The following is a 55,491-nucleotide window of genomic DNA, read 5'->3' as shown; positions in this document are numbered from 1 at the left end:
ACGATAGCCAGGCCGTTGACGAAGCCGAGCATCACCGGGTAGGGCACCAGGCGCACCAGCTTGCCCAGGCGCAGGGCGCCGAACAGGATCATCACCAGCCCGCCCAGCAGCACCGTGGCCAGCAGGTACTGGACGCCGTGCTGCACCACCAGGGCGACGATGACCACCGCCATCGAACCGGCGGCGCCGGAGATCATCCCCGGGCGGCCGCCGAACAGCGCGGTCAGGGTGCAGATGATGAAGGCGCCGTACAGGCCCATCAGCGGGTTGAGGTGGGCCACCAGGGCGAAAGCGATGCACTCCGGTACCAGGGCGAACGAAGTGGTGAGGCCGGCGAGCAGGTCGGCGCGTAGGCGTGCGGGTTTCATGGAGTACCTGTAAACAACCCCGGCATTACGCTGCGTGGGAGTGTAATGCCGGGGGAATGAGCTCGAAATCGAGGATGGGGATGTTACGGAATTTGCCTGACTGCAACCACTGAAAAGCCGACCTGTGCATGCCGCTGTGATCCACAGCCAGCAAGATGCCGACAAATTTGCCATCATGTCCATTCCACCCGCGGAGATCATGGACATGCCGCTACGCCCCCTCCTCGCCTCGCTGCTGCTGGCCGCCAGCCTTACCGCCCAGGCCGCCACCGAGGTCATTCCCTTGCAACACCGCAGCAGCGCCGAACTGCTGCCCGCCGCCCAGTCCTTCCTGGGCAAGGACGGCAGCGTCAGCACCTTCGAGGACAAGCTGATCGTCAACGCCAGCCAGGAACGCATTGACGATCTGCGCGCCCTGCTGCAACAGCTCGACACCGCGCCCAAACGCCTGCTGATCAGCGTCGACAACAACGACAGCAACTTCCAGGACAACCGCGGCAATGCCCGCGTGATCCGCTACGGCACCGCCAACCGCGAAGGCGGCATGCAGCAGGTACAGGCCAGCGACGGCCAGCCGGCACTGATCCAGGTGGGCCAGAGCATCCCCGTCACCAGTACTTCCACCGACGGTTACGGGCGCATCCAGAGCAACACCGAATACCGCAACGTTACCCAGGGCTTCTACGTCACGCCACGCCTGAGCGGTGATAACGTTCGCCTGCAAATCAGCACCAATAACGACCGAATGAGCCAGGAACGTGCCGATGTAGTGAAAGTGCAGAGCACCGACACGACCGTCACCGGCAAGCTCGGCGAGTGGATCACCCTGGCCGGATTCAACCAGCAGAGTCAGTCCGATCGCAGTGCGTCAAGCCTCAGTTACAGCACCCAGCGCGGTGAAAACATGACTTTGCGGGTCAAAGTCGACCTTCTCGACTGAACCCAGGCAATTCAAGGCCTCGACCAAGGGCCTTGAAACTGACCGCCAAGTCGCATTAGACCAAAGATGTAGTAAGCCGAAAAAAGCACTACAAAATGTTTGACAGGCTCTTTTCGCCAAGGGCATGATGGCCTCGCTCCCGCTAATCAGAGGCCCTGGCAAGGGTCTTCGAGGTGCGCTCCTCCCACCGTGGAGGCACCTCGTGTCCATACGGCCCACAAGGCGGTTCGACGGGATTGCGACTGCAACGAAGAAGTTGTCCCGAGGGACGGAAGCGCATCACCGCAGTTCTGGCAATCGCGTCGCACCGCAGCAAGGCATCCACGAGCCAACCTGCAGGGCACACCTTCGCCTGGCCTGCCCACCCTTCCCCTTCGCACTTCCCCGTTCGCCGCCGCACTCCCCCGGACAGCACAGCCTGGCCCTCTGACCCGCGTATCCGAGCATCAGCACAATTACACTCAAGATCGATGCGACGAGGTTTATTTCCATGGCACTGACACGCGAACAGCAAATTGCAGCCCTCGAGAAAGACTGGGCCGAAAACCCGCGCTGGAAAGGCGTGACCCGTACCTACACCGCCGCCGATGTCGTTCGCCTGCGTGGCTCGCTGCAACCAGAGCACACCCTGGCTCGCCAGGGCGCGGAAAAACTGTGGAAGCTGGTCACCCAAGGTGCCCACCCGTCCTTCCGCCCAGAAAAAGATTTCGTCAACTGCATGGGCGCCCTGACCGGCGGCCAGGCAGTGCAACAGGTCAAGGCCGGCATCCAGGCCATCTACCTGTCCGGCTGGCAGGTTGCCGCCGACAACAACTCGGCCGAGTCGATGTACCCCGACCAGTCGCTGTACCCGGTGGATTCGGTACCGACCGTGGTCAAGCGCATCAACAACTCGTTCCGCCGCGCCGACCAGATCCAATGGAAAGCTGGCAAGAACCCAGGTGACGAAGGCTACATCGACTACTTCGCACCAATCGTGGCTGACGCCGAAGCCGGTTTCGGCGGCGTACTGAACGCCTACGAACTGATGAAGAACATGATTGAAGCGGGCGCCGCCGGCGTGCACTTCGAAGACCAGCTGGCCTCGGTGAAAAAATGCGGCCACATGGGCGGCAAGGTACTGGTACCAACCCAGGAAGCCGTGCAGAAGCTGGTGGCTGCCCGCCTGGCCGCCGACGTTGCCGGTGTACCGACCATCATCCTGGCCCGTACAGACGCCAACGCCGCCGACCTGCTGACCAGCGACTGCGACCCGTACGACCAGCCGTTCGTGATCGGCGACCGCACCCGTGAAGGCTTCTACAAAGTCCGCGCGGGCCTCGACCAGGCTATCTCCCGCGGCCTGGCCTACGCGCCGTACGCCGACCTGATCTGGTGCGAAACCGCCAAGCCCGACCTGGACGAAGCCCGTCGCTTCGCCGAAGCGATCAAGAAGGAATACCCGGACCAACTGCTGTCGTACAACTGCTCGCCTTCCTTCAACTGGAAGAAGAACCTGGACGACGCCACCATCGCCAAGTTCCAGCGCGAACTGTCGGCCATGGGCTACAAGCACCAGTTCATTACCCTGGCCGGTATCCACAACATGTGGCACGGCATGTTCAACCTGGCGCACGACTACGCCCGCAACGACATGACCGCCTACGTGAAGCTGCAAGAGCAGGAATTCGCCGACGCCAGCAAAGGCTACACCTTCGTGGCGCACCAGCAGGAAGTCGGCACCGGCTACTTCGACGACATGACCACCGTGATCCAGGGTGGTGCATCGTCGGTAACCGCACTGACCGGTTCGACCGAGGAAGAGCAGTTCCACTGAGTCTGGTGAACTGTTGAACAGGAAGGCCCGGGGCTTGGAAAGCCCTGGGCCTTTCTTCTTGCCTGTACCGACCCTTTCGCGGGGCAAGCCCGCTCCCACGCAACATTGCAGCCCTGGCGTGGGAGCGGGCTTGCCCCGCGAAAGGGCCGGCACGGGCAATACCGCAGATCAGGTCTATGCTTGTGGCTACCCAGCAGCAAGGACCGCCCATGCCTCGTCCAAGCCACCTGATCCTGATCGCCGTCGCAGCCGCCACCTGCTATCTATATGCACTGGCGAGCGACAATGCCCTGCTTGGCCTACTGGTCAAACCCATTCCGGTAATGGCCCTGATCGCCTGGCTTAGGACCATGCCCACCACGCCCTACCGTCGCTGGATCATGATCGGCTTGGCCTTCTCGGTACTGGGCGACATCCTCCTGGCCATCCCCCGCGGTCTGTTCGTGTTCGGCCTGGCCGCATTCCTTTGCGCCCACCTGGCGTACCTTCGCGGTTACTGCAGCCTGATCCAGCGCCCGGCCTACCCGTCACTGGCCCTCGCACTGCTGGTGGGCGCCTCGCTGTTCGGCCTGCTCGCCAGCCACGGCCTGGGCCCACTGCTGATCCCGGTGGCGCTGTATGCCCTGGCGATCGGCTGCATGCTCTGGCGCGCCTTGGCCTGCGGCGGTGTCGCCGCACTGGGTGCCTGCGCCTTCGTCTTCTCCGACAGCCTGATCGGCATCGACCGCTTCGTCAGCCCGTTTGCCGCTGCCGAGTACCTGATCATCCTGTCCTACTGGCTCGGCCAGTGGCTCATTGCCGCGTCGGTCAGCCGCAGCACAAACGACAAAGTATTGATCCAGAGCGGTACGCGCAGCGCCGGAAGCTGCTAGAACGAGAGTTTTTCGCATTTGCAAGTGGGCAGATCGGCTGATGAACTTTGCAAGGCCCGGAACAGCTAAAACAATACAGCTCAGGCTAAATGATATTAATTATCATTACGCAACTAGCCAGTCATTACGCGAGGTAAGAAACATAATTAACAAATCCACGTGCAATGCCCGAAACTCAAGGCTTTCAGCCAGTTACGAAAGATTTTTGTTCTTAAACCTACGAATAAATTTGCAACGGAAATTTTACTTGCACTGGGTTTACCCATAAAATCAGCGCGATTGATTCAGCTGCGACATTTGGTCACTGCGTCTGCGACACCACGTCGCCGCTCTACTTATTTCAGACTGCAGAGCTGGGTCTCTGTATAAGGATTTCTAGCATGTCCGATTCGGCAGGACTCATCGCCCACAACTGGGGCTTTGCCATATTCCTCCTGGGTGTCGTCGGCCTGTGTGCCTTCATGCTCGGCCTGTCCAGCCTGCTCGGTAGCAAGGCCTGGGGTCGCGCCAAGAACGAACCCTTCGAATCCGGCATGCTCCCCGTCGGCAGCGCCCGCCTGCGCCTGTCCGCCAAATTCTATCTGGTCGCGATGCTGTTCGTGATCTTCGATATCGAAGCTCTCTTCCTGTATGCATGGTCTGTGTCCGTCCGCGAAAGCGGCTGGACCGGATTCGTCGAAGCACTCGTTTTCATAGCAATTCTGTTGGCAGGTCTTGTCTACCTATGGCGCGTCGGGGCGCTCGATTGGGCTCCCGAAGGTCGCCGCAAGCGGCAAGCGAAGCTGAAACAATGAGGCTTTGGCATGCAATACAATCTCACCAGAATCGATCCGGACGCACCTAACGAGCAGTATCCGGTCGGTGAACGGGAAACCGTCACCGATCAACTGCTGGAAGACCAGGTCCACAAGAACATCTACATGGGGAAACTCGAAGATGTGCTGCGTGGCGCGGTCAACTGGGGTCGCAAGAACTCCCTCTGGCCGTACAACTTCGGCCTTTCCTGCTGCTACGTGGAAATGACCACGGCCTTCACGGCGCCCCACGACATCGCCCGCTTCGGCGCCGAAGTCATCCGGGCCTCGCCGCGTCAGGCCGACTTCATGGTCATCGCCGGTACCTGCTTCGTGAAGATGGCGCCGATCATCCAGCGCCTGTACGAGCAGATGCTCGAGCCCAAGTGGGTCATCTCCATGGGTTCGTGCGCCAACTCCGGCGGCATGTACGACATTTACTCGGTCGTTCAGGGGGTCGACAAGTTCCTCCCCGTGGACGTGTACGTGCCTGGCTGCCCACCGCGCCCCGAGGCGTTCCTGCAAGGCTTGATGCTGCTGCAGGAGTCGATCGGCCAGGAGCGACGCCCGCTTTCCTGGGTGGTTGGCGATCAAGGCATCTACCGTGCCGAGATGCCCGCCCAGAAAGACCTGCGTCGCGAACAGCGTATCGCGGTAACCAACCTGCGCAGCCCCGACGAAGTCTGATCCAGCGACCTGCCGCCCGCTCCCCCAGGAGCCGGCGGCCTGGCTTCATTCTTAACGTTGACCCAAAGCGACCGAGACCATGACAGCGGACAACGCTATTTATATTCCGCCTTACAAGGCTGACGACCAGGATGTGGTCGTCGAACTGCACAACCGATTCGGCGCCGACGCTTTCGTCGCCCAGGAAACCCGTACCGGCATGCCGGTACTGTGGGTAAAGCGTGCCCAGCTCAAGGAAATCCTCACCTTCCTGCGCAACGTCGCCAAGCCGTACAGCATGCTGTACGACCTGCACGGCGTCGACGAGCGCCTGCGCACTCAGCGCCGCGGCCTGCCGGCCGCCGACTTCAGCGTGTTCTACCACCTGCTGTCGGTCGAGCGTAACAGCGACGTGATGATCAAGGTGTCGCTGAGCGAAGGCGACCTGAACCTGCCCACCGTGACCGGCATCTGGCCCAACGCCAACTGGTACGAGCGTGAAGTCTGGGACATGTTCGGTATCGACTTCGCCGGCCACCCGCACCTGAGCCGCATCATGATGCCGCCGACCTGGGAAGGTCACCCGCTGCGCAAGGACTACCCCGCCCGCGCCACCGAATTCGACCCCTACAGCCTGACCCTGGCCAAGCAGCAGCTTGAAGAGGAATCGGCACGCTTCAACCCGGAAGCCTGGGGCATGAAGCGTTCGGGCGCCAACGAGGACTACATGTTCCTCAACCTCGGCCCCAACCACCCTTCGGCCCACGGTGCCTTCCGTATCGTCCTGCAGCTGGACGGCGAAGAGATCGTCGACTGCGTCCCGGACATCGGCTACCACCACCGTGGCGCCGAGAAGATGGCCGAGCGTCAGTCGTGGCACAGCTTCATCCCCTACACCGACCGTATCGACTACCTCGGCGGGGTGATGAACAACCTGCCGTACGTACTGGCGGTGGAAAAGCTGGCCGGCATCCAGGTGCCGCAGAAGGTCGACGTGATCCGCATCATGCTCGCCGAATTCTTCCGCATCACCAGCCACCTGCTGTTCCTGGGTACCTACATCCAGGACGTCGGCGCCATGACCCCGGTGTTCTTCACCTTCACCGACCGCCAGCGCGCCTACACCGTGATCGAAGCGATCACCGGTTTCCGCCTGCACCCGGCCTGGTACCGCATCGGTGGCGTCGCCCACGACCTGCCGCGCGGCTGGGACAAGCTGGTCAAGGACTTCGTCGAATGGCTGCCCAAGCGCCTCGACGAATACACCAAGGCTGCCCTGCAGAACAGCATCCTCAAGGGCCGAACCATCGGCGTTGCCGCGTACAACACCAAGGAAGCCCTGGCCTGGGGCACCACCGGTGCCGGCCTGCGCTCCACCGGTTGCGACTTCGACCTGCGCAAGGCGCGCCCCTACTCCGGCTACGAGAACTTCGAGTTCGAAGTACCGCTGGCCCACAACGGCGATGCCTACGATCGCTGCATGGTCCGTGTCGAGGAAATGCGCCAGAGCATCCGCATCATCGACCAGTGCCTGCGCAACATGCCGGAAGGCCCGTACAAGGCGGATCACCCGCTGACCACGCCGCCGCCGAAAGAGCGCACCCTGCAGCACATCGAGACCCTGATCACCCACTTCTTGCAAGTCTCGTGGGGCCCGGTCATGCCGGCCAACGAGTCGTTCCAGATGATCGAGGCGACCAAGGGCATCAACAGTTACTACCTGACGAGCGATGGCGGCACCATGAGCTACCGCACCCGGATCCGTACCCCGAGCTACCCGCACCTGCAGCAGATCCCTTCGGTGATCAAAGGCAGCATGGTCGCGGACCTGATCGCGTACCTGGGCAGTATCGACTTCGTTATGGCTGACGTGGACCGCTAAGCATGAACAGCACGCTTATCCAAACCGACCGTTTCGCCCTGAGCGAAACCGAGCGCTCGGCCATCGAGCACGAGATGCACCACTACGAGGACCCGCGCGCGGCGTCCATCGAAGCCCTGAAGATCGTGCAGAAAGAGCGCGGCTGGGTGCCGGATGGCGCCATCTACGCCATCGGCGAAGTGCTGGGCATCCCCGCCAGCGACGTCGAGGGCGTGGCCACCTTCTACAGCCAGATCTTCCGCCAGCCGGTCGGCCGCCACATCATCCGCGTATGCGACAGCATGGTCTGCTACATCGGCGGCCATGAGTCGGTGGTCAGCCAGATCCAGAGCGAGCTGGGCATCGGCCTCGGCCAGACCACCGCGGACGGGCGTTTCACCCTGCTGCCGGTATGCTGCCTGGGCAACTGCGACAAGGCCCCGGCGCTGATGATCGACGACGACACCTTTGGCGACGTGCAACCTGCCGGCGTCTCCAAGCTGCTGGAGGGTTACGTATGACCATCACTTCCTTCGGCCCGGCCAACCGCATTGCGCGCACCGCCGAAACCCACCCGCTGACCTGGCGCCTGCGCGACGACGGCGAGCCGGTCTGGCTGGCCGAGTACGAGTCGAAGAACGGCTATGCCGCCGCGCGCAAGGCGCTGGCCGACATGTCCGCCGACGACATCGTGCAGAGCGTCAAGGACTCCGGCCTCAAAGGCCGTGGCGGCGCGGGCTTCCCCACTGGCGTGAAGTGGGGCCTGATGCCCAAAGACGAATCCATGAACATCCGCTACCTGCTGTGCAACGCGGACGAAATGGAGCCCAACACCTGGAAAGACCGCATGCTGATGGAGCAACAGCCCCATCTGCTGGTCGAGGGCATGCTGATCAGCGCCCGTGCCCTGAAGGCCTACCGTGGCTACATCTTCCTGCGTGGCGAGTACACCACCGCGGCGAAGAACCTCAACCGCGCCATCGATGAAGCCAAGGCCGCCGGCCTGCTGGGCAAGAACATCCTCGGTTCCGGTTTCGACTTCGAGCTGTTCGTGCACACCGGTGCCGGGCGTTACATCTGCGGTGAAGAAACCGCGTTGATCAACTCGCTCGAAGGCCGTCGCGCCAACCCGCGCTCCAAGCCGCCCTTCCCTGCCGCCGTCGGTGTGTGGGGCAAGCCGACCTGCGTGAACAACGTCGAGACCCTGTGCAACGTGCCGGCCATCGTCGCCAACGGCAACGACTGGTACAAGTCGCTGGCCCGCGAAGGCAGTGAAGACCACGGCACCAAGCTGATGGGCTTCTCCGGCAAGGTGAAGAACCCAGGCCTGTGGGAGCTGCCGTTCGGCGTCACCGCCCGCGAGCTGTTCGAAGACTACGCCGGTGGCATGCGCGACGGCTTCAAGCTCAAGTGCTGGCAGCCTGGCGGCGCCGGTACCGGCTTCCTGCTGCCCGAGCACCTCGATGCGCAGATGTATGCCGGTGGCATCGCCAAGGTCGGCACCCGTATGGGTACTGGCCTGGCCATGGCGGTGGACGACAGCGTCAACATGGTGTCGCTGCTGCGCAACATGGAAGAGTTCTTCGCCCGCGAGTCATGCGGCTGGTGCACCCCTTGCCGTGACGGCCTGCCGTGGAGCGTGAAGATGCTGCGCGCACTGGAAAACGGCCAGGGCCGCGCCGAAGACATCGAGACGCTGCTGGGGCTGGTCAACTTCCTCGGCCCAGGCCGTACCTTCTGTGCTCATGCACCAGGTGCCGTCGAGCCGTTGGGCAGTGCCATCAAATACTTCCGCTCGGAGTTCGAGGCCGGTGTGGCGCCAGAAAGCGCTGGCACCCTGCGCCCGAACCTGGCGAAGCCAATCCAGGCCGGGCCGATCGTGGTCGGCGCATAACAAGATGAAACAGCGGATGGTCCGTGCCATCCGCCAGCCTGCTGGCCGGCCCGAACGACTCGAGGCCGGCCGCAAGCTCACCGATTTCCATTAGCCACGCCCGCTCACGCGGGCCAACGAAGAACTTTGAACAATGGCCACTATCCACGTAGACGGCAAAGCGCTCGAAGTCAACGGTGCGGACAACCTGTTACAGGCGTGTCTGTCACTCGGCCTCGACATCCCCTATTTCTGCTGGCACCCGGCGCTCGGTAGCGTCGGTGCCTGCCGGCAGTGTGCGGTCAAGCAGTACACCGACGAGAACGACACCCGTGGTCGTATCGTCATGTCCTGCATGACCCCTGCCTCCGACGGCACCTGGATCTCCATCGAAGACGAAGAGTCCAAGGCGTTCCGCGCCAGCGTCGTCGAATGGCTGATGACCAACCACCCGCACGACTGCCCGGTGTGCGAGGAAGGCGGTCACTGCCACCTGCAAGACATGACGGTAATGACCGGCCACAACGAGCGCCGCTACCGTTTCACCAAGCGTACCCACCAGAACCAGGACCTCGGCCCGTTCATCGCCCACGAGATGAACCGCTGCATCGCCTGCTACCGCTGCGTGCGCTACTACAAGGACTACGCCGGCGGCACCGACCTGGGCGTGTACGGCGCCCACGACAACGTGTACTTCGGTCGCGTCGAAGACGGCGTGCTGGAAAGCGAGTTTTCCGGCAACCTCACCGAGGTCTGCCCGACCGGTGTGTTCACCGACAAGACCCACTCCGAGCGCTACAACCGCAAGTGGGACATGCAGTTCGCCCCGAGCATCTGCCATGGCTGCTCCAGCGGTTGCAACATCAGCCCCGGCGAGCGCTACGGCGAACTGCGCCGCATCGAGAACCGCTTCAACGGCTCGGTGAACCAGTACTTCCTGTGCGACCGCGGCCGCTTCGGCTACGGCTACGTCAACCGCAAGGACCGCCCACGCCAGCCACACCTGGCCGACGGCACCAAGCTGTCCCTCGACGCCGCCCTGGACAAGGCCGCCGACCTGCTGCGCGGCCGCACCATCGTCGGTATCGGCTCGCCACGCGCCAGCCTCGAGAGCAACTACGGCCTGCGCGAGCTGGTCGGTGCCGAATACTTCTACTCCGGTATGGAAGCTGGCGAACTGGCCCGCGTGCGCCTGGCGCTGAACGTGCTGAACGACAGCCCGCTGCCGGTGCCGACCCTGCGCGACATCGAAGACCACGACGCCGTGTTCGTGCTCGGCGAAGACCTCACCCAGACCGCCGCCCGTGTTGCCCTGGCCGTGCGCCAGGCCACCAAGGGCAAGGCCGAGGCCATGGCCGATGCCATGCGCGTGCAGCCTTGGCTGGACGCCGCGGTGAAGAACATCGGCCAGCACGCGCTGTACCCGCTGTTCATCGCTTCGCTGGCTGAAACCAAGCTGGACGACGTGGCCGAAGAGTGTGTACACGCCGCACCTGCGGACCTGGCCCGCATTGGTTTCGCCGTGGCCCACGCCATCGACCCGAGCGCGCCTGCCGTTGCCGGCCTGGACGACGAAGCCAAGGCCCTGGCCCAGCGCATCGCCGACGCCCTGGTCGCTGCCAACCGCCCGCTGGTGGTCGCCGGTACCTCGCTGGCGGATCCTGCGCTGATCGAAGCCGCCGCCAACATCGCCAAGGCCCTCAAGCTGCGCGAGAAGAACGGTTCGCTGAGCCTGGTCGTGCCTGAGGCCAACAGCCTGGGCATGGCGATGATGGGCGGTGAGTCCGTCGACGCGGCGCTGGACGCCGTGATCAGCGGCAAGGCCGACGCCATCGTCGTGCTGGAAAACGACCTGTACACCCGCGTACCGGCCGCCAAGGTCGACGCAGCCATGGCCGCGGCCAAGGTGGTGATCGTCGCCGACCACTCGAAAACCCCAACAGTCGATCGCGCCCACCTGGTGCTGCCAGCCGCCTCGTTCGCCGAAGGCGACGGCACCCTGGTCAGCCAGGAAGGCCGTGCCCAGCGCTTCTTCCAGGTGTTCGACCCGCAGTACCTGGACAGCAGCATCCAGATCCACGAAGGCTGGCGCTGGATGCACGCCCTGCGTGCGACCCTGCTGAACAAGCCGGTGGACTGGACCCAACTGGACCACGTCACCAGCGCCTGCGCCGAAGCCGCCCCGCAACTGGCCGGCATTGTCAACGCAGCGCCAAGCGCCGCATTCCGCATCAAGGGCATGAAACTGGCCCGCGAGCCGCTGCGCTACTCCGGCCGTACCGCCATGCGCGCCAACATCAGCGTGCACGAGCCGCGTACCCCACAGGACAAGGACACCGCGTTCGCCTTCTCCATGGAAGGCTACTCGGGCTCGGCCGAACCGCGCCAGCAGGTGCCGTTCGCCTGGTCGCCGGGCTGGAACTCGCCGCAAGCCTGGAACAAGTTCCAGGACGAAGTCGGTGGCCACCTGCGTGCCGGTGACCCGGGCGTGCGCCTGATCGAGTCGCAAGGCGATCGCCTGAGCTGGTTCACCGCCATCCCGGGCGCGTTCAACCCGGCTCGCGGCACCTGGACCGCGGTACCGTTCTTCCACCTGTTCGGCAGCGAAGAGTCCTCCTCCCGCGCCGCCCCGGTGCAGGAGCGCATTCCGGCCGCCTACGTCGGCCTGGCCAAGTCCGAAGCCGACCGCCTGGGCGTCAACGACGGTGCGATGCTGAGCCTGAACGTGGCCGGCGTGTCACTGCGCCTGCCGCTGCGTATCAATGAAGAACTGGGCGCTGGCCTGGTTGCGTTGCCCAAAGGCCTGGCCGGCATTCCGCCCGCCATCTTCGGTGCAGCCGTCGAAGGCCTGCAGGAGGCAGCACAATGAGCTGGTTCACCCCCGAAGTGATCGATGTGATCATTCAGGTCGTCAAGGCCATCGTGGTGCTGCTGGCCGTGGTGGTCTGCGGCGCGCTGCTCAGCTTCGTCGAGCGTCGCCTGCTGGGCTGGTGGCAGGACCGCTACGGCCCGAACCGCGTCGGCCCGTTCGGCATGTTCCAGATCGCCGCCGACATGCTGAAGATGTTCTTCAAGGAAGACTGGAACCCGCCCTTCGTCGACAAGATGATCTTCACCCTGGCGCCTGTGGTGGCCATGAGTGCGCTGCTGATCGCCTTCTCGATCATCCCGATCACCCCGGGCTGGGGCGTGGCCGACCTGAACATCGGCCTGCTGTTCTTCTTCGCCATGGCCGGCCTGTCGGTCTACGCCGTGCTGTTCGCCGGCTGGTCGTCGAACAACAAGTACGCCCTGCTCGGCAGCCTGCGGGCCTCGGCGCAGACCGTGTCGTACGAAGTGTTCCTGGGCCTGGCGCTGATGGGCGTGGTGGTGCAGGTGGGTTCGTTCAACATGCGCGACATCGTTGACTACCAGGCCCAGAACCTGTGGTTCATCATTCCGCAGTTCTTCGGCTTCTGCACCTTCTTCATCGCTGGCGTCGCCGTGACCCACCGTCACCCGTTCGACCAGCCGGAAGCGGAACAGGAACTGGCCGACGGCTACCACATCGAATACGCCGGCATGAAATGGGGCATGTTCTTCGTCGGTGAGTACATCGGCATCATCCTCATCTCGGCGCTGCTGGTGACCCTGTTCTTCGGTGGCTGGCACGGCCCGTTCGGCCTGCTGCCGCAGGTGCCGTTCCTGTGGTTCGCCCTGAAGACCGCGTTCTTCATCATGCTGTTCATCCTGCTGCGCGCCTCGATCCCGCGCCCACGCTATGACCAGGTGATGGACTTCAGCTGGAAGTTCTGCCTTCCGCTGACCCTGATCAATTTGCTGGTGACCGCTGCGATCGTGCTTTACAACACGCCAGCCGTCGCGGCCCAGTGAGGATTTGACCCATGTTCAAGTATATCGGCGACATCGTTAAGGGCACCGGCACCCAGCTGCGCAGCCTGGCAATGGTGTTCTCCCACGGGTTCCGCAAGCGCGACACCCTGCAGTACCCCGAAGAACCCGTGTACCTGCCGCCGCGCTACCGTGGCCGCATCGTCCTCACCCGCGACCCCGACGGCGAGGAGCGCTGCGTGGCGTGCAACCTCTGCGCGGTGGCCTGCCCGGTCGGCTGTATCTCGCTGCAGAAGGCCGAGACCGAGGACGGCCGTTGGTACCCCGAGTTCTTCCGCATCAACTTCTCGCGCTGCATCTTCTGCGGCCTGTGCGAAGAGGCGTGCCCGACCACCGCGATCCAGCTGACTCCGGATTTCGAAATGGCCGAGTTCAAGCGTCAGGACCTGGTGTACGAGAAAGAAGATCTGCTGATCTCCGGCCCCGGCAAGAACCCTGACTACAACTTCTACCGTGTTGCGGGTATGGCGATCGCTGGCAAGCCGAAGGGCTCTGCACAGAACGAAGCCGAGCCGATCAACGTGAAGAGCTTGCTCCCATAAGGACAGAAAGATGGAATTCGCTTTCTACTTCGCATCCGGTGTCGCCGTTGTCTCCACGCTGCGCGTGGTGACCGGCACCAACCCGGTGCACGCCCTGCTCTACCTGATCATCTCGCTGATTTCCGTGGCGATGATCTTCTTCTCCCTCGGTGCCCCCTTCGCCGGTGCCCTGGAAGTGATCGCCTACGCCGGTGCCATCATGGTGCTGTTCGTCTTCGTGGTGATGATGCTCAACCTCGGGCCGGCCTCGGTCGCGCAAGAGCGTGGCTGGCTCAAGCCGGGTATCTGGGCGGGGCCTGTGATCCTCGCCGCCCTGCTGCTGCTGGAGCTGCTCTACGTGCTGTTCGTCACCCCGTCGGGCGCCGCCATCAGCGGTACCACCGTCAGCGCCAAAGAGGTCGGCATCAGCCTGTTCGGGCCGTACCTGCTGGTGGTCGAACTGGCGTCGATGCTGCTGCTCGCGGCAGCCGTCACCGCCTTCCACCTGGGCCGCAACGAGGCGAAGGAGTAAATCATGGGTGCTATCCCTCTCGAGCATGGTCTGGCGGTCGCCGGCATCCTGTTCTGCTTAGGTCTGGTTGGCCTGATGGTCCGCCGCAACATCCTCTTCGTGCTGATGAGCCTGGAAGTCATGATGAACGCCGCTGCCCTGGCGTTCATCGTCGCCGGTGCCCGTTGGGTCCAACCCGACGGCCAGGTGATGTTCATTCTGGTGATCAGCCTGGCAGCCGCCGAGGCCAGCATTGGCCTGGCGATCCTGCTGCAGCTGTATCGCCGCTTCCACACTCTCGACATCGATGCTGCCAGTGAGATGCGCGGATGAACCTTATCTTCCTGACGTTCGTATTCCCCCTGATCGGCTTCCTGCTGCTGTCGTTCTCGCGCGGCCGCTGGTCCGAGAACCTGTCGGCGCTGATCGGCGTCGGCTCGGTCGGTCTGTCGGCGGCCACCGCCGCCTACGTGATCTGGCAGTTCAACGTTGCCCCGCCTGAAGGCGGCGCTTACAGCCAGCTGCTGTGGCAGTGGATGTCGGTGGACGGCTTCGCGCCGAACTTCACCCTGTACGTGGATGGCCTGTCGGTCACCATGCTGGGCGTGGTCACCGGCGTGGGCTTCCTGATCCACCTGTTCGCCTCCTGGTACATGCGTGGCGAAGCCGGCTACTCGCGCTTCTTCTCGTACACCAACCTGTTCATCGCCAGCATGCTGTTCCTGGTGCTGGGCGACAACCTGCTGTTCATCTACTTCGGCTGGGAAGGCGTGGGCCTGTGCTCGTACCTGTTGATCGGTTTCTACTACAGCAACCGCAACAACGGTAACGCGGCACTGAAGGCATTCATCGTCACCCGCATCGGCGACGTGTTCATGGCCATCGGCCTGTTCATCCTGTTTGTCCAGCTGGGTACCCTGAACGTGCAGGAACTGCTGGTACTGGCGCCGCAGAAGTTCCAGGCCGGTGACACCTGGATGGTCCTGGCGACCCTGATGCTGCTGGGTGGCGCGGTCGGTAAATCGGCCCAGCTGCCGCTGCAGACCTGGCTGGCCGACGCGATGGCCGGCCCGACCCCGGTTTCGGCACTGATCCACGCCGCCACCATGGTGACCGCGGGCGTGTACCTGATCGCCCGTACCAACGGCCTGTTCCTGCTGGCGCCGGATGTGCTGCACCTGGTCGGCGTCGTGGGCGGCGTGACCCTGGTCCTGGCCGGCTTCGCCGCCCTGGTGCAGACCGACATCAAGCGTATCCTCGCCTACTCGACCATGAGCCAGATCGGCTACATGTTCCTGGCCCTGGGCGTCGGCGCCTGGGACGCGGCGATCTTCCACCTGATGACCCACGCCTTCTTCAAGGCCCTGCTGTTCCTTGCCTCCGGTGCGGTGATCGTCGCCTGCCACCACGAGCAGAACATCTTCAAGATGGGCGGCCTGTGGAAGAAGCTGCCGCTGGCCTATGCCAGCTTCGTGGTCGGTGGCGCCGCCCTGGCCGCCCTGCCGATCCTGACCGTGGGCTTCTACTCCAAGGACGAGATCCTCTGGGAAGCCTTCGCCAGCGGCAACAGCGGCCTGCTGTACGCCGGCCTGGTCGGCGCATTCATGACCTCGCTGTACACCTTCCGCCTGATCTTCATCGCCTTCCACGGCGAAGCCAAGACCGAAGCCCACGCCGGCCACGGCATCAGCCACTGGCTGCCGCTGGGCGTGCTGATCGTGCTGTCGACCTTCGTCGGCGCCTGGATCCACCCGCCACTGGCAGGCGTGCTGCCTGAAAGCGCCGGCCACGCCGGTGGCGAAGCCAAGCACTCGCTGGAAATCGCCTCGGGCGCCATCGCCATCGCCGGTATCCTGCTGTCGGCCCTGCTGTTCCTGGGCAAGCGTCGCCTGGTCACCGCGATCGCCAACAGTGGTATCGGTCGCGTCCTGTCGGCCTGGTGGTTCGCCGCCTGGGGCTTCGACTGGATCTACGACAAGCTCTTCGTCAAACCTTACCTGCTGATCAGCCACATCCTGCGCAAGGATCCGGTTGACCGCAGCATCGGCCTCATTCCTCGCCTGGCTCGCGGCGGTCACGTCGCCATGAGCAAAACCGAGACCGGCCAGCTGCGCTGGTACACCGCTTCGATCGCCGTCGGTGCCGTACTGGTACTCGGTGCCGTGGTAGTGGCCGCGGTATGACCATGAATCTTGCGACTTTGCCAAAGGAAACCAACCCGTCATGATTTTGCCTTGGCTGATCCTGATCCCCTTCATCGGCGGCTTCCTGTGCTGGCTGGGTGAGCGCTTCGGCTCCACCCTGCCGCGCTGGATCGCGCTGCTGACCATGTCCCTGCTGCTCGGCATCGGCCTGTGGCTGTGGGCGAACGGCAACTACACCCTGGCCCCGGCGCCGGGTGCCGAACCGGCCTGGGCCCTCGAATACAAGGTCGAGTGGATCAAGCGCTTCGGCATCAGCATCCACCTGGCCCTCGACGGCCTGTCGCTGCTGATGATCCTGCTCACCGGCCTGCTCGGCGTGCTGTCGGTGCTGTGTTCGTGGAAAGAGATCCAGCGCCACGTCGGCTTCTTCCACCTCAACCTGATGTGGATTCTCGGCGGCGTGGTCGGTGTGTTCCTGGCCCTGGACCTGTTCCTGTTCTTCTTCTTCTGGGAAATGATGCTGGTGCCGATGTACTTCCTCATCGCGCTCTGGGGTCACAGCTCGTCGGACGGCAAGAAGACGCGGATCTACGCGGCGACCAAGTTCTTCATCTTCACCCAGGCCAGCGGCCTGATCATGCTGGTGGCGATCCTCGGCCTGGTGCTGGTCAACTACAACAGCACGGGCGTAATCACCTTCAATTACAGCGACCTGCTCAAGGCCGAACTGCCGGCCGGCGTCGAGTACATCCTGATGCTGGGCTTCTTCATCGCCTTCGCGGTGAAACTGCCGGTGGTGCCGTTCCACTCCTGGCTGCCGGACGCCCACGCCCAGGCGCCGACCGCCGGTTCCGTGGACCTGGCCGGTATCCTGCTGAAGACTGCGGCCTACGGCCTGCTGCGCTTCGCCCTGCCGCTGTTCCCGAACGCTTCGGCCGAGTTCGCGCCGATCGCCATGACCTTGGGCCTGATCGGTATCTTCTACGGGGCCTTCCTGGCCTTCGCGCAAACCGACATCAAGCGCCTGGTGGCCTTCTCCAGCGTCTCGCACATGGGCTTCGTGCTGATCGGCATCTACTCCGGCAGCCAGCAGGCCCTGCAGGGCGCGGTGATCCAGATGCTGGCCCACGGCCTGTCGGCCGCCGCGCTGTTCATCCTGGCCGGCCAGCTGTACGAGCGCCTGCACACCCGTGACATGCGCGAGATGGGTGGCCTGTGGCACCGCATCGCTTATCTACCAGCCATCAGCCTGTTCTTCGCCGCCGCCTCACTGGGCCTGCCGGGTACCGGCAACTTCGTCGGCGAGTTCCTGATCCTGATCGGCAGCTTCGCCCACGTCCCATGGATCACCGTGATCGCCACCACCGGCCTTGTGTTCGGCTCGGTGTACTCGCTGATCATGATCCACCGCGCCTACTTCGGCCCGGCCAAGGCCGACACCGTGCTGGCCGGCATGGACAGTCGCGAGCTGATCATGGTGCTGGGCCTGGCTGGCCTCTTGATCCTGCTGGGCGTGTATCCGCAGCCGTTCCTCGACACCTCTGCCGCCACCATGAGCGGTGTGCAGCAGTGGCTCGGTTCCGCTTTCACTCAACTCGCTTCGGCCCGGTAAGAGCGCTATGGAATTCACCACTCAACACTTCATCGCATTGGCGCCGATGCTGATCACCACCATCACCACGGTGGTGGTGATGCTGGCGATCGCCTGGAAGCGCAACCACTCGCAGACCTTCCTGCTGTCCACCGTGGGCCTGAACCTGGCCCTGCTGTCGATCCTGCCGGCGCTGAAGGTCGCGCCCCTGGCGGTGACCTCGCTGGTGACCATCGACAAGTTCGCCTGCCTGTACATGGCGATCATCCTGGTGGCCACCCTGGCCTGCGTCACCCTCGCCCACGCCTACCTCGGCGAAGGCTCCAAAGGCTTCCCGGGCAACCGTGAAGAGCTGTACCTGCTGCTGCTGATGTCGGCACTGGGTGGCCTGGTGCTGGTCAGCGCCAACCACCTGGCCGGCTTGTTCATCGGCCTGGAGCTGCTGTCGGTGCCGGTCTACGGCCTGGTGGCGTATGCGTTCTTCAACAAGCGCTCGCTGGAAGCCGGCATCAAGTACATGGTGCTGTCGGCCGCCGGTTCCGCCTTCCTGCTGTTCGGCATGGCGCTGCTGTATGCCGACGCCGGCGCCCTGACCTTCGACCAGCTGGGCAAGGCCCTGGCCGCTACCAGCATGCCAAGCCTGCTGGCGCAACTGGGCCTGGGCATGATGCTGGTGGGCCTGGCCTTCAAGCTGTCGCTGGTGCCGTTCCACCTGTGGACCCCGGACGTGTATGAAGGCGCCCCGGCGCCGGTCGCCGCGTTCCTGGCCACTGCCAGCAAGGTCGCGGTATTCGCCGTGGTCGTGCGCCTGTTCATGCTCTCCCCCGCCGCCAGCAGCGGCGTACTGAGCACCGTACTGGCAGTCATCGCCGTGGCGTCGATCATCATCGGCAACCTGCTGGCGCTGACCCAGAGCAACCTCAAGCGCCTGCTGGGTTACTCGTCCATCGCCCACTTCGGCTACCTGGTCATCGCCCTGGTCGCCAGCAAGGGCCTGGCCCTGGAAGCCATGGGCGTGTATCTGGTCACCTACGTGATCACCAGCCTCGGCGCCTTCGGCGTGATCACCCTGATGTCCTCGCCATACGCCGGCCGTGACGCCGACGCCTTGTACGAGTACCGCGGCCTGTTCTGGCGCCGTCCGTACCTGACCGCGGTACTGACCGTGATGATGCTGTCGCTGGCCGGTATCCCGCTGACCGCAGGCTTCATCGGCAAGTTCTACATCATCGCCACCGGCGTCGAGTCGCACCTGTGGTGGCTGGTCGGCGCCCTGGTGATCGGTAGCGCCATCGGCGTGTACTACTACCTGCGTGTCATGGTCACCCTGTACCTGGTCGAGCCGAACTTGCGTCGCCACGACGCCCCGCTGAAGTGGGAACAGCGCACCGGCGGCGTGATGCTGCTGGCCATCGCGATCCTTGCCTTCGTGCTGGGCGTGTACCCGCAGCCGCTGCTGGAGATGGTGCAGCAGGCTGGTTTGCAACTGATCGGCTGATCGGCTGCCAGCGTCACTAGACACCCCGCCTCGGCGGGGTGTTTTTTTGGGGTCCTACAGATCGTCCCCTGTGCTTCGTCTGCCCTTTGCAGCGTCAGACTCCCGCACCCGATCTGGAACCTCGTCCCCATGCGCCCCACCCTGCCCTACTCCCTGCTGGCCCTGTTCGTCGCCGGCTCCGCCCAGGCCGCCAACCGCGTCGAACTCGACCAGGTGCTGATCCAGGACCATCAACAGTCCGAGCTGGAAGCCGCCGCCGATCACCTGCGTGAAATCCCCGGCGCCAGCAACCTGGTGGACATGGACAAGGTGGGCCAGGGCCGGGTGGCGACCAATCAGGATGTGCTGGCCTACCAGCCGGGAGTGTTCGCCCAGTCGGCGGGCAACGACGGCATCAAGCTGTCGATCCGTGGTTCGGGCATCAACCGCGCGCCGGGTGCCCACGGTTCGGGCGTCTACACGATGTTCGACGGCCTGCCGCTGACAGGTCCCGGCGGCACGCCCTATGAGCTGTTCGAACCGCTGTGGCTGAGCCGCGCCGAAGTGCTGCGCGGTGCCAACGGTTTCGACCAGGGCTCGCTGGCCCTGGGCGGCGCGATCAACTACGTGACCCACACCGGCTACGATGCCGCGCCCTTGCAGGTGCGCTACGAAGTCGGCAGCCGTGGCTACCAGCGCCGGCACATCAGCTCCGGGCAGGTGCTGGGCAACCTCGACTATTACGTAGCGCTTACCGACGCCGAGTACGACGGCTTCCAGCGGCACAGCAGTGGCAGCGCCAAGGGCATTGCCGCCAACGTCGGCTATCGCTTCAACCCGAACCTGGAGACGCGCTTCTACCTGCGCTACCGCGAGACCGAGAACGATCTGGCCGGACGCCTGACCAAAGGCCAGATCAAGCACGATCCACGCGCGGCAAACCCTGCCTACCTGGCCCGCGATGACAGCCGCCCGCAACCGGGCAGCACCTGGGTGGGCAACAAGACCACTTTCTTCCTGGATGACGACTCGCGCCTGGAGGCGGGGCTGGTCTATCACGACTATCCGATGGACCTGCGTGAAGGCCCGATGCGCCTGAAGGTCGCCTACACCGATGTCAGCGGCACGCTGAACTACTTGCGTCGTGACACCCTGTTTGGCCATGACAGCAAGACCACGCTAGGCTGGCGCACCACCAAGCACCTGCCCAACAGCGGCGCCTCGCAGTTCGCCCGCCCCGGCGGCGACAACTTTGGCGCCCGCACCCGCGACTTCAGCTACCAGGGTTCAGATACCGTGCTGCATGCAGGCAACGACCTGGAGCTGATTCCGAACCTGTGGCTGAGCACGGGCCTGGCGATGATCTACACCCGCCGCGAAAGCGACGTAACCTACCCATCCAGTGGCGGCAAGGTCAGCCAGCATGACTGGGACTACGCCCCACGCCTGGGCCTGCGCTACGACATCCGCCCGGACCTGCAGGTCTACGGCAACCTCAGTCGCTCGGTGGAGCCACCACACCCGTGGTCGCTGGTCTGGAGTGCGCCAGTCGCCAACCAGCCGATGAAGATGCAGAATCAGACCGCCACCACCCTGGAACTGGGTGCCCGCGGTGATTCGGCGCTGGGGCGCTGGGACCTGGCCTGGTACTACGCCCAGGTACGTCATGAGCTGCTGAACGTTGAAGTCGTACAAGGTTTGCCGTTCAAGGAATTCAATGCCAGCCCCACCGTGCACCAAGGCATCGAAGCCGGCCTGGACAGCCTCCTCTGGGAACAACCCGGCACCGGCAAGCTCAGCCTGCGCCAGGCCTACACCTTCAGCGACTTCCACTACCGCGACGATGACAAGTTCGGCGACAACCGCCTGCCCGGCATCCCCATGCACTACTACCAGGCAGAACTGCGCTACGACTGGCCGAGTGGTTTCTACGCCGGAGTCAACACGCAGATGGCATCCAAGGTGCAGGTGGACTACGCCAACAGCTACCATGCCGACGCCTACGCACTGCTCGGCGCACGCCTGGGCTGGGATTCGCCCAAGCGCGACTGGCAGACCTGGCTGGACCTGCGCAACCTGACCAACAAACGTTACGCGGCGACGGTGACGCCGGGGTACAACGATGCCGGGCAGGACATCGCCCGCTCGACGCCGGGGGAAGGGTTCGGGGTTTATACCGGGGTTTCCTACAGCTTCCGTTGACCCCGGGGGCGCCTTGCGCCCCCTTCAAGACGGCAACTGCACCTGCGGCTTGGTCGAGGCAAAGATCGCCCAGCTGGAAATGAACAGCGCCGCGATCAACGGCCCGATCACAAACCCATTGAGCCCGAACACCGCCAACCCGCCCAGGGTCGAAACCAATACCAGGTAATCCGGCATGCGCGTGTCCTTGCCCACCAGGATCGGTCGCAGCAGATTGTCCACCAGGCCGATCACCAGCACACCGAACGCGGTCAGCACGATCCCTTGCCAGATCGCCCCGGTCAGCAGGAAGTACAGCGCCACCGGCCCCCAGACGATCCCCGCGCCCACTGCCGGAAGCAATGACAGGAACGCCATCAGCACCGCCCACACCAGCACGCTGGGAATGCCCAGTATCCAGAAGATCAGCCCGCCCAGCGCACCCTGGGTGATCGCCACCAGTAGGTTGCCCTTGACCGTGGCCCGCACCACGCGCTTGAACTTCAGCTGCAGACGGCGTTTCTGCTGCTCGGGCAGTGGCACCGCCTGACGCACCTTGCGCGCCAGCTCCGCCCCCTCGCGCAGGAAGAAGAACAGCAGGTAGAGCATGATGCCGAAGCTCACCAGGAACTCGAAGGTGCCCTGGCCGAAGCTGAACGCCTGGCCGGCGAGGAACTGGCTGCCCTGGGTCGCCCACTTGGTGATCTTGTCGCGCAGGCCATCGAGGTTGCCCATGCCCATGCGGTCGAGGAAATGCTGGGCATAGGCCGGCAACATGTCCTTGCCCCGTTCGATATAGCCGGCGATATCCAGCTGGCCACTCTCGATGCGCTGGTACAACGCTGCCCCCTCCTGCACCAGCAGGGCGCTGATGATGATCACCGGCAGCACCGCCACCAGCAGGCAGGTGGCCAGGGCCACCGCCGTCGCCAGGTTGCGTCGCCCGCCACAGCGCAGCAACAGGTGGCGTTGCAGCGGTGCGAAGAGGATGCCGAGGATCACCGCCCAGAAGATCGCGCCGGAATACGGCAACATGATCCAGATGAAGGCGATGGTCACCAGGGCCAACAACACGGTCAGGGCTTTGTTCTGCAGTACGGTTTCGTTCATCGGCGTTCCTCGAGGGCTCAACCATTTAGTGCGCTGCGCATCGGTAAAAGTGCCGTTGACCCAGATCAATACTTGCAAGGCGCCGCTGCCTTAGCATCCGCGCCTTTTGCCCCGGTGCGCACCATGACCTCTCTCGCCAAGCCCGAACTGCTCGCCCCCGCCGGTACTCTCAAGACCATGCGCTATGCCTTCGCCTACGGCGCCGACGCGGTCTACGCCGGCCAGCCGCGCTACAGCCTGCGAGTGCGCAACAACGAATTCGACCATGCCAACCTGGCCCTCGGCATCCAGGAGGCGCAGGCCCTGGGCAAGCGCTTCTACGTGGTGGTCAACATCGCCCCGCACAATGCCAAGCTCAAGACCTTCCTCAAGGACTTGGCGCCGGTGATCGAGATGGGCCCGGATGCGCTGATCATGTCCGACCCTGGGCTGATCCTCCTGGTGCGCCAGCATTTCCCGCAGATGCCCATCCACCTCTCGGTACAAGCCAACACGGTGAACTGGGCCAGCGTGAAGTTCTGGCAGGGCATGGGCCTGACCCGGGTGATCCTGTCGCGGGAGCTGTCGCTGGAAGAGATCGAGGAGATCCGCCAGCAGGTGCCAGAGATGGAACTGGAGGTGTTCGTGCATGGCGCGCTGTGCATGGCCTACTCAGGGCGCTGCCTGCTGTCGGGCTACCTGAACAAGCGCGATGCCAACCAGGGCACCTGCACCAATGCCTGCCGCTGGAAGTATGAGGCGACCCCGGCCACCGAGAACGCCACCGGCGACATCGTCCGCGAATTCGAACCCACGCTGGGCATCGGCACGCCCACCGACCAGGTGTTCCTGTTGCAGGAGTCCAACCGCCCGGGCGAAGAAATGCCGGCATTCGAGGACGAACACGGCACCTACATCATGAACGCCAAGGACCTGCGCGCCATCCAGCACGTTGAGCGCCTGGCACATATGGGCGTGCATTCGTTGAAGATCGAGGGCCGTACCAAATCGCACTTCTACTGCGCCCGCGCCGTGCAGTCCTACCGCCAGGCCATCGATGACGCCGTGGCCGGACGGCCGTTCGACCGCGGCTTGATGGCCAGCCTCGAATCCCTCGCCCAGCGCGGTTACACCGAAGGCTTCCTGCGCCGCCATGTGCACGACGAGTACCAGAACTACCAGCGCGGCAACTCGGTGTCCGAGCGCCAGCAGTTCGTCGGCGAGCTGACCGGGGCGCGGGTCGATGGCCTGGCCGAGGTCAAGGTGAAGAACCGTTTCGCCGTGGGCGATCACTTGGAACTGATGACTCCGCGTGGCAACTACCATTTCGACCTGCACCGCCTGCGCAACCGTCAGCAGCAGGCCATCGAAGTGGCGCCGGGCGATGGCCATGTGGTCTACCTGCCGATCCCCGAGCAGGTATCCCTGGAGTTCGGCTTGCTGATGCGCGACCTGGAAAGCGCCGAGACGGCTGCCTGACAAATCTGTAATCCGCGCCTCAGCCAGCTGACAGGCACTGGCAGCGAGGATGGTGGCAGTTTCGTAGCGAGAGCACGCCATGCCACCGACTCCAACCCGCCGCACCTTCGTCAAGGGCCTGGGCGCCGCCACCGCTCTGGCCGGCCTCGGCCTGTGGCGCCCGCTGGCCCAGGCAGCAGAGGGGCGCTTGCCGCTGCACGACCTGAGTGGCCAGCAGTTCGAACTGTTCATCGGCCAGACCCCGGTCAATATCACCGGCCGCCCACGCACCGCGCAGACCATCAACGCCAGCCTGCCCGGCCCGCAGCTGCGCTGGCGCGAAGGCGACACCGTGACCCTGCGCGTGCGCAACCGCCTGGACCAGCCCACCTCGATCCACTGGCACGGCATCATCCTGCCGGCCAACATGGACGGCGTGCCGGGGCTGAGCTTCGCCGGCATCGAACCGGGCGGCGACTACCTCTACCAGTTCACCCTGCGCCAGAGCGGCACCTACTGGTACCACAGCCACTCCGGCTTGCAGGAGCAGGCCGGCGTGTACGGCGCCATCGTCATCGAACCCCGCGAGCCTGAGCCGCACAGGTACCAGCGCGACCATGTACTGCTGTTCAGCGACTGGTCGGACCAGGCGCCGGAAGCGCTGATGGCTACGCTGAAGAAACAGTCCGACGCCTTCAACTACCACAAGCGCACGGTGGGTGACTTCATAAACGATGTCGCCGAAAGCGGCTGGCGCAACACCCTCGACAACCGCTGGGCCTGGGCGAAGATGCGCATGAGCCCCACCGACCTCGCCGACATCAGCGCTGCCGGCTACACCTACCTGCTCAACGGCCAGCCACCGGACGGCAACTTCACCTGCCTGTTCCAGCCCGGCGAAACCGTGCGCCTGCGCCTTATCAACGCTTCGGCGATGACCTATTTCGACTTTCGCATCCCCGGCCTGAAGCTCACGGTGATCGCCGCCGACGGCCTGCCGGTGACCCCGGTTACCGTGGACGAACTACGCATCGCCGTGGCCGAAACCTATGACGTGCTGGTCACCGTGGGTGACCTGCCCGCCTACACCTTGTTCGCCCAGAGCATGGACCGTACCGGCTTCGCCCGTGGCACCCTGGCCCGCGCCGCTGGATTGCAGGCTCCAGTACCCGAGCCGGATCCACGCCCGGTGCTGAGCATGGACGACATGGGGCATGGCGGCATGGGCCAGATGGACCATTCGAACATGCCAGCGATGGACCACGGCAGCATGGCGGGCATGGACCACTCGGCCATGGCCGGCATGCCCATGATGCAAAGCCACCCCACCAGCGAGACCGACAACCCGCTGGTGGACATGCAGACCATGGCCCCCCGCGCCAACCTCGCCGACCCCGGCATCGGCCTGCGCGGCAATGGCCGCCGGGTATTGACCTACGCCGACCTGCGCAGCCCCTACCCCGACCCGGACGGGCGCGAACCGTCACGGGACATCGAACTGCACCTGACCGGACACATGGAACGCTTCGCCTGGTCGTTCGACGGCATCAAGTTCAGCGATGCCGAGCCGCTGCGTCTGAAGTATGGCGAGCGGGTGCGCATCACCCTGGTCAACGACACCATGATGACCCACCCCATCCACCTGCATGGCATGTGGAGCGACCTGGAAGATGAACAAGGGCGCTTCCTGGTACGCAAGCACACCCTCGACATCCCTCCCGGCAGCCGGCGCAGCTACCGTGTGACCGCCGACGCCCTGGGCCGCTGGGCCTACCACTGCCACCTGCTCTACCACATGGAGACCGGCATGTTCCGCGAGGTACGGGTCGATGAATGAGAACTGCAACCGCCGTATCGTCACCGGTGTCGCACTGATGGCCTTGCTGGCCAGCGAACGTCCCCTGGCTACGGGCATGGACCATAAGAACCACGGCGCCATGCCAATGGACCACGGCCAGATGAACCATGGCAGCATGCCCCTGGACCACAGCCTGATGAACCACGCGGCGACGCCCCCCGACCAACCACGCACACCCTTGCCGGTAGTCACCGACGCCGACCGCCGCGCCGCCTTCCCGCCCCTGCCAGGGCATCAGGTGCACGACCGGGCAACCAACTGGGCAGTGATCGTCGACCAGCTGGAGTACCAGAACTTCGAAAACAGTGGCGCCCTGAACTGGAACGCTACCGCCTGGGTCGGCGGCGATATCGACCGCCTGTGGCTGCGCAGCGAGGGTGAGCGTGAACAGGGCAAGACCCACAAAGCTGAGCTGCAGGCGCTCTGGGGCCATGCCATCAGCCCCTGGTGGGAACTGGTCGGCGGTGTGCGCCAGGACTTCAAGCCCGCCAGCGGCCAAAGCTGGGCAGCCTTCGGCATCCAGGGCACGCCGCTCTACGGCCTGGAGCTGGAAGCCACCGCCTATGCCGGCGAGCGGCAGCAGACCGCGCTGCGCCTGGAGGCCGGTTACGCTATGCTGCTGACCAATCGCTGGATCCTCGAATCGACCGTCGAAGCCAACTTCTTCGGGCGCAACGACGCCGGGCGCGAACAAGGCGCGGGGCTGGCCGAAAGCGAGGTGGGCCTGCGCCTGCGCTACGAGATCACGCGCGCGTTCGCGCCCTATGTCGGGGTCAGCTTCAACCGCCTGCACGGCAACCGCGCCGACCAGGCCCGAGAAAATGACGAGGACATCGGCCAGACCCGGTTGGTGGCCGGGGTCCGCCTGCGTTTCTGAAGTTTGACGCCGGTCCTTTATGAGCTGCCGGTGTCCCTGCAGGAGCGGCTTTAGCCGCGATGGAGGCACCGCAGTGTATGGCACCCGCTTTGCGGATAATCGCGGCTAAAGCCGCTCCTACAGAGTCGGCGCTGATCAACCAGATATGTTTAGTTTCACAGGAGCTTCACCATGCCGCGCAAACACCTGCTCACCCTTGGCCTGCTGGCCATCACCGGCCTGGCCCAGGCCGCCGAGACCATCGACGTCTACCGCGACCCAAACTGCGGCTGCTGCAAGGCGTGGATCAAGCACCTGGGCGACAGCGGCTTCACCGTCAACGACCATGTCGAGCCGAACATGAGCGCGGTCAAGCAGCGCCTGGGCGTGGCGCCACGCCTGTCCTCGTGCCACACCGGGGTAATCAACGGCAAGTTCGTCGAAGGCCATGTGCCGGCCGAGCAGGTGCGCCTGCTGTCCAGCCGCGCCGACCTCAAGGGCCTGGCCGTGCCCGGCATGCCCATGGGCTCGCCGGGCATGGAGATGGGTGACCACAAGGACGCCTACCAGGTCATCGGCGTGACCTTGGACGACCGCGACACCGTGGTCGCCAACTACTGATGCTCAGCCTCTGGGCGCTGTTCCTCAGCGCCTTCGGCGCCGCGACCTTGCTACCACTGCAATCGGAGGCGGTGCTGGTCGGGCTGCTGCTGCGCGACCCGCAAGCCTGGGCCACCCTGCTGCTGGTCGCCACGCTCGGCAATGTGCTGGGGTCCATCGTCAACTGGCTGCTGGGCCGGGCCATCGAGCACCTGCGCGACAAGCGCTGGTTCCCGTTCAGCGCCCGCCAGCTGGAGCGCGCCCAGCAGCGCTACCAGCGCTGGGGGCAATGGTCGTTGCTGCTGAGCTGGATGCCGGTGATCGGCGACCCGCTGACCCTGATCGCCGGGATCATGCGCGAACCCTTCTGGCGCTTCGTGTTGTTGGTCACCCTGGCCAAGGGTGGGCGCTACATCGTGGTGGCGATGATCACCCTGAGATGGTTTCATACCGGGTAACACCTTTCACGACGGCTAACCGCCAGCGGCTGCTACAGTCGCTCTTTCCCCAACTGGACGGAGTGCTGCCATGCTGCGCGCAACTGCCCTGGCCTGTCTCATTACCGGCGCGGCCATCGCCGCCGAACCGCCAACCTACGGCAAGCAACTCGAAGGCTTCGCCTACCCGTACCCCTTGCAGCACTTCGACTTCCAGTCCCAGGGCCAGGCCTTGCAGATGGGCTACATGGACGTGCCCGCCAAGGGCAAGGCCAACGGCCACAACGTGGTGCTGATGCACGGCAAGAACTTCTGCGCCGCCACCTGGGAAACCACCCTTGGTGCGCTGAGCCAGGCCGGTTATCGGGTCATCGCCGTGGACCAGATCGGCTTCTGCACCTCGAGCAAACCCGCACATTACCAATACAGCTTCCAGCAACTGGCCGACAACACCCATACGTTGCTGGCCAGCCTGGGGGTGGACAAGGCCATCGTACTCGGCCACTCCACCGGCGGCATGCTCGCCACCCGCTACGCCCTGATGTACCCGCAACAAGTGGAACGCCTGGCCATGGTCAATCCCATCGGCCTGGAGGACTGGAAAGCCCTGGGAGTGCCCTATCGCACCGTGGATCAATGGTATGCCCGGGAGCTGAAGCTCGACGCCGAGGGCGTGCGCAATTATGAGCGCGCTACCTACTATGCCGGGCGCTGGAAGCCCGAGTACGAGCGCTGGGTGCAGATGCTGGCGGGGCTGAACAAGGGCCCGGGGCACGAGACGGTGGCATGGAACTCGGCGCTGATCTACGACATGATCTTCACCCAGCCGGTGGTGCACGAGTTCAAGGACCTGAAGATGCCGACGCTGTTGCTGATCGGTGACCAGGACACCACGGCCATCGGTAGCGATATCGCCCCGCCCGAGGTGAAGGCCATGCTGGGCAGGTACAAGACCCTGGGACCGCAGGTGGCCGGGTTGATTCCGAACGGTGAACTGGTGACATTCGAAGGGCTCGGGCATGCCCCTCAGATCGAGGAACCCGGACGGTTCCACAAGGCGCTGATCGACTGGCTGGGGCGCTGAGGCCCCAGGCCAGTGCTGACGCTAGTGTGGTGTTTTGCACATACCACCAGTCAGTTGTGAAACACCCTGCTAGGCCCCGCGAGCCACATGCAGCGCCTCGAGTTGGCGAACGGCGGAGCTGCACCTTCTCTCCAGCGTATCCGTCATCGCGATTGCCCGGAAACCTGCGAGCGGCGCGGGCTCCTGCTTCAGATGCCCGAAAAGCTCGCCGAAGGTATGGGTCTGCCCCAGCGCGGTGTGCTTCAGCACCATCGCGGCGATCTTTTGCTCGGGTACACTGCCCTCCCCGGCCAGCGACTCGAAATGCCCGAACAGTCGAGACAGCGGGCCCACAGGGTCCTGCAGCGACTGCATCACCGCGTGGAAGTCATCGAGCTTCGGTAGACTGCCGTCGGCGCCGAAACCGAACTTCACCTCTTTCAAAACTTCGGCAGGATCAATTGCGCCATCGGTAGGTACATCGGTTGGCGCAACGCGCTCGATGGCCTGCGCCGCCCCGCTTTCCTCTTCGATCGTGCTTGCCGCTGGCGGCGCAGGCCGTTGCGCAAACCGCTCGATGAACTGTGTTTCGACATCCTTGACGAAGGTGACCACTGCGGCGGCCCCAACCTGATCAGGGTCAGGGAACTCGGCAAATCGCGCGGCAAGGAACCCTACTGCCTCGAGGACCTTGCCAGCGGCCTGTCGATCATTGCGCATCAGTTCGATATTGGCCGGGGACTGCGATTCGATGAACGAAAAGCCGTTGCTGATATCGAGCTTGTTGATGCCTGTGTCTACCCGCAACTCGGCGACGAGTTGCCCGAGCATGGCGACATTCGCGAACAGGCAACTGGTGTTGCGCATGATATTGCTGCCAGTCAGCTGCTCTGTGTAAGTGGCCATGAACTGTTCAAGCGAGAGCTTTTCCAGCTTGGCCGTTATGCCGCTGGCTTGCGACCTCATGACCTCAGGCAGCCCCTTGGCCATCCCCTCGTTCAACGAACTCATCACACCCGGCGCCGACGTCGTAGCCTGTTTGGCAACCGTCGCCATACTTGTGCGAAAGCCAAGAAATTCGGCAATGGCAATGAACAGCCGCATCAGGATGCCATGTTTCTGCGGTTCCTCGTGACGGGCCAGGCGCTGCGCGGACTCCGTGGTCTTGACCTGTGTGCTGTCACTGCACTCGTTGAGTGGGTTAAGGCTGGCAGCACATACCCAACCTGTGGAAACCGATTCAATCACTCTGCAAACCTCTATCAAAATACTGGTAAAAAGGACCGTGTCCTCAGTCGATATGCATGCTTCTCGACGCGCTCAAGCCATAACGCCCGCGGCCCTGAACCCCTGGTTGTCGTTACGCAGGATCTCCTGGATGAGCTGGCGCACCTGGTCGATCACTTTCGCCAGGTCATCGGTGTAGCGCTGGAACAGTTCCTTCTGGTTGCCGGCAACCGTTGCTTCAAGCTCCTGCTCCTTGGCCCACACATCCTGCAGCGACTTGATGGCGTGGGCGATGCCGGTGCCGAACGCAGCCCCACTTTGTGCCACACCATTGAGCGTGTGCAGGGTGGTGTTGCGGGTATCGATGCCGTTCTGCAGATGCGTGACCTCGATACGATTGGAGTCGATCTGCTTTTTCGAGGCCATTGTCACCTTGCCAGGCTGACCATACCTGGCGCTATGGCTGGCTTGCTCCAGGCTCTTGATCATGCGCGCATCACCCAGGTTTCGGAGCATGCCGGTGGTGCCACTGGCCAACGTGAAAACACTCAAGGCACCACTGACAGCCGCCGAGGCGAACAACGCGTTGCTGGCGGTTCTCATCCAGCCGATCTGTTCCTTGCTGGCCTGCACGCTGACCTCAGCCTGGGTTCTGCGCCCTTGCGCGTTACCGTCGCGCACCTGCATGGCAGCGCGGAGAATGGCCAGCAGGCTCTGGAGATCCTGGCTGCTGGGCATCGCCTGTGGCGCATCCAGGCCGACTTGCCCTGGCCGCTCGCCGGTCGTCGCTTGCGCTGCCGGACAGGGCATGGCCAGCATCGCCCACAAGGGTTTCGCGGCATTCTGCCCCTCGATGAGCGATGACGGGGAGTCCAGGGCGGGCAAATGATCGATGTTGGTAATAAACAGACTCATGATTGCTCCTTGATCAAGCGATGACGTTTCGACAGGCGATATCCGCGCAGGCTTTGTGACGTGCGCTCAGCATTTCCAGCAGTTGCTCGAAGCGTTGCTGCTTCTTTGCGAGTAGTTGTTCAAGTTCCTTGGCCAGTTGCTCGAGATAGCCGTGGCCCTGCTCCAGCACCAGGCGCATTTCGGCCAGTTGCGCCTCGCTGCGCAGCGCCAGCCCTTGCATCACCGAACTGGCCGCCTCACCGGCGCCCGACAGCGTGGCGGTCGCCATGCCGGCACCGGTCAAGGTCATCTGCAGCTTGGCCTGGGCGCCCGCGCTGGCAACCGAGGAGCCCCCGCTGGAGGCCACACTCTGGATTTTCTGGCCCACCGACAGGGCAACCTGCGCAGCCTTGCCACTCACCCTGCCGGCCACTTTGGCCGCGACCACCGCAAGGCTGCCGCCAAAGGTCAGCACCACCGAGGCAAGCGCCAGGGCGACTTCCACCGCCATCAGCGCAGGCCCGAGGTACTTCATCACTTCTTTTGAGATATGCCCGTCCTCGGCCGCCTGGTTCAACGACATGGACACTATCCCCATGACGCCACCGGCGATCATCAGCGCGCCCGCCACGGCGCCGAGGCCCGTCGCAACCATCACCGTGCCGACCACGATGGACACGATGGCCGCTGCCCAGCCGAAGACCTTGGCAAAAACACTCGCCGTGCCGGCGTCCTGGTGGCGCTGGGTCACCTCTGCCATTTTCTGCGCGTTGAGGGCCATCTGCTGGCGGTTCTGTTCGGTCATCTGCCGAACCTGCTGCAGGTTGAGTTCGGTCTGGCGGGCGCCCAACCGGCTCAGCAGTTCAGTGAGGCGGATATCCAGCTCGGCATCGGAAATCTCTCCGGCGAGCTGCCCGAGTATCAATGCCCCGACATCGGGTACCGTGGCCAATACCGGCTGCATGAGGCGCCCGGGGTCAACACTTCTATCGAGCAGGCCGTGAAGGTGCCGTCCTGTTGCCAAGGATTCCTGAATCAGCGGAGGGTCCAACCTGACACTACGATCAGGCCGCAATGGTGTGTCTACCGAGGCCATGCCGGTATCGCCTGGCAAGCGGACGGCAGTGCCCGTCACTGGCGTTTCAATCTCGCTTGCAGCCGCGATCACCCGTGGTTCAGCGGCGAAATGTTCAGTTCGCATGGCGCGTAGCCTCCATCTGTCGCAATGCCTCAAGCAGCGCCTGCGCCCTGCTCGCCAGGCCGCCATGTTCACCGTTCTCTGCCAGGGCCTGCGCCTGTTCGTAGCCGCTGCGCGCCGAAACCAGGTCACCCAGATGCTGCTGGCATTCAGCGGCATGCAAGCAGAAGCGTGGGTCCTGCGGCGCGAGCATTGCGCCGTAGGCGTAGGCCGGCAACGCCTCCTGATAACGCTCCAACCCCTGGTAGCTGGCTGCCACCCCGAGAAATGCCCGGGCGTCGTAGTGGTCGAGCGCCACCAGCCCCTTGAACATCGTCAAGGCATCCTCCAACCGCCCCGCCTGGTAGAAGCCGAATGCCTGGGCATAGAGCGTTTCAAGCTGTGCCGCGCCAACCCCGCGCAACATGGCGAAGGTGCCGCCCTCAGCGAAGAAACCTTCGATCGCCTCGGCCTCGATGGCATCGGCGCCTATCTGTTGTGCTGCAGTCATCAATCACCTCAGTTCTGCATAATCTTCGACAGCATCGAGAACCACGTCTCGACGAACTTCATCATCACCTCGGTGGAGGTGGTGTACCGCGACCCCACGTCATTGAGCAGGGTGGTCTGCTCGGTCACCTTGTCGTTGACGATGCGGGTGCGATCGCTCAAGGCCTGGGAGAAGTTGGCCAGCGGGTTGTTGTCCTTGTGCCAGGTGTATTGCGATTCCAGGCCATCCATCGGTCCGCTGACCCTGTGTGGACGACGATCACTGCCGTTGGGCGAAATGCCAGTGGGCGTGTCTGCCAGGAACTGCCGCACCGTCACGGCTGCATTGCCGTACGAAGCAAGCAATCGGCGTTCAGGGCTGGTTTCCCAGGCAGCCGCATCCAGGTCGTACAACTTCGGGTCGAAGAGGTTGAAGCCCGGGTCCTGAAGATCGAAGGTGCCCTTGGCTGCCATGACCACGTTGACCTTGGACTGGATCACGCTGAAGATCTTCAGCTCCGCGGTGAGGCTCTTCAGTTGCTCGCTGAGCTCGGTACGCTCGGCTTTCTGCTTGCGCATGCGCAAACCCATCGCCGCCATTACCAGCTCGTCCATGCGTAGCCGTTCGCCCAGGTTTACCAGCTGCACGGGTGCGCCCGGCAACCACGCCGCATAGGCTTCCAGCAACTGGATCAGCGCATCGACAGGCTGGTCGGGCAGCGGATGCGGCAGCAGACTGTCGAAGTAGGGTCGGCTCTGCGCCAATCGCGCCTGCCCCTCGGGGCCCAGCAAGGTCTCTATGACCTGGCGCCGGTACTCGCGGCTCAAAGGCAGGCCTTGACCATCCGCTGCCGTGATCGCGTTTTGCTCGAGAAACCGCTCCACCCTCTGAATGTCCACCCAGATCGGCGGGGGGCCCACGCGATCGACAGGCGGCAAGGGCGCAGGGCGATTCAATGCATCGATAGAACTGCTCATCATCTGCTTCCGATTGGCTGGTTACCCCGTCTCGAGGTGAGCCTGGCCATGACCAGGTCGAGGTACCGACAGATGCAGTCTACTGAGGCGGTGGCGGTCGTTCCGTCAGGCCCGGCCGCGATTTTGTAGTTCAGGGGTACGGTTTCTGACGTCAGAATGGCGTCAGCCAATGCGACCCAGTGGCTGGATGTTGATCTGCGTGGTGAGCTCCTGAAAGGACAGCACAGGCAAGTCGGAATAAACGCCTTCGACCAACTTGCGCACATAGCGCCGGATGTCCATGGACACCACGAGCACGGGCCTTGCCTGGGCTTCATGCAGGTTGCCCACCGCAGCTTTGACCTGGGCGAGAAAGGCATCGCTCTGCGCAGGTTCCAGGGCCAGGTAGCTGCCGGCGCTGGTCTGGCGGATGCCGTTGCGGATCATCTCCTCGACCGCCGGGTCGAGCAGGTAGGCCGGCAGCAGGTTGTGGCCACTGGCGTACTTGTAGCAGATGTAGCGTTTGAGGTTGCTGCGCACATATTCGGCCAGCTGCACCACGTCCTTTTCCTTCTGCCCCCATTCGACCAAGGCCTCAAGGATCGAACGCATGTTGCGGATCGAGATGCCCTCGCTCACCAGCCGCTGAAAGACCTCGGTGATTCGTTGCAATGGCAGGATCCGCTGTACCTCCTTGACCAGCTCGGCGTAGCCCTGCTCCATCTGCTCCAGCAGGTAGCGGGTCTCCTGGATGCCGACGAAATCCCCGGCGTATTCGCACAGCACATGGGTCAGGTGCCAGGCAAGCACCTGGTCGACCGCCAGGAAGGCACAGCCGGCACGCTCCAGGCGATCACGCAGGTCCTGCTCCACCCAAAGGCTCGCACGCCCAGGCAAGAGCGCTTCGCCTTCTACGTAGGGCACGCCTATAAGTTCCAGCTGGCTGAGCTTCTCCTGAACCAGAAGACACCCAGGCATCAGCTTGCCTCGCGCCACCGGCACTTCCTGCAACAGGATGCGGTACTCCCCGGGGCCAAGCGCGCTGTTGAAACGCAGGCGGATACCAGGGAACGGCACGCCATGGTCCAGGTAGAGCGCCTGGCGGACCCGTGCCAGCTCATCGTTCAACGAGGCGGCCTCCAGGGCGGCTTGCAACTCGCTGTCCACATCGATGAGCAAGGGCACCGTCAGGGCAAAGGCCTGCGGGTCGGCGCCCATCTTCGCCTTGCCTGCGGGTTTCAGCGCTGGCGCGCCGGCACCATTGGCCAGCAACGCCGGCAGACCGCCACTGTGCTGCTGGTCAGCCTCTTCGACACGCCGCTGGCGGAGCGCCCACCAGCCACCGCCCCCGACCATCAACGCGAGAATGAAGAACGTGACTGTCGGGAAGCCCGGGATGAGACCGAACAACCCCAGCAAGGCGCCACCGATAAGCAGCGCCTTGGGCTGCGCCATGACCTGACTGCCGATATTCGCCCCCAGGTCATGGGCGCCTTGACCGTCACGGGTGACGATGATTCCCGCCGTGATGGCGATCAACAACGCCGGTACCTGGCTGACCATACCGTCACCGACAGTGAGTACCGCGTAGAGCTGCAGCGCATCACCCGCGCTCATGCCCTTCTGCATCACGCCGATGGCCAGCCCTGCCAGCAGGTTGACGATGATGATCAGCAACCCGGCGATAGCGTCGCCCTTGACGAACTTCATCGCGCCATCCATGGCACCGAACATCTGGCTGGCCTTCTCCACCTCGCCACGGCGCCCATGGGCTTCGTTGACGTCGATGACGCCGGCGCGCAGATCGCCATCGATGCTCATCTGCTTGCCCGGCATGGCGTCGAGGGAAAACCGTGCGCTGACTTCCGCCACCCGCTCGGCGCCCTTGGTGATGACCAGGAACTGCACGATGGTGATGATCAGGAACAGGATGCAGCCCACCACCAGGTTGCCGCCCACCACGAAGTCGCCGAAGGTCTGCACGATCTGCCCGGCATCGGCCTCCAGCAGGATCATCCGCGTGGTACTGATCGACAGCGCCAGGCGGAACAGCGTGGTGACCAGCAGCACCGAGGGGAACACCGAGAAATGCAGCGGCGAGACCACGTACACCGACATCATCAGCAGCACTACGGCGATGGTGATGTTCAGGGCGATCAGCAAGTCCAGCAGCAGGGGCGGCAGCGGCAGGATCATCATGAACACCACCGCCAGCAACATCACGGCCAGCATCAGGTCCTTGCGGGCGCCGATCTGGCCAAGTATTCGGGACAGCTGATTCATGGGCATGCCTTGCGCCGCTGGTACTCGGCATAGGTGGCCTGGGCCTGCTCCAATCGGCCGGCCATTTGCTGTGCCTGGCTCAGGCACAGCCACAAGGGCGGCTGCAGCTCGCCCGCGTCACGCAGCGCCAGGCACTGACGTTCGGCCCCCGCCCAATCGCCCAGCTCCAGCGCCACCACCACTGCGGCTCGACACCCGGCGCGATGCTGGGGATCGGCGCGCAACAGCACCTCCAGCAACACCCGCGCCCGTTCGGGCCAACCGCATTGCAGATGCAACCAGGCCAACAACTGCAAGACATCCTGCTGTTCGTTCGACAATTTCATGTATTCACACCTTGAGCAGGACGTTAACGCAGCACTCCAGCGTACGGCGGTCGGCCAGTAGCGCTTGCACCAGTGCCGCCGCCTCTGGGCACCCGGGGGCCTGCGAGGCAAGCAGCTGTTCCACCAGCGAGCCCAGTGCTTGGGTGAAATGCTGCGGGTTGTAAAGGCTGCGCAGTTCATGTTCGGGCCTGGCGTACGCCAGACGCAGGCGTTCCGCCTGATGCTGCGGGTACAGCTCAAGCAAGTGCGCCTGCACCGGCTGCCCCGGCATAGGCAGAGCGTCGCATCCTGGCTGGGCAAGCACCGCGTCGGCTGGCGCCCACGACAGCGAGAAATCATGGGCCTGCCCGGCCAGGTCGACAACGCTCATGCTGCCAACACCTCGGTGCGTACCCGCGTCAGCAAGCGATAGGCCCGATGCAAGGCCTGCTCGGTCAAACCGTGTTCGTCGAGGCCTGCCAGCAGCACCAGACGATCGTTGGCAAGCAGACCACAGCGCAGCAGGCAACCACAGGCCTGGTGTTCGTACACCTGCCTGAGCGCACACCGCATGGCGCGCTCGAACATCGCCCCGTGCACGGAAAAATCCAGCCACAGCGTCAACTGCCCTGCTAGCCGTTCGAGCTGCAAAACGCCTGCACCTGGCAACTCCAGGCGCAGCAAAGGTTCCTGCGGTTGCGCTGGCGCCACACCCAAGTCGCGACAGAACTGGGCCACGGCTGCCGTGCAAAAGCCCATGCTCATGCCTCCCGCGCGCCGCACAGCATCGCCTCCTCATCGTCGACGGCCTGGTCCATGGCCAACTGCCAGACTGCCAACAGATGCTCGCGTTGCGCCTCGTCGCTGAATACTTGCACGGGCAGCAGTCGGAAGATCCGCTGCAACTCCCGCAGGCACTGGATACGTTGCACCTGCGGGCCAAGCGGCAACGCCGCGAGCAGGCGCTGGATGTCCTGCACCGTCGCCCAGCGTTTGTCGATCAACGCCAGCAAGTCGCTGACCAGGTCAGAAGGTCCGTACGCCACTGGACTCTCCGGCAAGCTGGCGGAACAGCGCGACAGTGTCGCCTTCCAGTTTCTTGAGCGCCTGCACCAGCTTCATGTCGCTGATGACCTGTTGCAGCCGGTTACTGTCCAGGCTCGAGGACGGCCCATTGATATGGCTGGCCAGGCCGTTGAGCATGAACTGCGCGATGTCGTCGATGGCGGCATCGCCAAAGCGCGCACGCAGCTCATCCCAGGCATGCCTGAGCCCGCGATAATCGCACAGGAAATCGCAGTACACGCCGCGCAACGCCACCACTTCGGCCACCCCCTGCGCCTGCGTTGCCTGGGCCAGCGGACCGATCTCGATGCCCAACTCGATCGCCTGGCCATGGGTCTGCGTCAAGGCTGCCATGGCCTGGTCCAGCTTGCCGGCCAAGCCATGCGCATCGACCGTCGTGCCCAACGCGTCGCGGGCATAGGCCAACGCCAGGTAGCGATGACAGGCCTCAGCAGAAAATCCATCCAGGCGGGCCTGCAGCTCACCCGGAGTCAGCTGAGGGTGCTGACGCAACCAGGCCACCAGCTCATCCAGTGATCGACGCTGCACATCCGGCACCTTGGCCAGCATGGCCTCGGCCTCCTGGCCCGCGCGCAAACCCAGCTGGCGCGCATCGGTGACGCGGCTGCGGGTACTGAGCCGCGCGTTGGCCAGTGACGAGAACGCCATGGACACCTCCTCCGCCATGCTGGCCTGCTGCGCCATCGGCGCCACCTGCCGCGCTTGCAGGACCGGCTGCCCCTGTGCCTCCCAACCGGGCAGCATGGCCAGTCCCGGTTCACTGCGTAAAAAGCCGACGCCTTCGCTCATCCCCACCTCGTCGTCGCATCAAAGAATGAGCGCCATGCTAGAGGTAAGCCCTGCGCCCCACTGTTGCCACTGGCCGCTTCTTTTTAGCCTGTCGCCAGGCGCGACAGCGTCCGACCGAAAACTAAAAACATGCGCCGCACAGTGAAATCCGCTGCGGGGCAGGCTACCTAGAATGGCGCCCATCTTTCGCGCTGCAACCTTTCCCATGCCGCCATCGCTGCTCCAGACTCCCCAGGCCCTGCTGGCCGCCGTGAACAACGCCACACTGTTGCAAGCCAACGGCAAGGTCACCCAGGTCACCGGCACCTTGATCCGTGCACTGGCGCCCGGCGTGCAGGTCGGCGAACTGTGCCGGCTGCGCAGGCCGGGCGGCCTGCCTGAACTGTTGGCCGAAGTCATCGGCCTGCAGCAGGACCAGGCGCTGCTCGCTCCGCTGGGCGACATGCAGGGGCTGTGCACGCGCACCGAGGTATGCCCCACCGGCGGCATGCACCGCGTGGGTGTAGGCGAGCATTTGCTGGGGACGGTGCTCGATGGCCTGGGCAACCCGCTCGACGGCAGCCCGCCGGCTGCACCACAAGCCTGGTACCCCGTGCATAGGGACGCGCCATCGCCACTGAGCCGCAAGCTGGTCGATACCCCCTTGAGCCTGGGCGTGCGCTGTATCGATGGCCTGCTCACCTGTGCCGAAGGGCAACGCACAGGCATCTTCGCCCCCGCCGGTGGCGGCAAGAGTACCCTGCTGGCCACGCTGCTGCGCAACGCCGAGGCGGACGTGATCGTACTCGCCCTGATCGGCGAGCGCGGCCGCGAGGTACGTGAATTCATTCACCACGAACTCGGCGAGCACGGCCTGCGGCGTGCGGTGCTGGTGGTCGCGACCTCCGACCGCCCGGCCATGGAACGCGCCCGGGCGGCCTTCGTCGCCACCAGCGTCGCCGAATATTTCCGCGACCAGGGCAACAAGGTCCTGTTGCTGATGGATTCCCTGACCCGCTTCGCCCGGGCCCAGCGGGAGATCGGCCTGGCCGCGGGCGAACCGCCGACTCGGCGCGGCTTTCCGCCTTCGGTGTTCGCCCAGTTGCCGCGCCTGCTGGAACGCGCCGGGCAATCGGCCAAGGGCTCGATCACCGCACTTTACACGGTGCTGGTGGAAGGCGATGACCTGAACGAACCGATCGCCGAGGAAACCCGCTCGATCCTCGATGGCCATATCGTCCTGTCACAGGCCCTGGGAGCCGCCAACCACTACCCGGCCATCGACGTGCTGCGCTCGGTCAGCCGGGTCATGCACCAGGTCGTCAGCCCGGAACACCGTGCCGCCGCCGGACTACTGCGCGAATGGATGGCCCGGTACGAGGAAGTCGAACTGCTGCTCAGGATCGGTGAGTACACGCAGGGCCAGGATCCACTCGCGGACCAGGCCATCGGCAAACGCGAAGCCATCCGCGCCTGGCTGTGCCAGCCCCCCGACGAAAACGTCTCGCTGCGGCAAAGCCTCGACCAACTACTGGAGATCACCCGATGCCCCTGACCGCCCTTGCGAAAATCAAGCAACGCAGACTTCAGCGGGCCGAGCGTGAAGCGCGAAGCCAACTGGCCCTTCTACAGGCGGCAGAGCAAGCCGAGGCACAGGCCGCCGATGCGCACCTGGCGTTTTGCCGCGGGTCCCGCGAAGAACAACAACGCCTGTTCGCCGCGCATGTCGGCCAGTTGACCGACTGTCGAGCCTTGGAGCACTGGCGCCGGCAGGTCGGCCTGCTCGGTGAGCGCGAAGCGAGCCTGCATGGGCAAGTCGTTGCCTGCAAGGCTGCACTGGCGCGCCAGTACACGGCACATCAGCAGGCCCAAGCGCAGCTCGCCCAGACCCGAAAAAAAAGGGACAGTTTCGTCCAACTGCGGGACCAGGCACACCTGCGTGCCACTCGATTGGCGGAGTACAGGCAGGAGTTCGAGTTGGAGGAGCACTGTTTACACGGTGGCTTGCAACCATGAAGACCCTGCCTGTGCCTGCATTATTGCCCCCCTCGACTGACACGCCTCGCTCGCCTCCCCGGAACAGCCAGCGGCTGTTGTTCGAACAGCTGCTGCTACCCCCGCCAGACAGGCAGGGCATACCTCGGGAGCCTGACCATCTGGGCCTCGGCTACCCATTGGTGCCCGCCCTGGCCCGGGCAGACCACTACCCACCTGTGCTCGAACCACCCGCGCTAACCGAGGACTCGGTCAGTCAGCCGTTCACCTCGACGAAGCCCGAGGAGACCGAGACGCACCAGCCGACTGGCCCAAGTTTGCCCGAGGTAAGGCATCAAGATGTTCGCGAGCATACCGACAGCCTGCCGGGTCGTCTGCAACCCCATGAAAGCGCCATGCCGGCCCCGGTTCATGCCATGACCTGTGAACGTGCAGTGGTTGAGAGGGTACTGTCCTGCCCAGGCGTATCACCCACCCAAGATCTGCAGGCACTGGTGGATCGTCTGCAGCTGCAAGTGCTCGGTTGCAAAGCCGACAACCGCGAACTGACCCTGCTGCGTGCTCGGCTGCCGCAGTTGGGCCCTGTCGAGGTGCAGATGCGCCATGTCGGCTCAGGCTTGCAGGTAGAGGTCCAGGCCGCACCAGCGAGTCTGCGACAGTTGCAGGTGGCCTGCGCGGACCTGCTTGATCGTCTGCAACGGCTGGATCCTGCGCAGCAGGTCAGCCTCGGTTTTGCCGCCAATGGCGGCGGTGAGCAGGGCTCACGCAACCGGCGCCACGTGCTCGACGAGTGGTGGCCCGAACCATGAACCTTGCGAATTTCCCATCCGCGGCCCAACAGGAGCTGCACCTGCAGCGACTGCTGAGCCATCGCCAACGCAACTATGGCGACGCAGAGCGCCAGGCCTTGCTGGACATCGCCGCTTGCGAGGGCGACCCCGACCTGGCCGTGCTGGTCGATTGGCAGGGCGTGCCGGTGCGCCTGCTTTGCCGGCGGCAGCATCTGGCGCAATGGCTGACGCCGCATTTGCAGGAAGCCGACTTCGCCAGCCTGCCGGCGCCAGTGCAACTGGCGTTGCTGCAACGGGACAGCCCTTGGCTTCCTGGCCTGCAATGCCTGGGTATAGAACCGGCAGGTGTCTGCCAGGGCACGCCCTGCCTGCAAGTATCGCTGAAGCATGCCGCCAGCACGCTGACCTGCTGGCTGCAGGGCGATTCTGAGCGCCTGCTGGCCACCTTGCCGAGACGCCCAATGCGCGAACGTCTGAACATCGCGCTGAACCTCTCGTTGCAATGGCGCCCCCTCGAACTGTCGCTGCACGAGCTGCGTGGCCTCGGTACCGGCGACATCCTGCTGCTACCCGCCGCCGCGCCAGTATCACCCCGGTTGCTCGGCGTGCTCGACGGCCACCCCTGGGCAGAACTGCTGCTCGACGACACACATCTGGAGCTAGTCCGCATGCACGATTCGTTACCGCTGCCCGATACCGCACTGGGGGAACTGGAGCAATTGCCCATTGCGGTCAGTTTCGAAGTCGGTCGCCAGACCCTGGACCTGCACACACTGTCGACCCTGGGGCCAGGCGCCCTGATCGAGCTGCACAGCCCGCTGGCGGCCGAGGTGCGCATTCTTGCCAATCAGCGCTGTATCGGCAGCGGCCTGCTGGTGCGCATCGACGGTCGTCTCGGGGTGCGTGTGACCCGGCTGCTGGAAAACGACCCGACATGATCCAGCTGCCGGACGAACTGAGCCTGATCCTTGGCCTGGCGCTGCTGTCGCTGGTCCCTTTCATCGCAGTCATGGCTACCTCGTTCCTGAAGATGACCGTGGTCTTCTCGCTACTGCGCAACGCCCTGGGTGTGCAGCAGATCCCACCCAACATGGCCTTGTATGGCCTGGCGATCATCCTCAGTATCTACGTCATGGCGCCGGTAGGCATGGCCACCTACGACTACCTGAATGCCCATGAGACGGCCCTCGGTGACGCACCCTCGATCGAACGTTTTCTCGACGAGGGCCTGGCACCGTTTCGTGCGTTTCTCGACAAGCATGTCAATGAACGCGAACGCGCCTTCTTTCTCGACAGCACCCGCCAGTTGTGGCCCAGCCGCTACGCCGAACAGGTCGATGGCAACAGCCTGCTGGTCCTGCTGCCCGCGTTCACCATCAGCGAATTGACCCGGGCCTTCGAGATCGGCTTCCTGATCTACCTGCCGTTCATCGCCATCGACCTGATCATTTCCAACATCCTGTTGGCCATGGGCATGATGATGGTCTCGCCAGTGACCATCTCGCTGCCGTTCAAACTGCTGCTGTTCGTCCTGCTCGATGGCTGGGGGCGCCTCTCCCACGGCTTGGTGCTGAGCTACGGGGGCTGAGATGAGCAGTACCGAAGTCCTGCACTTCGCCAGCCAGGCGCTGTGGCTGATATTGATCCTGTCCCTGCCGACAGTGCTGATGGCCGCGCTGGTGGGCACCCTGGTGTCGCTGGTCCAGGCGCTGACCCAGGTGCAGGAACAGACCCTGGGCTTCGTCGCCAAGCTGGTCGCGGTGGTCGTTACCCTGTTCGTCACGGCCGACTGGATGGGCAGCGAGCTCTACCGCTACACCGACCTTGTGCTCGAGCGGATCCTGTGGGTGCGATGACTGCCCAGGCCCTAGAACAGGCCCTGCTGAACTTCAGCCTGATCCTGCCCAGGCTGTTCAGCTGCTTCATCGTGCTGCCGATCCTCGGCAAGCAGGTACTGGGCGGCGCATTGGTACGCAATGGCGTGGCATGCTCATTGGCACTATTCATCTACCCCAGCGTGGTGGGCACGCTGCCGCCAGGCCTGGATGGGCTGCAACTGGGGCTTCTCATCGGTAAGGAAGTGCTGCTCGGCTTACTGCTCGGTTTCATCGTGTGCATCCCGTTCTGGGCGCTGGAGGCCTGCGGCTTTCTCATCGACAACCAGCGCGGCGCGACCCTGGCGTCCACCCTCAACCCGTTGCTGGGCAGCCAGACCAGCCCCACCGGAGCACTGCTGCTGCAGACCCTGGTCACTCTGTTCTTCACTGGCGGCGCCTTCCTGGGACTGCTCGGCGCATTGCTGGGCAGCTACGCCAGCTGGCCGGTGGCAAGCTATTACCCACAGATCAGCGGACAGTGGAACGCGTTCTTCCTGGCCCAGTTCGGCTACCTGATGACCCTGTGCATGCTATTCGCCGCCCCCTTGCTGATCGCCATGTTCCTCGCCGAGTTCGGCCTGGCGCTGGTCAGCCGCTTCGCCCCGTCGCTGAATGTGTTCATCCTGTCCATGCCAATCAAGAGCCTGGTCTGCAGCGCATTGCTGGTGCCTTACCTGTACCTGCTGATGGAGCAGGCCCAGGATCAGCTGTTCAGCGCGCTGCACGCGGTGCGCCTGCTCGGTCCCTTGCTGGAGCAGCCATGAGCACGGAGAAGACCGAACATCCCACTCGGGCCAAATTGCGCGATGCACGGCATAACGGCCAGGTGGTCAAGAGCAAGGAACTGGTATCCAGCATGCTGATCCTGAGCCTGGCCGTGCTGCCCCTGGGCTTTCCCAACTACTTCCTCGGCCACCTGCAAGCGCTGATGCTGCTACCCGATCCCCTGCTCCACCTGCCTTTTAGCCAGGCATTGGATCTGATGCTGCAGCAGTTGCTGCACGAACTGCTGTGGCTCACCCTGCCGTTCCTGCTGACCACGTTGATTGCCGCCAGCGCGGGCAATCTGCTGCAGACCGGCTGGGTGTTCAGCACGCAATCGCTCTCACCCGACCTCAAGAAGGTCAGCCCGGTGGAGGGGATGAAACGAATCTTCTCGGTCAGGAACCTGCTCGACTTTTTCAAGTCTTTGCTCAAGGTGCTGTTGCTCGGCGCACTGGTGCTCGGCCTGCTCAGCGACAACCTGCACGCGTTGCTGAGGGTCCCACTGTGCGGCATCGGCTGCATCCTGCCTGTGCTGGGCAGCCTGCTGGGCCAACTGATCGGCGTCTGTGCCATTGGCCTCATGGCGATTTCAGCGGCCGACTACGGCCTGGAGCGCAGGCAGCATCACCGGCAGTTGCGCATGAGCAAGGATGAGGTCAAGCGTGAGCACAAGGAGATGGAAGGCGCGCCGGAGCTCAAGCGCGAGCGCCGCAAACGCCACCGTGAACTGCAGCAGGGGACGTTGCGTGCGGACGTCAGGCGTTCGTCGGTCATCGTCACCAACCCGACCCACATCGCCGTGGGCCTGCGTTACAAGGCCGGGGAAACCCCGTTGCCGCTGGTCACCCTGAAGTACACCGACGAGCAGGCCCTGCGGGTGCGCCGGATCGCCGAGGAAGAAGGCGTGCCGGTGCTGGAACGCATCCCCCTGGCGCGGGCGCTGTTCGCGGACAGCCTGGAGGAGCAATACATCCCCGGCGAGCTGATCCAGCCGGTCGCCGAGGTGATCCGCTGGTTGCAGGCGCAAGAGCAGGCGCCGCCGGTCTGAACAGGTTTTGCCCGTTTCTGCGGGCCTTGGGGCCAAGTGCTATACCAAGATCCCACGCTGCGGCAATGGCCGGCGCGCGGGCAATATGTCCTCCCGCACAGACGGTCGAGCAGGCTGACGAAGCTGCGCCCAGAAGACCTGTAGCAGCGCATCGCGCTCCTGGTCATCGCGGATAGCCCGCGCAGCGGCGGCCAGCACCGCCCCATTGCCATGTTCGAGCGGGTTCATGCGTATGCAGCCTCATTTTCAGGAACTCCTTGCAACAACGCCCGCTGCAAAGCGCTCAGTTGCCCCTCGATGCTGGCGTCGATGACGCAACCTTCGGTTTCCAGTCGGCAACCACCGCGTGCAAGCCGAGCATCACCGCAGATTTCCAGGGGGCCCGCGTCGGGAAACTGCTCGAGTATTTCATCGATACGCAGGCGAACCTCGGGCACCTGGTCAGGGCGCACGTGCAGGTTCAACTCCTCCCGTGGGCGAACCTGCGCCATCGCCTGACGTGTGGCCGCGAGCGTCAGCTCGATGTCCGGGTATGCCCCCAGCACCTTGGCCACCGCCTGGTACACCACCTCGCTCATCTGCCGGTCGGCCCGACGATAGAACTCGGCACAGCGCAATCGCACAGTGTGCATCAGCACCGCCTGCTCGACCGCGGCCATTTCCAGCCCGATCTCCCGCCCAAGCCGTTGCTGTGCCTCAAGCACTGCATCGGCCTGGGCATCGATGTCGCTGGCCCGCTGGCGGGCGCTTTCGGTCAATGCGCCGGCTTCGAGAAAGCGCTGGTAGTCGGCGCCGCGCAACACGGTACAGCCTGGTTCGACCATCGGCCGGCAATCATTCAGTTCAATAAATGGCAACATTCTGGGCTCCTGTCTCGGGCCACTTTCAGGCAAAGGGTGCGCGCCAGGGCGCGCTGATCGTCGCTCATCGGCCAAGTCGGCAATGCCCCGGTGCCAGGCAGTCGCAGGGCCAGGCGCCGGGCAAAACCGGGATCGGTACACCCGCAGGCCTGTAGCCAGAACGCCAGACCCTGCACGGGCAGCTCCACGTCCAGGGCGCCGCTTGGCAGCGCCTGCTGCCAGCCTGGCGGCCATGGGCCGATGATCAACCGCCATTTCTCCAGGCAATAGCGCTGGCCTTGATCGTCGAGCACCTGGCGCAAGCGCATCTGGCCGGCTCGGTCGAGAAGTCGCACAATGGCCTGGCCATGCAACAAGCCGCCAACAGTGGCCAGAACACGTTCGAATGCTGGCTGCGGATAGAGGGCCAGCCCACCCAGCCGTTCCGGTATTTCAAAGGGTTCGGCCAGGTCCAGCGCCGACAGCAACCAACCATTGATCGAGCTGTCCCGGCGCCAGTCTGGCAAGGCCTGGGCCACCTGCCGCAACGGTTCCGGGCAATGAGCCTGGTGCAGGTAGCGCGCCGGGCAGTAGCGAAGCTGAAACGGGGTCATGCTCATGCCCGCTGGCGCCACCACAGGTACTGCGCGAGATTGCTCAGTACCAGCACCCCCAGCAATGTCCCAATCAGCGCAAGAAGACGCAGGCGCGAACCCTCCATCACGTGAATCGACAATAGCGTCGCATGACGCTCCCCCGGCCACAGCTGACGAGCCTGCGTTGAAGGCACCAGCACCACACTGATGCGGTCGTAGTCGAGGCCTTCGATGCTGTTGCTCAACAGCTGTTTCATCTGCCCGATGTACAGGTCCAGCGCCGCGTCCGCCGCATGCTTGATGAAGATCGACGCCGAGGCCGCACGGGCCGTTGCACGCAGGCTGTCGCGGGGCTCCGGCAACACCACATGCACCCGCGCCACCAGCACGCCATCGATTTCCGACAGGGTGCGTGACAACTCCTGGGACTTCACATAGGCCAACCGCGCGTGCTCCTCCAGCGGCGACGAGATCAGGCTATCCCGGGGGAACACATCACTGACCGTGGAGAACATCTCCCGTGGGTAGCCCTGGCGCTTGAGCGCGGCTACCGCATGGCCGATGTCAGCCTCGTCGATCAGGATCTTCACCTTGCCGTCCTTGTCCTGCGCCTTCACCGCATCGATGCCCTCGGCATCCAGCACCGCGAGCATTTCGTTGGCTTCGCGCTGGCCGAGGCCCAGGTACAGCTCGACCTTGCACCCGCCCAGCAGCAGTACCGTCACAAGCAGCAAGCACTGCCATGGATTCTTCACAGTGCACCTACTGGGCTTTCATCAGGGTTTCGATGTTCTGCGTGGTGCGTCCCACGCCCTTGGCAATCAGCTCGACCTGCAGGTTGGTGCGTATCAGTGCCCAATGGGCATCCATCAATGCCACCGGATCACCCACCCCCGAGACCAGGCTGGCATGCGCGCCCTGCCTGGCTTCGGCATGCTGCTGGCCGAGCTGTGCGACTTTGTGCAACACCCCCTCCTCAGAGCTGCCGGCACTGCTGGATAGCGCCTGCTCGAACTCGGCCACCTGGCGGGAATCGACGGATGGTGCCGCCAGGGACTGCAGATCGGTGACCACTCGGGTCACTTCAGCAATGCCATTCATGAGTCGCCCTCCACCTTGAAGGAATCATTAAGCAGGTCCATTGCCATGGCGAGCACTTGCAAGCGCTGTTGCTGTGCCAGTGCCGACACCTGCACGAGCTCCAGAGCACCTGCGCCCTGCTCGACCAGGCATGCCTGGAATACAGCAGCGTCCCGAGCGACATGGACGGGCTGCGGGATCGGCGCTATTGGCTCACTCGTCAACAATGAGGTGGTCAACCCGTTCATGCCACCACCTGGGCGCGCATACCCTCGGCAAACCGGATCAGATCGCAATTCTCGCTCTGCGCCATGCGCTCAAGGCGCCTTTCCAGCGCCGCCATGTAGCCCAGCTGGCGCTCGCACAGCGCCAGCCACGGGTCGAGGGATGGCCAGGAGGCCTGATTGCCTTCTGCCAGGGCCTCTTCGCAGCGTCCCGCCCCCATCAGGCCGGCGATACGTATCGCACAGGCGGCTTCCCTGGATTCCGGCTGCCGGGCAAGCCAACGCGCAATCGCCATCGCTTCGTCATGGTGATGGTGCTCGACACCCAGCAAGCCCAGGCGCGCCATCAGATTGTTCACCGAGTACTCCATGCTCAGAACTTCTGCAGGATGCTGCTGATGGTGTTCTTGAAGGTCTGGCCCAAGGTCGCATCGACCTGGAACACGTTGGACCAGATGTTCGAACGGTGGCGCATGTCGGCCAGCAACGCGGGGTCGTCGCTTTTCTCGTTGAGTTTACTGAGCGACTCGAGGACGGCCTTGTTGGCCTCTCGCGCCTGCTTGACCATACCTTCGTGGACCATGTCCATGGTGTTGCTGGTACCATCGTGGAATCCGCTGCTGATGCCTGGCATTTCAATGTTCCTTCAGTTTTTTCAGGATGTTCAAGGCCGCTTCAAGGGCCGTTCGCTCGTCGTGCGCTGCCTGGAATGCCGTGGGCGGCAAAGGGCGCGACATCTGCTCGGCGCGGGCTTGCCGCGCTTGCTCCAGTACCCTGTACATCCAGGCGCGTGTTTGTCGGTCACGTGTTTCCTGCAACAGCTCATCCATCATTAATGGGGCGCTCCTTGAGATTGATCGAGTAGTCCTGCCCACCCTTGCGCAAAGTGATCGCCTGACCATCGATCGCCAGGATGCGGATACCGGAAGGCATCAGCGCGCCTACCGGATAACGGCGGTTGTCCGTCAGCGTCACATAGGGCACGCGCCCCAGCGACACCGCGCGCACCGGGAAATCGAGTTTCCCGGGCACAGCGGCCCTGCCCTCATCGACCAGCTTCAACAGCGGATGCTCGGCGAATGCCTTGCGGAACTGGCGTTGCAGGTTGAGAAAGTCCTGATGCTGGCGGTCATGCAGTGCCCCACGCAGCACCAGGGTGTCACCGCGGTCCTCCACGGTCAGGGCATCTTCCAGGCGCCATTCGCGCAGCAGTTGGGCCAGGCGCGTCCGGGCCTGTGGAACGGGCAGGCTGTGTGCCACGACCTGGGGATCGGCTGCGTTCGTCTTGCCCTGTGCTTCGGCCTCCGGGATCAGCAGGCGTGTGAGCAGCGCCAGCAACAGCAGCAAACCGGCGCCTGGGATCATGAACCAGCCGGCCCGCAATCCGGGCCGGGGGATCGACTCGGGAAGCCGCTCGGCAAAGACCTCGCCCTCTGTACAGAATGCCCAGCACAACGGGCCACAACGCTGGATGGCCAGTGCCTGCAACTCGACATCGGCCGCTAACGTCACGCCGGCCTGTGTCGGTGGTTCGGTGGCGCCCCACTCCAGCAGGCGTACCCCGCCAGGCCCGACCATCAGCACCAGGTGGATAGCGGCGATCCCTGCGTCCACCAGCACCAGATCGGCTTGCGCCGGGTCGGCGCCGATGACTACCCGGCCAGGTGCCAGGGACACCTCGGCCCCCGCATTCAGGCCACTGTAGACCCGCAGTTTCCAAGTCATTTCAAGAGCGCTCGTCACGGGCAGGACCTGACTTCAAGCCATTGCCGACATTTGCGAGCCCCGAGTCAATCAGCTTCGGCTCGATCAGAAACAGCCGAACCGAGCGGCGCGTGCTGCTGGACTGATAACGAAACAAGGCGCCCAGGAACGGAATGTCCCCCAACAGCGGGACCTTGCGCAGGCTTTCGCTCGACTCGTCGCGGTGGATGCCGCCAATCATCAGGCTCTGCCCCAGGTCGACCCGGGCCAGCGTGTCGATGACCGTGCGACTGATGGTGGGTATACCATCGGGCCCTGTACTGTTGGGTTTCTGGCTGCCGTCCTCGATATGCAGGCTCAGGCTGATTTCCGGCCGGTCCGCACTGCGGATCAGACGTGGGGTCATCTTCAACAGGGTGCCGTAGGTGATCGCCTTGAGCTCGGCGACGCGTTCACCCAGCACCCGCACATAATAGGTTTCGCTGTGGTCTATCACCGCCAGGGTGTTTTCCTGGGTCAGCAAGGTCGGCCGCGACACCACCTGGGCGCGGCCCTCGCCCTGCATCAACGTGACCTTGGCCAGCAGCCGGTCCACGCCCCGGCTGTCGACCAGGCTGCCGGCAAGCGTGCCCTGCGCCTGGCCCGCGCTGGTGCGAATGTCGATCAACTGGTGCTTGCCGGTACCTATGCCAACCTGCCACTCCACCCCCAGCTCCGCCAAGTGCTCGGCGTTGATGTCGAGGATCGTCAGCCCCACCTCGATGCGCGCCGCCGGACGGTCCAGCGCCGCCACCAAACGCCGGTACATGGGCATGCGCTCTGGGTGGTCACGCACGATGATGGCATTGAGCGACGCTTCGGCCTGGACAACGGCTTGACTGGAGCGAACGGGCGCCCCCTGTGCCACAGCCTGACCTTCGACCGCGCGTATATCGGCGTTCGTCAGTACCCGAGAGAGGAGCGTGGCCACCCCGGGTACCGCCACCTTCTGGTCGCGATAATCGATTTCACGGTCTTCGGCTACCGCATGCCTGAGCGCGATCACCTCGACGCTCAGGCTGCCACCGCGTTCGTCCTGCAACACCGCCTGCTGCTCCAGGGCCTTGGCGGTCTGCTCGACGCGATCAAGGTAACGCGGCGGGCCCGAGACATACACCAGCTGCCCACCCGCCGCGGCGCGCCAGGCGAAGCGCGAAGTCCAGCTGCCAGCCTCCTGCAGGGCGGCGCGCAATTGTGGCTCGCGCACTTTGTCCAGGTGAACAAGGCGGGTCTGTAGCTCGCTGGACTTGCCGACATGCAGCACTGCGCCGTCGTAGTACCAGGCCAGGTTGAACAGTACGGCGACCTGCTCCAGAAACGCCTCCGGGTCCGGCTGCTCGAACGTGGCGCTCACCTGGTCCCTGACCTTGTCGCTGACAACCACCGCCCCCTGGTAGTTGGCGGCGAAGTTGCCCAGCAGGTCACGCAGGCTCTCGCCCTGGGCAACGTAGTGGAACGGCTCCTGGGGCCAATCCAGTGACTCGCCCTGGGCCGCAAGGCTGGCCAACAGCGCGGTCAAACCGGCGGCAAGCGACCTCAAGGCAGCCATATGCGAGCTCCCCGATGGGTCGCAGGCACGGGAGCGGCATGTTGCTCGCACAGGAGAGCGAGCAGGTCGACCTGAACACCCAGCACGTGATCCACGATGTCGAGATCGCCCTGGGCCAGGTCTACCTGCGCTTCAAGCAGCGGCTCTCCCGCGGGTGTCAGCGCCAGTCGCTGCGGACAGTGCTGCGCCCACACTGTCAGCATGCTCATCAAGCGGCGCAAGGCTTGCGGGTCGAGGCTGGCGCCTTGGCCCGCCAGTGACGACAGCGAGCTGCGAACAACCAGTTGCGTGCCTTGCGGCTCGAGCGAAAGGGCACGCCCCTCGATGCACAACTGGTAGCCACCGCGCTCATTGGCCAACCAGGGAGGCATGCCCAACCGTCGAGCCATTTGCTGCAAAAGTGTGTTCATACGGGCATCGTCCGTGCAACGGAGGGAACAGAAGAGTTTGTCAGCCACGGCGAGCATCGCTGGGGGTGCGGCCGAACCGTCGGCGGTAGCTCTGGCTGAAATACGACTGGCTGGAAAAGCCGCTTTCCATGGCGATGTCGACAATGCTCATGCGCGTGTTAAGCAGCAGATGGTGCGCATGGACGATCCTGCGCTCGGTGATCCAGGCCCGGGGCGAGCAGTTGTAGAAGGTGTTGAACAAACTCTTGAACGCCGTCAGGCCCAAGCCGAAGGCCTGGGCGTACTGGTCCAGGCGCCAATCGCGCAGATAGTGCTGTTCCATGAATGCGTGCAGGCGATCGACATGGCGATTGCCCTGTTGCCGCAGTGCCGCCAGCAAGGTCCGCCCCTGCGCTCCGAAAATGAGCAGCAGCAACAGCTCCTCCAGGCGCAGCATCGCCAGCATCGACGAGGTACCTTCGCCCCCGAGCGCCGCCAGGCGGGTCACGCATTCCTGCGCCATCGTGCAGGGTCGCAGCCGGAGGGTACCCACACCTGGCTCGTCACGGCGTTCGAGGTGGGCAAGGTCATTGCCATGACGTTTCACGAACGCCTGCACGAAATTCACATCCAGCGGCAGCCAGAGCACTTCGCATGCCTGCCATTGGCTCGCCACCAGATAGGTGCCGCGCTTGACGAACAGCAGCTCGCCTGCCTGTAGGTGAATGATGTCGTCCTTTTCGCGAAGCGTCAGCTCCCCCACCATCACCGCGTAGAAGCCTTCCTGCCCCTGAGACGCGAACCCCGCCCCGACAACATCCAACTGCCGACCTTGCACACACCAGCCCTCAACTGGAGAAATCCCTTCCACGCGAGGCCATACTTCCCGTAGGACCCTTTACGCACCATCGAGCAGCAGATCGTGCAAGATTCGAATGACCTTGCAGCCCTTGCCCCCCGCGATGCAGCCAGGACCACAGACTACGGCGCCTTCCCACGAATAAACGCAGGGATTGTCCTTGCCGAGAGGGAGGCTATTCGCCATCACTTGTAGGAAATTTATCGAGTCTGTAAGGCAATGCGAAGCAAGCCTTCGCCGAACCGCAGGAAGCCCAGCAGTTAAAAAATGGCGACTACACCCAGTATCTTGCAGGGTATGCACTGACTACCGTGGCAAGCCCTTTGATCGAGAGCTCGCCATGTCAGGCACGAACTATGACTATGCATTGACCCAGCTGTACGCTGCCCTGAAGCTGGAGCCCCCAACGACCTTCGAGCCGGTGATCAGCCTGCGGGCAGGGCCTTATGTGTGCAACGTCACCGAGCACCCGGCGGACCACTTGCTGATGTTCATCGAACTTCCCGCAATCGACAACATACGCTGGGGCGAACAAAACCTGTTCTGCCAGGACACCTGCAAGCCTGTGATCGGTGTCGACCCGCTCACCGACATGCAAATACTGTGGAATCGCCAGCCCCTGGCGCAGCTGGACCGCGCCATGGTGCATCACCAGCTGGAGCAACTGGTGCAGGCCGCCCACGATCTGGTGGGTGACGAAACAGCCTGAACGCCGCTCAGTGCTGCCCCCAGACCTGCGCCTCGCTCCAACCCAGCGCGGCAAAATCCTCGGATCGCAGTGAGGCCTCCTCTTCACAGAAGAATTCGTCCAACTGCGGTGGCCTGATCGCCGTATCGCTGAGCATTGCGTGCACCTGGCCGCGATGGTGGATCTGGTGCTCGAACAGGTGTGACAGCAAGCGCAAACGTTGCTCCTGTTGCACCCGGTCCGGTCGCACGATGCTCACATAGCGCCGCAACTGGTCGTCGCGCAATTGCCGGCAATAGGTGATCAGGCGCTGGTCGGCCTGGGCCTGCTGGGCCTGCAGGTCGGTGCAGGTGGCGAAGGGCTGCTCGGGTTGGAAAAAGCGCTCGCCGTCCGGATCCGGCATTTGGCCGCGTTGCTCGCACTCCAGTGCATCCAGATAGAACCAGTCCACCGTCAACAGGTGGTTGAGGGTGGCCTTGATCGACGGGAAGAAACTGCAGCGCGGGGCGACGAACTCGTCCTGGGTCAATTGCAGACAAGCCTTGTACAGGCGGTGGTTGGCCCAGCCATTGTTGTAGGCCTGGGTCAGCAGATGATGCGACAGCGGCTCCATGGTCGGCTCCTTCAGGCGAAGCGTTGCAGTTGCATCTCCCGTAGCCGGCTCAGGGTCCGTTGGTACGGGAACGCCAGATACCCTTGAGTGTAGAGCGCTTCCAGCGGGACCTCGGCCTCCAGGTACAACAACACCCGACGGTCGTAGCATTCGTCCACCAGGGCGATGAAGCGCCGAACGCTGTCATCCTTCGGCGCCAGTGTCGGCAACTGGCGGTCCCCGGCCTCGACGCGGGTGGCCCCATCCTCGGTACCGCGGGCAATTCGCCCGGCCTGCTGGACCCCGCCCAGGGCCGGAATGCCACTGACCAGGATCGCCGGAAAGCGGTCGCACAAGGCCATGAAGTCCATGGCTGCCAGGGGCTGCTCGCACAAAGCGCTGAAGTGGCACCAGAGGGCCTGCGTGCTGCGGCGCAGCACGCCGATCCGTCGGGAGCCAAGCTGCAGCGGCTTGTCGTTGCCTGGGTCGTCCGGGCTCAACTGGCCGAACACCGCCTCGAGCGCGCTCGACCGCCCCGGCTGGCCGACCCAGTAGCGCTGCTGTTGCAGGCCGGGGTGCAAGCGGTGATCCTGCTCCCCCGCCACCGCCAGCACGCGCATGTGCCGCTCGATGGCGGCGATGGCCGGCAGGAACCGCTCGCGGTTGAAGCCATCGCGGTACAACTGGCCGGGCGGCTGGTTGGAGGTGGCGACGATCACCACACCGTGATCGAACAACACCTGGAACAGACGGCCAAGGATAATCGCATCGCCGATATCGCTGACGAACAGTTCGTCGAAACACAACACCCGTATCTCCTCGGCCAACGCCCGGGCCAGGGCCGCGAGCGGGTCGGCGGTGCCATTGAGCTGGAACAGGCGCTGATGAACCCATGCCATGAAATGGTGGAAATGCTGACGCCGGGCCGGCAATTGCAGGCTGCGATGGAACAGGTCCATCAACCAGGTCTTGCCACGGCCGACCGGGCCCCAGAGGTACAGGCCTTGCGTCGGCTGGCCCTGACGCAGGGCGTCGAAGCAGTCCTGCAACGCAGCCACAGCCGCTGCCTGGGCGGGATCGGCGACGTAGCCACGCTCGGCCAGCGCCTTGTGATAAAGGGATTCAGGGGTCATGCCGCGCATGGTACGCCATCGCGGGGCAAGCCCGCTGCCACAACCTTGCTCCAGGCGAGGGACGATCAGCCCTCTGTCAGCCCCACCCTCAGCAAGGCGCCATCCTTGGCATCGGTCAGCACGTACAGATAGCCATCCGGCCCTACCCGAACATCGCGAATCCTCGCCTTCAGGTCACCCAACAGTCTTTCTTCATGCACGACCTTGTCGCCATCGAGCTTCAGCCGGATCAACTCCTGTGTCGCCAGCGCGCCGATGAACAGGCTGTGGTCCCAGGCCTTGAACGTAGGGCTGTCGTAGAACGCCATGCCGCTGATGCCCGGCGACTTTTCCCACACATGATGCGGGTCGGCCATGCCAGCGACATGCTTGCCCTTGGCTTCGGGAATCGGCAGCAACGAATAATTGATGCCGTGGGTAGCGATCGGCCAGCCATAGTTCTTGCCCGCCTTGGGGATGTTGATCTCGTCGCCGCCACGCGGGCCATGCTCGTGGGTCCAGAGCTTGCCGGTCCAGGGATTCAGCGCCGCGCCCTGCTGGTTGCGGTGGCCGAACGACCAGATCTCCGGGCGTACGTTGTCGCGCCCGACGAAAGGGTTGTCCTTGGGCACCTCGCCGTCGGGCAGGATGCGCACGACCTTGCCCTGTAGCTTGTCCAGGTCCTGCGACGTGGCGCGCTGGTTGTTCTCGCCCAGGGCGATGAACAGGTAGCCGTCACGGTCGAACACCAGCCGCGAGCCGAAATGGTTGCCTTCGGACAGCTTGGGCTGCTGGCGGAAGATCACCGTGAAGTTCTCCAGGCGCGACCGGTCCTGGGTCAGCTGGCCACGGCCGACGGCGGTACCAGCCTTGCCATCGTTGCCCTCCTCGGCATAGGACAGGTAAACGGTTCGATCCTTGGCGAACTCAGGCGAGAGCACCACATCGAGCAGGCCACCCTGGCCCTCGGCCCAGACCTTGGGCACGCCGGACAGCGGCGGCCCGACCTTGCCTTCGGCGTTGACGATGCGCAGGTTGCCGGGGCGTTCGGTGACCAGCATGTCCTTGCCGCCGGGCAGGAAGGCCAGCGCCCAGGGATTGCGCAAGCCGTCAGCGACAGTACTGACGGTCAGTCGGCCCTCCTCGCTGGGGTACTGCTGTTCTGCGGCGGCCTGCGCCAGCAGGGGGAACAGGCTGGCGGCGGCCAGGGTGGTCAACCAGATGCGTGGCGTCATGCTCGCTTCCTTCGCAAGGGCTCACGGCACGCGCGGTGAATCGCGTGGTGGGCGGG

60 protein-coding genes (1 of these 60 only partly in view) are annotated in these 55,491 nt (G+C 64.0%); 32 read left to right on the top strand and 28 right to left on the bottom strand.

The features are described from left to right. Positions 1-368: the 5' portion of a SulP family inorganic anion transporter gene (locus tag AC3WL2_RS21830; RefSeq protein ID WP_102685137.1), read on the bottom strand. 1,075 nt of this gene lie to the left of the window's left edge; 368 of the gene's 1,443 nt are visible here — the first part of the coding sequence; its start codon is at positions 366-368; its stop codon lies off the left edge, out of view. A gap of 175 nt (positions 369-543) precedes the next feature. Between AC3WL2_RS21830 and AC3WL2_RS21825 the strand changes: the two genes are divergently transcribed. The 17 genes from AC3WL2_RS21825 to AC3WL2_RS21745 all read left to right on the top strand — a co-directional run bounded on the left by AC3WL2_RS21825 (position 544) and on the right by AC3WL2_RS21745 (position 21,527). Beyond that, positions 544-1,308 carry a secretin GspD/PilQ domain-containing protein gene (locus AC3WL2_RS21825; protein ID WP_173862476.1) on the top strand — a complete coding sequence of 255 codons (765 nt, stop codon included), beginning with the start codon at positions 544-546 and terminating at the stop codon, positions 1,306-1,308. A 490-nt stretch (positions 1,309-1,798) separates the two neighbouring features. Then, positions 1,799-3,124, top strand: a complete 1,326-nt coding sequence (gene aceA / locus AC3WL2_RS21820; RefSeq protein WP_023630475.1) for an isocitrate lyase — start codon at positions 1,799-1,801, stop codon at positions 3,122-3,124. 209 nt (positions 3,125-3,333) lie between these two features. After that, positions 3,334-3,996 (top strand): lysoplasmalogenase, encoded by a 663-nt coding sequence (locus tag AC3WL2_RS21815; protein ID WP_102685136.1) that lies wholly within the window; start codon positions 3,334-3,336, stop codon positions 3,994-3,996. Positions 3,997-4,376: 380 nt separating this feature from the next. After that, positions 4,377-4,790, top strand: a complete 414-nt coding sequence (locus tag AC3WL2_RS21810; protein ID WP_011534614.1) for an NADH-quinone oxidoreductase subunit A — start codon at positions 4,377-4,379, stop codon at positions 4,788-4,790. A 9-nt stretch (positions 4,791-4,799) separates the two neighbouring features. Next, a complete protein-coding gene (locus AC3WL2_RS21805; protein WP_008096180.1) occupies positions 4,800-5,477 on the top strand; it encodes a NuoB/complex I 20 kDa subunit family protein in 678 nt (225 codons plus the stop codon). Positions 5,478-5,556: 79 nt separating this feature from the next. Then, a complete protein-coding gene (nuoC, locus tag AC3WL2_RS21800) occupies positions 5,557-7,338 on the top strand; it encodes an NADH-quinone oxidoreductase subunit C/D (RefSeq protein ID WP_023630474.1) in 1,782 nt (593 codons plus the stop codon). 2 nt (positions 7,339-7,340) lie between these two features. After that, on the top strand, positions 7,341-7,838 hold the full coding sequence (gene nuoE / locus AC3WL2_RS21795; protein ID WP_012313767.1) for an NADH-quinone oxidoreductase subunit NuoE: 498 nt from the start codon (positions 7,341-7,343) through the stop codon (positions 7,836-7,838). Continuing rightward, positions 7,835-9,211: an NADH-quinone oxidoreductase subunit NuoF gene (nuoF, locus tag AC3WL2_RS21790; protein ID WP_102685135.1), complete on the top strand. Its 1,377-nt coding sequence runs from the start codon at positions 7,835-7,837 to the stop codon at positions 9,209-9,211. Before nuoE ends, nuoF begins: the two co-directional genes overlap by 4 nt. Before the next feature lie 133 nt (positions 9,212-9,344). Further along, a complete protein-coding gene (nuoG, locus tag AC3WL2_RS21785) occupies positions 9,345-12,059 on the top strand; it encodes an NADH-quinone oxidoreductase subunit NuoG (protein WP_102685134.1) in 2,715 nt (904 codons plus the stop codon). After that, on the top strand, positions 12,056-13,063 hold the full coding sequence (nuoH, locus tag AC3WL2_RS21780; protein ID WP_046855038.1) for an NADH-quinone oxidoreductase subunit NuoH: 1,008 nt from the start codon (positions 12,056-12,058) through the stop codon (positions 13,061-13,063). Before nuoG ends, nuoH begins: the two co-directional genes overlap by 4 nt. An 11-nt stretch (positions 13,064-13,074) precedes the next feature. Continuing rightward, a complete protein-coding gene (nuoI, locus tag AC3WL2_RS21775) occupies positions 13,075-13,623 on the top strand; it encodes an NADH-quinone oxidoreductase subunit NuoI (protein ID WP_003251442.1) in 549 nt (182 codons plus the stop codon). A 10-nt stretch (positions 13,624-13,633) separates the two neighbouring features. Then, positions 13,634-14,134, top strand: a complete 501-nt coding sequence (gene nuoJ / locus AC3WL2_RS21770; RefSeq protein WP_023631348.1) for an NADH-quinone oxidoreductase subunit J — start codon at positions 13,634-13,636, stop codon at positions 14,132-14,134. Positions 14,135-14,137: 3 nt separating this feature from the next. Next, positions 14,138-14,446 (top strand): NADH-quinone oxidoreductase subunit NuoK, encoded by a 309-nt coding sequence (nuoK, locus tag AC3WL2_RS21765; RefSeq protein WP_023631349.1) that lies wholly within the window; start codon positions 14,138-14,140, stop codon positions 14,444-14,446. Then, entirely contained in the window at positions 14,443-16,296 is a 1,854-nt protein-coding gene (gene nuoL / locus AC3WL2_RS21760) for an NADH-quinone oxidoreductase subunit L (protein ID WP_102685133.1), read from the top strand. Before nuoK ends, nuoL begins: the two co-directional genes overlap by 4 nt. Before the next feature lie 40 nt (positions 16,297-16,336). After that, positions 16,337-17,869, top strand: a complete 1,533-nt coding sequence (gene nuoM, locus AC3WL2_RS21755) for an NADH-quinone oxidoreductase subunit M (RefSeq protein WP_102685132.1) — start codon at positions 16,337-16,339, stop codon at positions 17,867-17,869. A 7-nt stretch (positions 17,870-17,876) separates the two neighbouring features. Next, positions 17,877-19,346, top strand: a complete 1,470-nt coding sequence (gene nuoN / locus AC3WL2_RS21750) for an NADH-quinone oxidoreductase subunit NuoN (protein WP_102685131.1) — start codon at positions 17,877-17,879, stop codon at positions 19,344-19,346. 129 nt (positions 19,347-19,475) lie between these two features. Continuing rightward, positions 19,476-21,527 carry a TonB-dependent receptor family protein gene (locus AC3WL2_RS21745; RefSeq protein ID WP_102690706.1) on the top strand — a complete coding sequence of 684 codons (2,052 nt, stop codon included), beginning with the start codon at positions 19,476-19,478 and terminating at the stop codon, positions 21,525-21,527. Positions 21,528-21,551: 24 nt separating this feature from the next. Here AC3WL2_RS21745 and AC3WL2_RS21740 read toward each other — a convergent pair whose 3' ends face one another. Continuing rightward, complete coding sequence (locus tag AC3WL2_RS21740) at positions 21,552-22,616, bottom strand: AI-2E family transporter (protein WP_102684904.1); 1,065 nt, start codon at positions 22,614-22,616, stop codon at positions 21,552-21,554. A 123-nt stretch (positions 22,617-22,739) separates the two neighbouring features. On the opposite strand from AC3WL2_RS21740, the gene trhP reads away from it, so the two are divergent. The 6 genes from trhP to AC3WL2_RS21710 all read left to right on the top strand — a co-directional run bounded on the left by trhP (position 22,740) and on the right by AC3WL2_RS21710 (position 28,888). Beyond that, a complete protein-coding gene (trhP, locus tag AC3WL2_RS21735; RefSeq protein WP_102684903.1) occupies positions 22,740-24,074 on the top strand; it encodes a prephenate-dependent tRNA uridine(34) hydroxylase TrhP in 1,335 nt (444 codons plus the stop codon). A gap of 79 nt (positions 24,075-24,153) precedes the next feature. Beyond that, entirely contained in the window at positions 24,154-25,890 is a 1,737-nt protein-coding gene (locus tag AC3WL2_RS21730; protein WP_102684902.1) for a copper resistance system multicopper oxidase, read from the top strand. After that, on the top strand, positions 25,883-26,788 hold the full coding sequence (locus AC3WL2_RS21725; RefSeq protein WP_102684901.1) for a copper resistance protein B: 906 nt from the start codon (positions 25,883-25,885) through the stop codon (positions 26,786-26,788). The genes AC3WL2_RS21730 and AC3WL2_RS21725 overlap by 8 nt, the downstream gene beginning before the upstream one ends. A 171-nt stretch (positions 26,789-26,959) precedes the next feature. After that, positions 26,960-27,388: a DUF411 domain-containing protein gene (locus AC3WL2_RS21720; protein ID WP_102684900.1), complete on the top strand. Its 429-nt coding sequence runs from the start codon at positions 26,960-26,962 to the stop codon at positions 27,386-27,388. After that, positions 27,388-27,825, top strand: coding sequence for a YqaA family protein (locus AC3WL2_RS21715; protein ID WP_102684899.1), 438 nt, complete (start codon positions 27,388-27,390; stop codon positions 27,823-27,825). Before AC3WL2_RS21720 ends, AC3WL2_RS21715 begins: the two co-directional genes overlap by 1 nt. Positions 27,826-27,895: 70 nt before the next feature. Beyond that, positions 27,896-28,888, top strand: a complete 993-nt coding sequence (locus AC3WL2_RS21710) for an alpha/beta fold hydrolase (protein ID WP_102684898.1) — start codon at positions 27,896-27,898, stop codon at positions 28,886-28,888. Positions 28,889-28,957: 69 nt separating this feature from the next. On the opposite strand, the gene AC3WL2_RS21705 is transcribed toward AC3WL2_RS21710, so the two are convergent. The 11 genes from AC3WL2_RS21705 to sctW all read right to left on the bottom strand — a co-directional run bounded on the left by AC3WL2_RS21705 (position 28,958) and on the right by sctW (position 38,074). Next, positions 28,958-30,115 (bottom strand): hypothetical protein, encoded by a 1,158-nt coding sequence (locus AC3WL2_RS21705; RefSeq protein WP_102684897.1) that lies wholly within the window; start codon positions 30,113-30,115, stop codon positions 28,958-28,960. Positions 30,116-30,187: 72 nt separating this feature from the next. Continuing rightward, complete coding sequence (locus tag AC3WL2_RS21700) at positions 30,188-31,009, bottom strand: hypothetical protein (RefSeq protein ID WP_102684896.1); 822 nt, start codon at positions 31,007-31,009, stop codon at positions 30,188-30,190. A 13-nt stretch (positions 31,010-31,022) separates the two neighbouring features. After that, the gene (gene sctE, locus AC3WL2_RS21695; protein ID WP_158247515.1) at positions 31,023-32,189 is read right to left on the bottom strand and encodes a type III secretion system translocon subunit SseC family protein; all 1,167 of its coding nucleotides are present in this window, start codon (positions 32,187-32,189) and stop codon (positions 31,023-31,025) included. Beyond that, on the bottom strand, positions 32,179-32,676 hold the full coding sequence (locus tag AC3WL2_RS21690; protein WP_102684894.1) for a SycD/LcrH family type III secretion system chaperone: 498 nt from the start codon (positions 32,674-32,676) through the stop codon (positions 32,179-32,181). The genes sctE and AC3WL2_RS21690 overlap by 11 nt, the downstream gene beginning before the upstream one ends. Before the next feature lie 8 nt (positions 32,677-32,684). Beyond that, entirely contained in the window at positions 32,685-33,539 is an 855-nt protein-coding gene (locus AC3WL2_RS21685; RefSeq protein WP_158247516.1) for a virulence-associated V antigen, read from the bottom strand. A gap of 255 nt (positions 33,540-33,794) precedes the next feature. Further along, the gene (gene sctV / locus AC3WL2_RS21680; RefSeq protein ID WP_102684892.1) at positions 33,795-35,894 is read right to left on the bottom strand and encodes a type III secretion system export apparatus subunit SctV; all 2,100 of its coding nucleotides are present in this window, start codon (positions 35,892-35,894) and stop codon (positions 33,795-33,797) included. After that, positions 35,891-36,220: a type III secretion apparatus assembly chaperone SctY gene (gene sctY, locus AC3WL2_RS21675; protein ID WP_102684891.1), complete on the bottom strand. Its 330-nt coding sequence runs from the start codon at positions 36,218-36,220 to the stop codon at positions 35,891-35,893. Before sctY ends, sctV begins: the two co-directional genes overlap by 4 nt. Positions 36,221-36,224: 4 nt before the next feature. Further along, positions 36,225-36,590 carry a type III secretion apparatus assembly protein SctX gene (gene sctX, locus AC3WL2_RS21670; protein ID WP_158247517.1) on the bottom strand — a complete coding sequence of 122 codons (366 nt, stop codon included), beginning with the start codon at positions 36,588-36,590 and terminating at the stop codon, positions 36,225-36,227. Then, a complete protein-coding gene (locus AC3WL2_RS21665; protein ID WP_158247518.1) occupies positions 36,587-36,958 on the bottom strand; it encodes a type III secretion system chaperone family protein in 372 nt (123 codons plus the stop codon). Before AC3WL2_RS21665 ends, sctX begins: the two co-directional genes overlap by 4 nt. A 2-nt stretch (positions 36,959-36,960) precedes the next feature. Beyond that, entirely contained in the window at positions 36,961-37,245 is a 285-nt protein-coding gene (locus AC3WL2_RS21660) for a TyeA family type III secretion system gatekeeper subunit (protein WP_102684889.1), read from the bottom strand. Then, positions 37,226-38,074, bottom strand: coding sequence for a type III secretion system gatekeeper subunit SctW (gene sctW, locus AC3WL2_RS21655; protein ID WP_102684888.1), 849 nt, complete (start codon positions 38,072-38,074; stop codon positions 37,226-37,228). The genes AC3WL2_RS21660 and sctW overlap by 20 nt, the downstream gene beginning before the upstream one ends. Positions 38,075-38,279: 205 nt before the next feature. Between sctW and sctN the strand changes: the two genes are divergently transcribed. From sctN to sctU, 8 genes are read left to right on the top strand one after another with little or no spacing between them, the layout of a single operon-like run. Next, positions 38,280-39,608, top strand: a complete 1,329-nt coding sequence (gene sctN, locus AC3WL2_RS21650) for a type III secretion system ATPase SctN (RefSeq protein WP_102684887.1) — start codon at positions 38,280-38,282, stop codon at positions 39,606-39,608. Then, on the top strand, positions 39,599-40,069 hold the full coding sequence (gene sctO, locus AC3WL2_RS21645; protein WP_102684886.1) for a type III secretion system stalk subunit SctO: 471 nt from the start codon (positions 39,599-39,601) through the stop codon (positions 40,067-40,069). Before sctN ends, sctO begins: the two co-directional genes overlap by 10 nt. Continuing rightward, positions 40,066-40,857, top strand: coding sequence for a type III secretion system needle length determinant (locus AC3WL2_RS21640; protein WP_102684885.1), 792 nt, complete (start codon positions 40,066-40,068; stop codon positions 40,855-40,857). The genes sctO and AC3WL2_RS21640 overlap by 4 nt, the downstream gene beginning before the upstream one ends. Then, a complete protein-coding gene (gene sctQ / locus AC3WL2_RS21635; RefSeq protein ID WP_102684884.1) occupies positions 40,854-41,777 on the top strand; it encodes a type III secretion system cytoplasmic ring protein SctQ in 924 nt (307 codons plus the stop codon). Before AC3WL2_RS21640 ends, sctQ begins: the two co-directional genes overlap by 4 nt. Next, complete coding sequence (sctR, locus tag AC3WL2_RS21630) at positions 41,774-42,427, top strand: type III secretion system export apparatus subunit SctR (RefSeq protein WP_102684883.1); 654 nt, start codon at positions 41,774-41,776, stop codon at positions 42,425-42,427. The genes sctQ and sctR overlap by 4 nt, the downstream gene beginning before the upstream one ends. Position 42,428: 1 nt before the next feature. Then, positions 42,429-42,695 (top strand): type III secretion system export apparatus subunit SctS, encoded by a 267-nt coding sequence (gene sctS, locus AC3WL2_RS21625; protein WP_102684882.1) that lies wholly within the window; start codon positions 42,429-42,431, stop codon positions 42,693-42,695. Continuing rightward, entirely contained in the window at positions 42,692-43,480 is a 789-nt protein-coding gene (sctT, locus tag AC3WL2_RS21620) for a type III secretion system export apparatus subunit SctT (protein ID WP_102684881.1), read from the top strand. The genes sctS and sctT overlap by 4 nt, the downstream gene beginning before the upstream one ends. Further along, complete coding sequence (gene sctU / locus AC3WL2_RS21615; protein WP_102684880.1) at positions 43,477-44,529, top strand: type III secretion system export apparatus subunit SctU; 1,053 nt, start codon at positions 43,477-43,479, stop codon at positions 44,527-44,529. Before sctT ends, sctU begins: the two co-directional genes overlap by 4 nt. A gap of 224 nt (positions 44,530-44,753) precedes the next feature. Here sctU and AC3WL2_RS21610 read toward each other — a convergent pair whose 3' ends face one another. The 12 genes from AC3WL2_RS21610 to AC3WL2_RS21555 form a co-directional block, all read right to left on the bottom strand. Next, on the bottom strand, positions 44,754-45,389 hold the full coding sequence (locus tag AC3WL2_RS21610) for an HrpE/YscL family type III secretion apparatus protein (RefSeq protein ID WP_102684878.1): 636 nt from the start codon (positions 45,387-45,389) through the stop codon (positions 44,754-44,756). After that, positions 45,368-45,982 carry a SctK family type III secretion system sorting platform protein gene (locus AC3WL2_RS21605; protein ID WP_256582654.1) on the bottom strand — a complete coding sequence of 205 codons (615 nt, stop codon included), beginning with the start codon at positions 45,980-45,982 and terminating at the stop codon, positions 45,368-45,370. Before AC3WL2_RS21605 ends, AC3WL2_RS21610 begins: the two co-directional genes overlap by 22 nt. Positions 45,983-45,984: 2 nt before the next feature. After that, the gene (sctJ, locus tag AC3WL2_RS21600) at positions 45,985-46,719 is read right to left on the bottom strand and encodes a type III secretion system inner membrane ring lipoprotein SctJ (protein ID WP_102684876.1); all 735 of its coding nucleotides are present in this window, start codon (positions 46,717-46,719) and stop codon (positions 45,985-45,987) included. Positions 46,720-46,726: 7 nt separating this feature from the next. Next, positions 46,727-47,065, bottom strand: a complete 339-nt coding sequence (sctI, locus tag AC3WL2_RS21595; RefSeq protein ID WP_102684875.1) for a type III secretion system inner rod subunit SctI — start codon at positions 47,063-47,065, stop codon at positions 46,727-46,729. Further along, positions 47,062-47,292, bottom strand: coding sequence for a hypothetical protein (locus tag AC3WL2_RS21590; RefSeq protein WP_102684874.1), 231 nt, complete (start codon positions 47,290-47,292; stop codon positions 47,062-47,064). Before AC3WL2_RS21590 ends, sctI begins: the two co-directional genes overlap by 4 nt. Next, entirely contained in the window at positions 47,289-47,627 is a 339-nt protein-coding gene (locus AC3WL2_RS21585) for a YscG family type III secretion system chaperone (RefSeq protein ID WP_256582655.1), read from the bottom strand. Before AC3WL2_RS21585 ends, AC3WL2_RS21590 begins: the two co-directional genes overlap by 4 nt. 14 nt (positions 47,628-47,641) lie before the next feature. Beyond that, positions 47,642-47,902: an EscF/YscF/HrpA family type III secretion system needle major subunit gene (locus tag AC3WL2_RS21580; protein ID WP_102684872.1), complete on the bottom strand. Its 261-nt coding sequence runs from the start codon at positions 47,900-47,902 to the stop codon at positions 47,642-47,644. A 1-nt stretch (position 47,903) separates the two neighbouring features. After that, positions 47,904-48,101: an EscE/YscE/SsaE family type III secretion system needle protein co-chaperone gene (locus AC3WL2_RS21575; RefSeq protein WP_158247520.1), complete on the bottom strand. Its 198-nt coding sequence runs from the start codon at positions 48,099-48,101 to the stop codon at positions 47,904-47,906. Then, a complete protein-coding gene (locus AC3WL2_RS21570) occupies positions 48,091-48,993 on the bottom strand; it encodes an FHA domain-containing protein (protein WP_102684870.1) in 903 nt (300 codons plus the stop codon). Before AC3WL2_RS21570 ends, AC3WL2_RS21575 begins: the two co-directional genes overlap by 11 nt. Position 48,994: 1 nt before the next feature. Next, positions 48,995-50,560, bottom strand: coding sequence for a type III secretion system outer membrane ring subunit SctC (gene sctC / locus AC3WL2_RS21565; RefSeq protein ID WP_102684869.1), 1,566 nt, complete (start codon positions 50,558-50,560; stop codon positions 48,995-48,997). Next, positions 50,548-50,931 carry a CesT family type III secretion system chaperone gene (locus AC3WL2_RS21560; RefSeq protein ID WP_158247742.1) on the bottom strand — a complete coding sequence of 128 codons (384 nt, stop codon included), beginning with the start codon at positions 50,929-50,931 and terminating at the stop codon, positions 50,548-50,550. The genes sctC and AC3WL2_RS21560 overlap by 13 nt, the downstream gene beginning before the upstream one ends. Before the next feature lie 79 nt (positions 50,932-51,010). Further along, complete coding sequence (locus tag AC3WL2_RS21555; RefSeq protein ID WP_146022595.1) at positions 51,011-51,772, bottom strand: helix-turn-helix transcriptional regulator; 762 nt, start codon at positions 51,770-51,772, stop codon at positions 51,011-51,013. Between the two features lie 376 nt (positions 51,773-52,148). On the opposite strand from AC3WL2_RS21555, the gene AC3WL2_RS21550 reads away from it, so the two are divergent. After that, a complete protein-coding gene (locus AC3WL2_RS21550) occupies positions 52,149-52,517 on the top strand; it encodes a CesT family type III secretion system chaperone (RefSeq protein ID WP_102684866.1) in 369 nt (122 codons plus the stop codon). Positions 52,518-52,524: 7 nt separating this feature from the next. On the opposite strand, the gene AC3WL2_RS21545 is transcribed toward AC3WL2_RS21550, so the two are convergent. The 3 genes from AC3WL2_RS21545 to AC3WL2_RS21535 all read right to left on the bottom strand — a co-directional run bounded on the left by AC3WL2_RS21545 (position 52,525) and on the right by AC3WL2_RS21535 (position 55,435). Further along, a complete protein-coding gene (locus AC3WL2_RS21545) occupies positions 52,525-53,109 on the bottom strand; it encodes a DinB family protein (protein ID WP_102684865.1) in 585 nt (194 codons plus the stop codon). An 11-nt stretch (positions 53,110-53,120) separates the two neighbouring features. Further along, a complete protein-coding gene (zapE, locus tag AC3WL2_RS21540) occupies positions 53,121-54,221 on the bottom strand; it encodes a cell division protein ZapE (RefSeq protein ID WP_102684905.1) in 1,101 nt (366 codons plus the stop codon). Between the two features lie 65 nt (positions 54,222-54,286). Next, positions 54,287-55,435, bottom strand: coding sequence for a PQQ-dependent sugar dehydrogenase (locus AC3WL2_RS21535; RefSeq protein ID WP_102684864.1), 1,149 nt, complete (start codon positions 55,433-55,435; stop codon positions 54,287-54,289). Positions 55,436-55,491 lie beyond the last annotated feature (56 nt).

The organism is Pseudomonas sp. FW305-96 (genome assembly GCF_058783825.1).
Note: the sequence above shows the minus strand (reverse complement) of the source record. Positions and strands in the feature narration are given on the sequence as shown.

Bases quoted from the DNA above. Each gene is read 5' to 3' on its own strand.
- AC3WL2_RS21745 (WP_102690706.1), top strand. From the start codon at position 19,476: ATGCGCCCCACCCTGCCCTACTCCCTGCTGGCCCTGTTCGTCGCCGGC.
- AC3WL2_RS21810 (WP_011534614.1), top strand. From the start codon at position 4,377: ATGTCCGATTCGGCAGGACTCATCGCCCACAACTGGGGCTTTGCCATA.
- nuoM (WP_102685132.1), top strand. From the start codon at position 16,337: ATGATTTTGCCTTGGCTGATCCTGATCCCCTTCATCGGCGGCTTCCTG.
- nuoN (WP_102685131.1), top strand. From the start codon at position 17,877: ATGGAATTCACCACTCAACACTTCATCGCATTGGCGCCGATGCTGATC.
- AC3WL2_RS21665 (WP_158247518.1), bottom strand. From the start codon at position 36,958: ATGGGCTTTTGCACGGCAGCCGTGGCCCAGTTCTGTCGCGACTTGGGT.
- nuoJ (WP_023631348.1), top strand. From the start codon at position 13,634: ATGGAATTCGCTTTCTACTTCGCATCCGGTGTCGCCGTTGTCTCCACG.
- AC3WL2_RS21560 (WP_158247742.1), bottom strand. From the start codon at position 50,931: ATGCCTCCCTGGTTGGCCAATGAGCGCGGTGGCTACCAGTTGTGCATC.
- AC3WL2_RS21570 (WP_102684870.1), bottom strand. From the start codon at position 48,993: ATGACTTGGAAACTGCGGGTCTACAGTGGCCTGAATGCGGGGGCCGAG.
- sctT (WP_102684881.1), top strand. From the start codon at position 42,692: ATGACTGCCCAGGCCCTAGAACAGGCCCTGCTGAACTTCAGCCTGATC.
- AC3WL2_RS21710 (WP_102684898.1), top strand. From the start codon at position 27,896: ATGCTGCGCGCAACTGCCCTGGCCTGTCTCATTACCGGCGCGGCCATC.
- AC3WL2_RS21590 (WP_102684874.1), bottom strand. From the start codon at position 47,292: ATGAACGGGTTGACCACCTCATTGTTGACGAGTGAGCCAATAGCGCCG.
- sctN (WP_102684887.1), top strand. From the start codon at position 38,280: ATGCCGCCATCGCTGCTCCAGACTCCCCAGGCCCTGCTGGCCGCCGTG.
- AC3WL2_RS21545 (WP_102684865.1), bottom strand. From the start codon at position 53,109: ATGGAGCCGCTGTCGCATCATCTGCTGACCCAGGCCTACAACAATGGC.
- sctC (WP_102684869.1), bottom strand. From the start codon at position 50,560: ATGGCTGCCTTGAGGTCGCTTGCCGCCGGTTTGACCGCGCTGTTGGCC.
- AC3WL2_RS21605 (WP_256582654.1), bottom strand. From the start codon at position 45,982: ATGACCCCGTTTCAGCTTCGCTACTGCCCGGCGCGCTACCTGCACCAG.
- nuoG (WP_102685134.1), top strand. From the start codon at position 9,345: ATGGCCACTATCCACGTAGACGGCAAAGCGCTCGAAGTCAACGGTGCG.
- AC3WL2_RS21700 (WP_102684896.1), bottom strand. From the start codon at position 31,009: ATGAGTCTGTTTATTACCAACATCGATCATTTGCCCGCCCTGGACTCC.
- zapE (WP_102684905.1), bottom strand. From the start codon at position 54,221: ATGACCCCTGAATCCCTTTATCACAAGGCGCTGGCCGAGCGTGGCTAC.
- AC3WL2_RS21610 (WP_102684878.1), bottom strand. From the start codon at position 45,389: ATGTTGCCATTTATTGAACTGAATGATTGCCGGCCGATGGTCGAACCA.
- nuoE (WP_012313767.1), top strand. From the start codon at position 7,341: ATGAACAGCACGCTTATCCAAACCGACCGTTTCGCCCTGAGCGAAACC.
- sctQ (WP_102684884.1), top strand. From the start codon at position 40,854: ATGAACCTTGCGAATTTCCCATCCGCGGCCCAACAGGAGCTGCACCTG.
- sctV (WP_102684892.1), bottom strand. From the start codon at position 35,894: ATGAATCAGCTGTCCCGAATACTTGGCCAGATCGGCGCCCGCAAGGAC.
- sctX (WP_158247517.1), bottom strand. From the start codon at position 36,590: ATGAGCGTTGTCGACCTGGCCGGGCAGGCCCATGATTTCTCGCTGTCG.
- nuoF (WP_102685135.1), top strand. From the start codon at position 7,835: ATGACCATCACTTCCTTCGGCCCGGCCAACCGCATTGCGCGCACCGCC.
- AC3WL2_RS21815 (WP_102685136.1), top strand. From the start codon at position 3,334: ATGCCTCGTCCAAGCCACCTGATCCTGATCGCCGTCGCAGCCGCCACC.
- AC3WL2_RS21730 (WP_102684902.1), top strand. From the start codon at position 24,154: ATGCCACCGACTCCAACCCGCCGCACCTTCGTCAAGGGCCTGGGCGCC.
- AC3WL2_RS21550 (WP_102684866.1), top strand. From the start codon at position 52,149: ATGTCAGGCACGAACTATGACTATGCATTGACCCAGCTGTACGCTGCC.
- nuoH (WP_046855038.1), top strand. From the start codon at position 12,056: ATGAGCTGGTTCACCCCCGAAGTGATCGATGTGATCATTCAGGTCGTC.
- nuoL (WP_102685133.1), top strand. From the start codon at position 14,443: ATGAACCTTATCTTCCTGACGTTCGTATTCCCCCTGATCGGCTTCCTG.
- nuoC (WP_023630474.1), top strand. From the start codon at position 5,557: ATGACAGCGGACAACGCTATTTATATTCCGCCTTACAAGGCTGACGAC.
- AC3WL2_RS21580 (WP_102684872.1), bottom strand. From the start codon at position 47,902: ATGCCAGGCATCAGCAGCGGATTCCACGATGGTACCAGCAACACCATG.
- AC3WL2_RS21740 (WP_102684904.1), bottom strand. From the start codon at position 22,616: ATGAACGAAACCGTACTGCAGAACAAAGCCCTGACCGTGTTGTTGGCC.
- AC3WL2_RS21720 (WP_102684900.1), top strand. From the start codon at position 26,960: ATGCCGCGCAAACACCTGCTCACCCTTGGCCTGCTGGCCATCACCGGC.
- AC3WL2_RS21575 (WP_158247520.1), bottom strand. From the start codon at position 48,101: ATGATGGATGAGCTGTTGCAGGAAACACGTGACCGACAAACACGCGCC.
- trhP (WP_102684903.1), top strand. From the start codon at position 22,740: ATGACCTCTCTCGCCAAGCCCGAACTGCTCGCCCCCGCCGGTACTCTC.
- nuoI (WP_003251442.1), top strand. From the start codon at position 13,075: ATGTTCAAGTATATCGGCGACATCGTTAAGGGCACCGGCACCCAGCTG.
- sctR (WP_102684883.1), top strand. From the start codon at position 41,774: ATGATCCAGCTGCCGGACGAACTGAGCCTGATCCTTGGCCTGGCGCTG.
- nuoK (WP_023631349.1), top strand. From the start codon at position 14,138: ATGGGTGCTATCCCTCTCGAGCATGGTCTGGCGGTCGCCGGCATCCTG.
- AC3WL2_RS21825 (WP_173862476.1), top strand. From the start codon at position 544: ATGTCCATTCCACCCGCGGAGATCATGGACATGCCGCTACGCCCCCTC.
- aceA (WP_023630475.1), top strand. From the start codon at position 1,799: ATGGCACTGACACGCGAACAGCAAATTGCAGCCCTCGAGAAAGACTGG.
- sctI (WP_102684875.1), bottom strand. From the start codon at position 47,065: ATGAATGGCATTGCTGAAGTGACCCGAGTGGTCACCGATCTGCAGTCC.
- AC3WL2_RS21805 (WP_008096180.1), top strand. From the start codon at position 4,800: ATGCAATACAATCTCACCAGAATCGATCCGGACGCACCTAACGAGCAG.
- sctS (WP_102684882.1), top strand. From the start codon at position 42,429: ATGAGCAGTACCGAAGTCCTGCACTTCGCCAGCCAGGCGCTGTGGCTG.
- AC3WL2_RS21715 (WP_102684899.1), top strand. From the start codon at position 27,388: ATGCTCAGCCTCTGGGCGCTGTTCCTCAGCGCCTTCGGCGCCGCGACC.
- sctU (WP_102684880.1), top strand. From the start codon at position 43,477: ATGAGCACGGAGAAGACCGAACATCCCACTCGGGCCAAATTGCGCGAT.
- AC3WL2_RS21640 (WP_102684885.1), top strand. From the start codon at position 40,066: ATGAAGACCCTGCCTGTGCCTGCATTATTGCCCCCCTCGACTGACACG.
- sctE (WP_158247515.1), bottom strand. From the start codon at position 32,189: ATGCGAACTGAACATTTCGCCGCTGAACCACGGGTGATCGCGGCTGCA.
- sctY (WP_102684891.1), bottom strand. From the start codon at position 36,220: ATGAAATTGTCGAACGAACAGCAGGATGTCTTGCAGTTGTTGGCCTGG.
- sctO (WP_102684886.1), top strand. From the start codon at position 39,599: ATGCCCCTGACCGCCCTTGCGAAAATCAAGCAACGCAGACTTCAGCGG.
- AC3WL2_RS21690 (WP_102684894.1), bottom strand. From the start codon at position 32,676: ATGACTGCAGCACAACAGATAGGCGCCGATGCCATCGAGGCCGAGGCG.
- sctW (WP_102684888.1), bottom strand. From the start codon at position 38,074: ATGAGCGAAGGCGTCGGCTTTTTACGCAGTGAACCGGGACTGGCCATG.
- AC3WL2_RS21725 (WP_102684901.1), top strand. From the start codon at position 25,883: ATGAATGAGAACTGCAACCGCCGTATCGTCACCGGTGTCGCACTGATG.
- AC3WL2_RS21535 (WP_102684864.1), bottom strand. From the start codon at position 55,435: ATGACGCCACGCATCTGGTTGACCACCCTGGCCGCCGCCAGCCTGTTC.